The 56,713-nt window shown below is 76.3% G+C and carries 52 protein-coding genes, 1 pseudogene and 1 riboswitch; of the genes and pseudogenes, 27 read left to right on the top strand and 26 right to left on the bottom strand.

The genetic code is table 11. The features are described 5' to 3' along the window. Positions 1-171 precede the first annotated feature (171 nt). Positions 172-546, bottom strand: coding sequence for a VOC family protein (locus tag ACI784_RS12220; RefSeq protein WP_456924539.1), 375 nt, complete (start codon positions 544-546; stop codon positions 172-174). A 146-nt stretch (positions 547-692) separates the two neighbouring features. Between ACI784_RS12220 and ACI784_RS12215 the strand changes: the two genes are divergently transcribed. Further along, the gene (locus tag ACI784_RS12215; protein ID WP_457013661.1) at positions 693-1,919 is read left to right on the top strand and encodes an MFS transporter; all 1,227 of its coding nucleotides are present in this window, start codon (positions 693-695) and stop codon (positions 1,917-1,919) included. 10 nt (positions 1,920-1,929) lie between these two features. After that, positions 1,930-2,289, top strand: a complete 360-nt coding sequence (locus ACI784_RS12210) for a hypothetical protein (RefSeq protein ID WP_457013660.1) — start codon at positions 1,930-1,932, stop codon at positions 2,287-2,289. Between the two features lie 19 nt (positions 2,290-2,308). Here ACI784_RS12210 and ACI784_RS12205 read toward each other — a convergent pair whose 3' ends face one another. Continuing rightward, on the bottom strand, positions 2,309-2,821 hold the full coding sequence (locus ACI784_RS12205) for a DinB family protein (protein ID WP_456924536.1): 513 nt from the start codon (positions 2,819-2,821) through the stop codon (positions 2,309-2,311). A 63-nt stretch (positions 2,822-2,884) separates the two neighbouring features. On the opposite strand from ACI784_RS12205, the gene ACI784_RS12200 reads away from it, so the two are divergent. Together ACI784_RS12200 and ACI784_RS12195 are read left to right on the top strand one after the other, a co-directional pair. Further along, a complete protein-coding gene (locus tag ACI784_RS12200; RefSeq protein WP_457013659.1) occupies positions 2,885-4,537 on the top strand; it encodes a bifunctional 3'-5' exonuclease/DNA polymerase in 1,653 nt (550 codons plus the stop codon). A gap of 207 nt (positions 4,538-4,744) precedes the next feature. Further along, positions 4,745-6,142: a BtrH N-terminal domain-containing protein gene (locus tag ACI784_RS12195; protein ID WP_456924534.1), complete on the top strand. Its 1,398-nt coding sequence runs from the start codon at positions 4,745-4,747 to the stop codon at positions 6,140-6,142. Here the strand turns inward: ACI784_RS12195 and ACI784_RS12190 are convergent. Together ACI784_RS12190 and ACI784_RS12185 are read right to left on the bottom strand one after the other, a co-directional pair. Next, positions 6,085-7,260, bottom strand: coding sequence for a glycosyltransferase (locus ACI784_RS12190; RefSeq protein ID WP_456924533.1), 1,176 nt, complete (start codon positions 7,258-7,260; stop codon positions 6,085-6,087). The two genes, ACI784_RS12195 and ACI784_RS12190, sit on opposite strands and share 58 nt — an antisense overlap. Beyond that, entirely contained in the window at positions 7,257-8,234 is a 978-nt protein-coding gene (locus tag ACI784_RS12185) for a glucosyl-3-phosphoglycerate synthase (RefSeq protein WP_456924532.1), read from the bottom strand. Before ACI784_RS12185 ends, ACI784_RS12190 begins: the two co-directional genes overlap by 4 nt. A 128-nt stretch (positions 8,235-8,362) precedes the next feature. Here ACI784_RS12185 and ACI784_RS12180 point away from each other — a divergent pair, with 128 nt between their 5' ends. The 3 genes from ACI784_RS12180 to eda all read left to right on the top strand — a co-directional run bounded on the left by ACI784_RS12180 (position 8,363) and on the right by eda (position 11,260). Continuing rightward, positions 8,363-9,322 (top strand): Gfo/Idh/MocA family protein, encoded by a 960-nt coding sequence (locus ACI784_RS12180; RefSeq protein ID WP_457013658.1) that lies wholly within the window; start codon positions 8,363-8,365, stop codon positions 9,320-9,322. 349 nt (positions 9,323-9,671) lie between these two features. After that, positions 9,672-10,613: an NAD(P)-dependent oxidoreductase gene (locus ACI784_RS12175; protein ID WP_457013657.1), complete on the top strand. Its 942-nt coding sequence runs from the start codon at positions 9,672-9,674 to the stop codon at positions 10,611-10,613. Continuing rightward, positions 10,610-11,260 (top strand): bifunctional 4-hydroxy-2-oxoglutarate aldolase/2-dehydro-3-deoxy-phosphogluconate aldolase, encoded by a 651-nt coding sequence (gene eda / locus ACI784_RS12170; protein WP_456924529.1) that lies wholly within the window; start codon positions 10,610-10,612, stop codon positions 11,258-11,260. The genes ACI784_RS12175 and eda overlap by 4 nt, the downstream gene beginning before the upstream one ends. Positions 11,261-11,268: 8 nt before the next feature. On the opposite strand, the gene ACI784_RS12165 is transcribed toward eda, so the two are convergent. Continuing rightward, positions 11,269-13,068, bottom strand: a complete 1,800-nt coding sequence (locus ACI784_RS12165) for an IlvD/Edd family dehydratase (protein WP_456924528.1) — start codon at positions 13,066-13,068, stop codon at positions 11,269-11,271. A 174-nt stretch (positions 13,069-13,242) separates the two neighbouring features. Between ACI784_RS12165 and ACI784_RS12160 the strand changes: the two genes are divergently transcribed. From ACI784_RS12160 to ACI784_RS12140, 5 genes are all read left to right on the top strand, one after another. Continuing rightward, on the top strand, positions 13,243-14,526 hold the full coding sequence (locus ACI784_RS12160; RefSeq protein ID WP_457013656.1) for an alpha-hydroxy acid oxidase: 1,284 nt from the start codon (positions 13,243-13,245) through the stop codon (positions 14,524-14,526). 91 nt (positions 14,527-14,617) lie between these two features. Beyond that, positions 14,618-16,060 (top strand): Nramp family divalent metal transporter, encoded by a 1,443-nt coding sequence (locus tag ACI784_RS12155; protein WP_457013655.1) that lies wholly within the window; start codon positions 14,618-14,620, stop codon positions 16,058-16,060. Further along, positions 16,053-17,024, top strand: coding sequence for a sugar kinase (locus tag ACI784_RS12150; RefSeq protein ID WP_457013654.1), 972 nt, complete (start codon positions 16,053-16,055; stop codon positions 17,022-17,024). The genes ACI784_RS12155 and ACI784_RS12150 overlap by 8 nt, the downstream gene beginning before the upstream one ends. A 2-nt stretch (positions 17,025-17,026) precedes the next feature. Beyond that, positions 17,027-17,911, top strand: a complete 885-nt coding sequence (locus tag ACI784_RS12145) for a dihydrodipicolinate synthase family protein (protein ID WP_457013653.1) — start codon at positions 17,027-17,029, stop codon at positions 17,909-17,911. Positions 17,912-18,062: 151 nt separating this feature from the next. After that, positions 18,063-18,213, top strand: a riboswitch (cyclic di-AMP (ydaO/yuaA leader). 279 nt (positions 18,214-18,492) lie between these two features. Beyond that, entirely contained in the window at positions 18,493-19,428 is a 936-nt protein-coding gene (locus ACI784_RS12140; protein ID WP_457013652.1) for a hypothetical protein, read from the top strand. Between the two features lie 15 nt (positions 19,429-19,443). On the opposite strand, the gene ACI784_RS12135 is transcribed toward ACI784_RS12140, so the two are convergent. Beyond that, positions 19,444-19,818, bottom strand: a complete 375-nt coding sequence (locus ACI784_RS12135) for an ArsC/Spx/MgsR family protein (protein ID WP_457013651.1) — start codon at positions 19,816-19,818, stop codon at positions 19,444-19,446. A gap of 318 nt (positions 19,819-20,136) precedes the next feature. On the opposite strand from ACI784_RS12135, the pseudogene ACI784_RS12130 reads away from it, so the two are divergent. Continuing rightward, positions 20,137-21,111: pseudogene (locus ACI784_RS12130) on the top strand (SDR family oxidoreductase); the annotation flags it as partial. A 42-nt stretch (positions 21,112-21,153) separates the two neighbouring features. Here ACI784_RS12130 and ACI784_RS12125 read toward each other — a convergent pair. Beyond that, positions 21,154-21,975, bottom strand: coding sequence for an alpha/beta fold hydrolase (locus ACI784_RS12125; protein WP_457013701.1), 822 nt, complete (start codon positions 21,973-21,975; stop codon positions 21,154-21,156). 32 nt (positions 21,976-22,007) lie between these two features. Continuing rightward, positions 22,008-22,841 carry a helix-turn-helix domain-containing protein gene (locus ACI784_RS12120; protein ID WP_457013650.1) on the bottom strand — a complete coding sequence of 278 codons (834 nt, stop codon included), beginning with the start codon at positions 22,839-22,841 and terminating at the stop codon, positions 22,008-22,010. A gap of 36 nt (positions 22,842-22,877) precedes the next feature. Between ACI784_RS12120 and ACI784_RS12115 the strand changes: the two genes are divergently transcribed. Further along, entirely contained in the window at positions 22,878-23,426 is a 549-nt protein-coding gene (locus ACI784_RS12115; RefSeq protein WP_457013649.1) for a TIGR03086 family metal-binding protein, read from the top strand. 24 nt (positions 23,427-23,450) lie between these two features. Here the strand turns inward: ACI784_RS12115 and ACI784_RS12110 are convergent, their stop codons facing one another. Then, on the bottom strand, positions 23,451-23,780 hold the full coding sequence (locus ACI784_RS12110) for a WhiB family transcriptional regulator (protein ID WP_456924517.1): 330 nt from the start codon (positions 23,778-23,780) through the stop codon (positions 23,451-23,453). A gap of 169 nt (positions 23,781-23,949) precedes the next feature. Between ACI784_RS12110 and lhgO the strand changes: the two genes are divergently transcribed. Continuing rightward, on the top strand, positions 23,950-25,161 hold the full coding sequence (gene lhgO, locus ACI784_RS12105; RefSeq protein WP_457013648.1) for an L-2-hydroxyglutarate oxidase: 1,212 nt from the start codon (positions 23,950-23,952) through the stop codon (positions 25,159-25,161). Between the two features lie 7 nt (positions 25,162-25,168). On the opposite strand, the gene ACI784_RS12100 is transcribed toward lhgO, so the two are convergent. Continuing rightward, positions 25,169-25,756 (bottom strand): PadR family transcriptional regulator, encoded by a 588-nt coding sequence (locus ACI784_RS12100; protein ID WP_457013647.1) that lies wholly within the window; start codon positions 25,754-25,756, stop codon positions 25,169-25,171. A gap of 245 nt (positions 25,757-26,001) precedes the next feature. Between ACI784_RS12100 and ACI784_RS12095 the strand changes: the two genes are divergently transcribed. Then, positions 26,002-28,434, top strand: a complete 2,433-nt coding sequence (locus ACI784_RS12095; RefSeq protein WP_457013646.1) for an ATP-binding cassette domain-containing protein — start codon at positions 26,002-26,004, stop codon at positions 28,432-28,434. 173 nt (positions 28,435-28,607) lie between these two features. On the opposite strand, the gene ACI784_RS12090 is transcribed toward ACI784_RS12095, so the two are convergent. The 3 genes from ACI784_RS12090 to ACI784_RS12080 all read right to left on the bottom strand — a co-directional run bounded on the left by ACI784_RS12090 (position 28,608) and on the right by ACI784_RS12080 (position 31,630). After that, a complete protein-coding gene (locus ACI784_RS12090) occupies positions 28,608-29,786 on the bottom strand; it encodes an MFS transporter (protein WP_457013645.1) in 1,179 nt (392 codons plus the stop codon). Between the two features lie 10 nt (positions 29,787-29,796). Continuing rightward, the gene (locus tag ACI784_RS12085; RefSeq protein ID WP_457013644.1) at positions 29,797-30,555 is read right to left on the bottom strand and encodes an esterase/lipase family protein; all 759 of its coding nucleotides are present in this window, start codon (positions 30,553-30,555) and stop codon (positions 29,797-29,799) included. Between the two features lie 67 nt (positions 30,556-30,622). Next, positions 30,623-31,630 carry a GNAT family N-acetyltransferase gene (locus tag ACI784_RS12080; RefSeq protein WP_457013643.1) on the bottom strand — a complete coding sequence of 336 codons (1,008 nt, stop codon included), beginning with the start codon at positions 31,628-31,630 and terminating at the stop codon, positions 30,623-30,625. Between the two features lie 120 nt (positions 31,631-31,750). Between ACI784_RS12080 and ACI784_RS12075 the strand changes: the two genes are divergently transcribed. Then, the gene (locus ACI784_RS12075) at positions 31,751-33,133 is read left to right on the top strand and encodes a carotenoid oxygenase family protein (protein WP_457013642.1); all 1,383 of its coding nucleotides are present in this window, start codon (positions 31,751-31,753) and stop codon (positions 33,131-33,133) included. A 57-nt stretch (positions 33,134-33,190) separates the two neighbouring features. Here ACI784_RS12075 and ACI784_RS12070 read toward each other — a convergent pair whose 3' ends face one another. The 8 genes from ACI784_RS12070 to ACI784_RS12035 form a co-directional block, all read right to left on the bottom strand. Continuing rightward, a complete protein-coding gene (locus tag ACI784_RS12070) occupies positions 33,191-33,643 on the bottom strand; it encodes a hypothetical protein (protein ID WP_456924509.1) in 453 nt (150 codons plus the stop codon). Between the two features lie 23 nt (positions 33,644-33,666). After that, positions 33,667-34,662, bottom strand: a complete 996-nt coding sequence (locus ACI784_RS12065; protein ID WP_456924508.1) for a multicopper oxidase domain-containing protein — start codon at positions 34,660-34,662, stop codon at positions 33,667-33,669. A 14-nt stretch (positions 34,663-34,676) separates the two neighbouring features. Further along, a complete protein-coding gene (locus ACI784_RS12060; protein ID WP_457013641.1) occupies positions 34,677-35,762 on the bottom strand; it encodes a multicopper oxidase domain-containing protein in 1,086 nt (361 codons plus the stop codon). 157 nt (positions 35,763-35,919) lie between these two features. After that, entirely contained in the window at positions 35,920-36,957 is a 1,038-nt protein-coding gene (locus tag ACI784_RS12055) for an App1 family protein (RefSeq protein ID WP_457013640.1), read from the bottom strand. 97 nt (positions 36,958-37,054) lie between these two features. Continuing rightward, positions 37,055-37,810, bottom strand: a complete 756-nt coding sequence (locus tag ACI784_RS12050) for a succinate dehydrogenase/fumarate reductase iron-sulfur subunit (RefSeq protein ID WP_456924505.1) — start codon at positions 37,808-37,810, stop codon at positions 37,055-37,057. After that, positions 37,807-39,603, bottom strand: coding sequence for a fumarate reductase/succinate dehydrogenase flavoprotein subunit (locus tag ACI784_RS12045; RefSeq protein ID WP_457013639.1), 1,797 nt, complete (start codon positions 39,601-39,603; stop codon positions 37,807-37,809). Before ACI784_RS12045 ends, ACI784_RS12050 begins: the two co-directional genes overlap by 4 nt. Beyond that, entirely contained in the window at positions 39,603-40,433 is an 831-nt protein-coding gene (locus ACI784_RS12040) for a hypothetical protein (RefSeq protein ID WP_456924503.1), read from the bottom strand. Before ACI784_RS12040 ends, ACI784_RS12045 begins: the two co-directional genes overlap by 1 nt. Further along, positions 40,430-40,681: a hypothetical protein gene (locus ACI784_RS12035; protein WP_457013638.1), complete on the bottom strand. Its 252-nt coding sequence runs from the start codon at positions 40,679-40,681 to the stop codon at positions 40,430-40,432. The genes ACI784_RS12040 and ACI784_RS12035 overlap by 4 nt, the downstream gene beginning before the upstream one ends. Positions 40,682-40,820: 139 nt before the next feature. Here ACI784_RS12035 and ACI784_RS12030 point away from each other — a divergent pair, with 139 nt between their 5' ends. Further along, positions 40,821-41,258 (top strand): ester cyclase, encoded by a 438-nt coding sequence (locus ACI784_RS12030; protein ID WP_457013637.1) that lies wholly within the window; start codon positions 40,821-40,823, stop codon positions 41,256-41,258. A 15-nt stretch (positions 41,259-41,273) separates the two neighbouring features. On the opposite strand, the gene ACI784_RS12025 is transcribed toward ACI784_RS12030, so the two are convergent. From ACI784_RS12025 to ACI784_RS12005, 5 genes are all read right to left on the bottom strand, one after another. Continuing rightward, positions 41,274-42,935 (bottom strand): substrate-binding domain-containing protein, encoded by a 1,662-nt coding sequence (locus tag ACI784_RS12025; RefSeq protein WP_457013636.1) that lies wholly within the window; start codon positions 42,933-42,935, stop codon positions 41,274-41,276. Between the two features lie 15 nt (positions 42,936-42,950). Then, positions 42,951-43,556: a response regulator transcription factor gene (locus tag ACI784_RS12020; protein ID WP_457013635.1), complete on the bottom strand. Its 606-nt coding sequence runs from the start codon at positions 43,554-43,556 to the stop codon at positions 42,951-42,953. Between the two features lie 69 nt (positions 43,557-43,625). After that, positions 43,626-44,819, bottom strand: coding sequence for an MFS transporter (locus ACI784_RS12015; protein ID WP_457013634.1), 1,194 nt, complete (start codon positions 44,817-44,819; stop codon positions 43,626-43,628). 20 nt (positions 44,820-44,839) lie between these two features. After that, a complete protein-coding gene (locus ACI784_RS12010) occupies positions 44,840-47,101 on the bottom strand; it encodes an MMPL family transporter (protein WP_457013633.1) in 2,262 nt (753 codons plus the stop codon). A 42-nt stretch (positions 47,102-47,143) separates the two neighbouring features. Further along, the gene (locus tag ACI784_RS12005) at positions 47,144-47,764 is read right to left on the bottom strand and encodes a TetR/AcrR family transcriptional regulator (RefSeq protein ID WP_456924496.1); all 621 of its coding nucleotides are present in this window, start codon (positions 47,762-47,764) and stop codon (positions 47,144-47,146) included. Positions 47,765-47,985: 221 nt separating this feature from the next. Here ACI784_RS12005 and ACI784_RS12000 point away from each other — a divergent pair, with 221 nt between their 5' ends. The 9 genes from ACI784_RS12000 to ACI784_RS11960 all read left to right on the top strand — a co-directional run bounded on the left by ACI784_RS12000 (position 47,986) and on the right by ACI784_RS11960 (position 56,551). Beyond that, positions 47,986-48,942, top strand: a complete 957-nt coding sequence (locus ACI784_RS12000; protein WP_457013632.1) for a TOMM precursor leader peptide-binding protein — start codon at positions 47,986-47,988, stop codon at positions 48,940-48,942. A gap of 1 nt (position 48,943) precedes the next feature. Next, positions 48,944-50,656 carry a SagB family peptide dehydrogenase gene (locus tag ACI784_RS11995; protein WP_456924494.1) on the top strand — a complete coding sequence of 571 codons (1,713 nt, stop codon included), beginning with the start codon at positions 48,944-48,946 and terminating at the stop codon, positions 50,654-50,656. Next, positions 50,653-52,761: a TOMM precursor leader peptide-binding protein gene (locus ACI784_RS11990; protein ID WP_456924493.1), complete on the top strand. Its 2,109-nt coding sequence runs from the start codon at positions 50,653-50,655 to the stop codon at positions 52,759-52,761. The genes ACI784_RS11995 and ACI784_RS11990 overlap by 4 nt, the downstream gene beginning before the upstream one ends. 17 nt (positions 52,762-52,778) lie before the next feature. Beyond that, entirely contained in the window at positions 52,779-53,525 is a 747-nt protein-coding gene (locus ACI784_RS11985; protein WP_457013631.1) for a DUF5944 family protein, read from the top strand. After that, complete coding sequence (locus tag ACI784_RS11980) at positions 53,522-54,592, top strand: M16 family metallopeptidase (protein WP_457013630.1); 1,071 nt, start codon at positions 53,522-53,524, stop codon at positions 54,590-54,592. Before ACI784_RS11985 ends, ACI784_RS11980 begins: the two co-directional genes overlap by 4 nt. After that, positions 54,589-55,752 carry an insulinase family protein gene (locus tag ACI784_RS11975; protein WP_456924490.1) on the top strand — a complete coding sequence of 388 codons (1,164 nt, stop codon included), beginning with the start codon at positions 54,589-54,591 and terminating at the stop codon, positions 55,750-55,752. Before ACI784_RS11980 ends, ACI784_RS11975 begins: the two co-directional genes overlap by 4 nt. 83 nt (positions 55,753-55,835) lie before the next feature. Beyond that, positions 55,836-55,964 (top strand): hypothetical protein, encoded by a 129-nt coding sequence (locus ACI784_RS11970; protein WP_456924489.1) that lies wholly within the window; start codon positions 55,836-55,838, stop codon positions 55,962-55,964. 174 nt (positions 55,965-56,138) lie between these two features. Continuing rightward, positions 56,139-56,267, top strand: coding sequence for a hypothetical protein (locus ACI784_RS11965; protein ID WP_456924488.1), 129 nt, complete (start codon positions 56,139-56,141; stop codon positions 56,265-56,267). A 155-nt stretch (positions 56,268-56,422) separates the two neighbouring features. Further along, a complete protein-coding gene (locus ACI784_RS11960) occupies positions 56,423-56,551 on the top strand; it encodes a hypothetical protein (RefSeq protein ID WP_456924487.1) in 129 nt (42 codons plus the stop codon). Positions 56,552-56,713: the final 162 nt, after the last annotated feature.

The raw sequence follows: 56,713 nt of genomic DNA, 5'->3' as shown, positions 1-56,713 counted from the left end.
GTCGGTGAGGTCACTCACGGCCGCCCTGGCGTGTCGCCGGGGATCGGGGGGGGGGGGCCTGGTTGCCGGTGTGCTCGTGCACCGCCGGCTCCGCGGGACCGGCGCAGCGCGCGTCCGACCGGCGGTGCGCCGCGCCGCGAGACGCGCGGCCGCGAGTGTCCGGGCGGTGCCTCAGCCGCCGTACGGGCGGGTGATCGCCTCGAGCACGTGGCCGTTCGGGTCGGGCCAGTAGACGCCGCGGCCGCCGTCGTTGGTGTTGATCTCACCCGGCCGGGACGCGAACGGGTCGGCCCAGTGCTCGAGGCCGCGGGCGCGGATCCGGCCGAGGATCTGGTCGAACTCCTCCTCGGTGACCAGGAACGCGTAGTGCCGCGGGATGACCGGGTCCTCCGCCATGAAGTCCAGCGAGACGCCGTTGGCCAGGGTGACGACGGCGAACGGGCCGTAGGTGGTCGGCGGCGCGAGGCCGAGGACGTCGGTCAGGAAGCGCGCCGACTCGTCCCGGTCGTGGGCCGCGACGATGGTGTGGTTCAGCTGGACGGGCATCGGGCCTCCTCGGGGACCGTGCCGGGAGCCAAGCACGCCGGCGCCTCCACCGGGAGTCGTCCCTGCGCCGTCGACGGGGGTGGCTGCCGGGGCGCCGGGTGGCCCATCCTGGCCGCCTCGTGCCTCGAGGTCATCCCGGGAGGACCGTGGCCAGACCCCCAGCCGACGACGGACCCTCCGGGCCTGCCCTGACGCTCCGCCTGGTCACCGCCGGCGTCCTCGCGGACCTCGCGGTGGGGACGCTGTTCGCCTGGAGCCTGGTGGCGCCGCAGGTGGGCGCCGACACCGGCGCGGCGCCCGGCAGCGGGCCCGGGGTGTTCGCGGCCGCGGTCGTGGTCTTCACCGTCGGCCTGCTGGGGGTGGGCCGCGGCCTGCGGCGGTACGGGCCGCGGGCGCTGCTGGCCGCCGCCGCCGTCCTGGCCGGCACCGGGCTGGGGCTGACCGCCGCGGCGCAGCGGCCGGAGCTGCCGTGGCTGGGCGTCGGGCTGCTGTTCGGGGCGGCCAACGGGCTGGGCTACGGCGTCGCCGTGTCGCTGGCCGCCCGCGTCCCCGAGCGGCGGCGCGGCACCGCCAGCGGCGTGGTGGTGGGGGCCTACGCGGCCGGGCCGGTGCTGCTCGGGCTCGTGGCGCCGGCGGCGCTGCCCGCCGCGGGGTGGCGCACGTGCCTCGCCGTCCTGGCCGGGACGACGGCCGTGCTGCTCGCGCTCGCCGCCGTCCTGGCCCCGGCGGACCGGGTGCCCCGGAGCGGCCGGGCGCGCGGGGCGGAGCCGGTCCCGGGCGGGGCGCTCGTCGCGCTGTGGGTGCTCTTCGCCGGCGGCGCGGCTCCCGGACTCGTCCTCTTCGCCACCGCCGCGCCGCTGGCGGCCGCCCGTGGCCTCGGCCCGGGGGCCACCGGCGTGGCCGTCTCGCTCCTCGCGGCCGGCAACCTCGCCGGCCGGCTGTCCGCCGGGTGGTGGTCGGACGTCGTGGGACGCCTGCCGGCGCTGGCGACCGCGCTGGCCGTCACCGCCGCCGCCGTCGCCGGACTGGCCACGTCGGCCGCGCCCGCCACCGTGCTGCCCGCCTCGGCCGCCGTCGGGCTGGCCTACGGGGCGGTGTCCGCGCTGGTCCCCGCGGCGACGGCGGACCGGGTCGGTCCCCGCGCGTTCCCCACCGTCTACGGCCGGGTGTTCACCGCGTGGGGCTGCGCCGGACTGCTGGCCCCGCTGCTCGCCGGGACGGTGACCGCGGCCGGCGGCGAGCGGCCCGGTGCGCTGCTGCTGCTGGCGCTGCCGGTCCTCCCCGCCGCCGTCGCGGTCCTGGTCCTGGCCCGCCGGCCCGCTCGCCCGGAGCCGTCCGGGAACCGGCCGACGGCGTCGGAGGGACGCGGTTAGGGTCGGGGCCATGCCGACCAGGTCGCCGGGGGACGAGTCCAGAGGCTCGGTTCCCGGGCTGCAGGGGCCGGGAACCGCCGAGGAGGAGTCGCCGGACGCGCCGGCGATCCCGTCGTTCGAGTCGTTGCGGGGGCCGCGCCGCCGCACGGCGGTCGACCTGATCGTGCCGGCGACCCCGCCGCCGGCCGAGGACCCACCGGCTCCCGGCCCGGCCGCCGGGCGGCCCGCGACCGCCGGCGGGCCGCGGCCGGCCGAGTACGCCGACCTGCTGCGGCTCGGGAGCCGCGCGGTGCGCGCCGTGGTGGGCGTGCCGGTGCGGGTGGCCGGCTGGCCGGTCCGCTGCGTGCGCCGGCTGCTCGGCGGGTCCTGACCGCGGTCCCGCCGCCGGCTCACACGCCGGTCGCCCCGTCGATGCACTCCCGGAGCAGGTCGGCGTGGCCCGCGTGGCGGGCGTACTCGGCGACCATGTGGGTGTAGATCCACCGCAGCGTGACCTGCCCGCCCATGAACGGGCTCGTCGCGTCGAGGTCGCGGCCGGCGCAGTTGGCGCGGGCGTGGGCGACCTCGGCCTCCCACGTCGCCCGCGCGGTGGCGAAGGACGCGCCCTCGGCGAGGTCGAACCCGCCGTCGTGGCCGGTGGGCTCGGCCTGCGGATCGTGGATCGGCGGCAGCTGCTCGCCGAGCAGGACCCGGCGGAACCAGTTCCGCTCGACCTCGGCCATGTGCTGCACCAGGCCCAGCAGTGTCAGCCCCGAGGGCGGCACCGCGGCGGTGCGCAGCTGCTCGTCGGTCAGGCCGTCGCACTTCCGCGCGAGGGTGGCCCGGTAGAAGTCCAGCCAGGCCTCCAGGGTCTCGCGCTCGTCGGCCTGCAGCGGGGGCGTCGTGCGCTCGGTCGTCGTCATGGCCGCGATGCTGTCGCACCGGCCCTGCTCCGCCGTGTCGGACCCTCCGGCGACACTGTCCGGGTGAACCGCGTCGTCCTGCTGCGGCGGGGCGAGGCCGAGATCGAGGCGCGGGAGCTCTCCGGCGACGGGACGCCGGGAGCGGTCACCCGGTTCCCGGCCGCGGAGCTTGCCCGCTTCGTGCGCGAGTGGGAGACGGCGCCGGTCCGCTGGGTCTGGGACGACACCACCCGCTGGTACCCCGCACTGCTGGACGCCGGCGTCCGGGTGGAGCGCTGCACCGACCTGCGGCTCACCCACGCCGTCCTGCGCCGGTCGCCGTTCGTCGACCCGGCGCTGCTGGCCGGCCCCGACACCCGCGGCTGGGACGCGCTGCAGCCGGTCACCACCACCGATCCCGCCCTCTTCCCGCTCGAGGACCCCGCCGACCGGCTGGACCCGCTCGCCGAGGACGCGCGCCAGCAGGCGGCCCTCGCCGCGTCGGCGCAGCGCAGCCGCCTGGACCTGCTGCTGGCCGCCGAGTCCTCCGGGGCCCTGGTGGCCGCCGAGATGACCGCCGCGGGGCTGCCCTGGCGGGCCGACGTGCACGAGCGGATCCTGACCGAGCTCCTGGGTCCGCGGCCGGCGCCGGGGCAGCGGCCGGCGGTGCTGGAGCGGCTGGCGGCGGAGGTCCGCGCGGCCCTGCGGGCCCCCGACCTGAACCCCGACTCACCGGCCGCCGTGCTCCGAGCCCTGCAGACGGCGGGGCTGCCGGTGGACGACACCCGGTCGTGGACGCTGGAGTCGGTCGACCACCCCGCGGTCCCGCCACTGCTGGAGTACAAGAAGCTGTCGCGCCTGCTGCAGGCCAACGGCTGGAGCTGGCTGGAGACCTGGGTCCGCGACGGCCGGTTCCGGTCGTGGTTCCTGCCCGGCGGGGTCGTGACCGGGCGGTGGGCGTCCACCGGCGGGGGAGCGCTGTCGGTGCCGGCCCAGGTCCGCCCGGCGGCGGTCGCCGACGACGGCTGGCTGCTCGTCGTCGCCGACGTCGCCCAGCTCGAGCCCCGCGTGCTGGCGGGCATGAGCGGGGACACGGCGATGGCCGAGGCGGCCCGGTCCGCCGACCTCTACCAGGGCATGGTCGCCGGCGGTGCCGTGGCGACCCGCGCCGAGGCCAAGGTCGGGATGCTCGGGGCGATGTACGGCGGCACCCGCGGCGAGAGCGGGCGCATGATGCCGCGGCTGGCGCGTCGCTACCCCCGGGCGATCGGCCTGGTGGAGGAGGCCGCCCGCGCCGGCGAGCGCGGGGAGGTCGTGCACACGCTGCTCGGCCGCGGGTCGCCACCGCCCACCGGCGCCTGGGCGGAGCGCCCGGCCGACCTGGGGGAGCCGCCCGACGGCGGCGGCTCCCGCGAGGAGCGGGAGCGGGCCCGCCGCGCGTGGGGCCGCTTCACCCGCAACTTCGTCGTCCAGGGCACGGGTGCGGAGTGGACCCTGTGCTGGCTGGCCGACCTGCGCAACCGGCTGTGGCGCCTGGGCGGCACCACGGGCGAGCGGCCGCACCTGGCGTTCTTCCTGCACGACGAGGTCGTCGTCCACACGCCGGAGCACCTGGCCGCCGACGTCGCCGAGGAGGTGCACCGTGCCGCGGCGACGGCGGGCCGGCTGCTGTTCGGGGGTTTCCCGGTGGACTTCCCGCTGGACGTGGCGGTCGTCCGCTCCTGGGCCGACTCCTAGGCGCCGCCGGGTCTAGGGTGTGCCCCGGCGAGCCTCACGCCCAACCCCAGACCGGTCCTCCACGCGGGCCGGCGATGCGGGGCAAAGGGGACTTAGGGAGCCTCGAGGCGCTGCACGGCCCGGACGTCCCGTCGGATCGGATGCCACGGCTGCGGCGGCGCACGGGGCGTGGAGCCGTCGCCGCGGGGCAGCCGGGAGAGTCCGACCATGACCACGGCCAAGCAGCTCAAGGCGCGCGTCCGCGCGCGGATGGCCCGGACCGGCGAGCGCTACGCCGTCGCCCGCGCGCACGTCGTCGGAGGCGCCATCGACACCGGTCCCGTCGTGGACGCCGGGTGGGCCCTGCGCGGTGGCACCGACCCGGACACCGCGGCACTGGCCAACGTGCTCGCGCACCGCGGGGTCACCGGCCCCGACGGCCCGCTCACCGAGCCGCTGCTGTTCCTCGTCGGCGGCGGGCTCGGCGCCGGTTACATCCTCTGGGAGTTCGCCCACGACCACGGCCGCGTGGTCACCCTCGGGTTCACCCACTCCTGGCAGTACTTCGACCGGCGGCTGGCCACGACGGTCGACCGGCTGGGGCTGGACGTCGCCTGGTCGCGCACCGGCGGCGCTGCGGGCGCGGCCCGGGCGCTGACCGCGACGCTGGCCGACGGCGATCCGGCGATCGTCTGGCCGGACCGCTACCACCTGGGCTGGTGGAACCTGCCGCCGTTCCTCGACGGCGCCGGCGGCCACCCGGTCGTCGCCTACGCCGCGTCGGGTGGGCGGGTGCACGTCGACGACCGCACCCTGGCACCGCTGACCGTGCCCGTCGCGGACCTGGACCGGGCCAGGGCCCGGGTGGGCAGCTACCGCAACACGATGCTCGTCGTCCGCTCCGCCGGCACCGCCGTGCCCGCCGACCGGCTGCGCGCCGCGGTGCGCGCCGGGCTGGCGGCCGGCGTGGACCACCTCGGTGGGACGTCGACCTCCTTCGCGCTGCCCGCCTGGCGGAAGTGGTCACGGCTGCTCGTCGACCCCCGGGCTGCGAAGGGGTGGCCGACGGTGTTCGCCGACCGGCGCGGGCTGCTGCGGGCACTGGCCGGCGTGTGGGAGGGCGTCGAGCCGGCCGGGATGGAGGGCGGGCACCTGCGCGGGCTGTTCGCCGACGGCCTCGAGCAGGCCGCCGTCGTGCTGGACGAGCCGGGGCTGGCCGCGGAGGCGCCGCGGTGGCGGGAGATCGCCGGCCGGTGGCATGCCCTCGCCGAGACGGCGCTGCCGGACGACGTCCCGGCGATCGCCCGGCTGCGGACCCTCACCGCCACGGTCACCGGCGCGGTCGCCGAGGGCGACGCGGGCGCCGCGGAGCGGGCGGCGGCCGCCGAGGAGCTGTGGCGGCTGCGGGCCGAGCACGCCGCGGCGCCCCCGCTGGACGAGGAGCGCCTCGCCGCGGTGCTGGCCGGCATGAGTCGGCAGCTCGCCGAGATCCACGACGCCGAGGCAGCGGCGGTGACCCGCCTCGGCGCCGCCCTGGGCAGGGGAGGGGCTGCTCGCCAGGGGACGCGTCAGCCGGAGAGCGCACCCACCGCGCGGTCGGCGGCCCGACGGACCACCTCGGCGTAGAGCCGCTCGTAGCCGTCGGCCATGACGGCGGGGGAGAAGCGCCGGCGGGCCGTCGCGGCGCAGTCCTCCGGGTCGACCTCGGCGATCCGGTGCAGGGCCGCGGTGAACTCCGCCTCGTCGCCGGCGAGGAAGCCGGTGACGCCGTCGGCGACCAGGGCGGGCAGGCACCCCCGCGCCATGGCGACGACCGGCGTCCCGGCGGCCAGCGCCTCGCAGACGGCGGTGCCCCCGGGCTCGTCCCACCGGATCGGGAAGAGCACCGCCCGGGACCGCCGCAGCAGCTCGTCCTTCTCCGCGCCGGAGACCGACCCGATCCAGTGGGCGTCCTCGCCGAGCAGCGGGTCGACGTGCTCGAGGAACCACCGGACGTCGGGGTGGGTGCGCGCCGGGCTGCCGGGGTCGGCGAGCGCGGCGTCGAGCGCGGCCCGGTCGGGCTGGCCGCCGACCGGGCCGGCCAGGACCAGCGGCAGCCCGGCCGCGCGGCAGGCCCGCACGGCGACGTCGGTGCCCTTGGCCTCGCACAGCCGGGACAGCACCAGGACGGCGTCGGTGCGGTCCCGGCGCGGCACCGGGTCGCCCTCCGGGATGGGCACCGACAGCGGGACCGCCCCGAGGGTCTGCCGCCGCAGCGCCGCCGGCCCCCGCGCGATCTGCGTGTCGGAGACGCCGGCGAAGAACACCCGCCCGCGGCCGTCGAAGGACGCGTAGAAGTCCGCGTTGCGCCGCAGGTCCCAGTGCAGCGTGTGCAGGACCGGCGGCGCCGGGTCGTCCATCGCGGCCAGGAGCGCCGGGCCGACGACCTCGAGGTGGCTGTGCACGAGGTCGAACGGCGTCCCGGCCGCGGCGTGCCGGCGGATCTCGGCCAGCACGGCCTGCTCGTGGGCGTGCGCCAGGCCGGTGACGTCGGGGTACGGCGCGGCCAGCCGCGGGAACTGCCCGGTGGAGAAGGCGACGACGCGCCCGTCCGCCGGCTGCCGGCTCTCCCCGACGGTGGCGAGGACGACGGTGTGCCCGCGGCGGCGGAGCTCGGTGGTGAGCGTGGCGACGACGTTCTCCAGGCCGCCGTAGCCGCGCGGGGGCACCGCCAGCCACGGCCCGGCGTCCATGAGCACCTTCACCGGGAGCCCTCCGGCGCCGGGATGCCGTGCCGCGCCCGGTACTCCGGGACGCGCTCCATGGGTGGGCGCTCGCGGACGCCGACCTCCCAGGCGACCGGCTCCACCGCCTCCCCGGAGCGGACGAACTGGACCAGCTGGTCGCCCGGCACCTGCAGCGACGGGCAGCGGGCCAGGGCGGCCTGCAGGATCTGGCCGGCCATCCGGCCCAGCGCGGCGTCGGTCTGGTTCCGGTGCCGCCGCTCGCCGAGGTCGACCTGGGCGAGGGCGTCGATCCCGGCGAGCTCGGCGAGGTCCACGAGCAGCCCGAACTCGACCCCGTAGTGGGAGACGAACGGGACCCGTTCCAGCAGCCGGCGCCGGCCGGCGTACTCCCCGGAGAGGGGTTGGACGAACCCCGACAGGTGCGGCCACAGCGCCCCCAGCAGCGGGCGGGCGGTGAGCTCGGTGACGCGGCCGCCGCCGGAGGCGACCAGGCCCTCGTCGGTGGCCAGCGGCCGGTCGTAGAGACCCTTGACGTACCCCACGGTGGGATCGGTCAGCAGCGGACCGAGCAGCCCGAGCACGAAGCGCGGGTCGAAACCCTGGACGTCGGAGTCCAGGAACACCAGCAGGTCGCCGCGGGTGACGAACAGCGACTTCCACAGCGCCTCGCCCTTGCCGGGGACGTGCCCGTGCTCGGGCAGGACGTCGTCGACGTGGACCACCCGCGCCCCGGCAGCCGCGGCCACCGACGCCGTCCGGTCGGTGGAGCCGCTGTCGACGACGACGAGCTCGTCGACCAGGGGCACCTGCTCGACGAAGGCCCGCCGGATCACCTCGACGATGGCGCCGACCGTCCGCTCCTCGTCCAGCGCGGGCAGCACCACGCTGGTCGTCGTCCCGGAGCGGCGCTTGGCCTCCAGCAGCCGGGGGGCGGAGAAGTCCGCGGCCCGGTAGGTCCGCCGGGTCAGCCAGCGTGCGACGTCAGCCCTCATCGTCTGTCCTCCTCCGGCGGACGGCAGCGCCGTCCGCGCCGTCGGCCCGTGGGCGGCCAGTGTGGAGAAGCCGGGGGCCTCAGGGGAAGCCGTTGACGCGGGGACCTCCGGTCCCCCACCCTGCGCGGATGGGTGTCCGGGTGGGGCTGGTCGGTGCCGGTGCGGTCGGTGCCCGGCACGCGCGCACGCTCGCCGCCTTCGACGACGTGGAGCTCGCCGGCGTCTGCGACGCGGTGCCGGCGGCGGCCGGGGCCCTGGCCGCAGAGCTCGGCGTCCCGGTGGCCGAGGACCCCGGCCAACTGCTCCGAGCGGGGCTGGACGCCGTCTGGCTGTGCGTGCCGCCGTTCGCGCACGGCGACCTCGAGCTCGCGGTGGTGCGGGCCGGGCTGCCGTTCTTCGTGGAGAAGCCGCTGGCCGCCGACCTGCCGGTCGCCCGCCGCGTCGCCGACGCCGTCGCCGCCGCCGGGCTGCCCACGGCGACCGGCTACCACTGGCGGCACCTCGACACCGTCGCGCGGGCCCGGGAGGTGCTCGACGGCGGCCGGGTCCGTCTCGTCGACGCCCGCTGGTGGGGGACGACGCCTCCGGCGGCCTGGTGGAGCCGCGAGGACCGCTCCGGCGGGCAGGTGGTCGAGCAGGTGACCCACGTGCTCGACCTGGTCCGCCTGCTCGCCGGCGAGGTCACCGAGGTGGTCGGCGCGGCGGCGCCGTCGCTGGCGGAGGGCCGCGACGTGCCCGACGCGACCGCGGCGGTGCTCCGGTTCGCCTCCGGCGCGGTCGGGACCGTCAGCACCTCGTGCGTCCTGCCCGCCCCGACCGCGGCCGGCGTCGACGTGGTCGCCGAGGGCCGGTCGGTCTCGCTGACCGAGACCTCGCTGCGGACCAGCACCGCCGAGGGCCGGCAGGAGTCCACGCCCACGGTCGACGGTCGCCGCGCCGTCGACCGCGCCTTCGTCGACGTCGTGTCCGGCCGGCCACCGGCGCCCGGGCTGGTCGACGTCGCCGAGGCGCTGCGCACCCACGCCCTCGCCTGCGCCGTCGCGGAGGCCGCGCGCACCGGCGCCCCGGTCGCCGTCGGCGGCCGCTGAGCCCGCCGGCAGTGTGACGTCGAGGTCGGGAGACGACATCGAGGATCCCGCCGGACTCCGGTCGGGCCGGGGACGTGCGGTGTTGCGCCCGCTCGTGCGGTGCTGCACTGCCGGAAGAACGTGCGCAACACCGCAAGAGCACTGGTTCCAGCACGGCTTCCGGCGGCGAGTTCGTCGCCGTCCTGCTGCCGCACGTCGGGAGGGCTCGTGAGCGCGGGTGCCCGGGCAGCTGCCCGCGGCCCTGCCCGACGGGGATGACCGCGCGCCCCGGCGACGGTCCTGCGGGGCCCCCGCCGGGCGTGCTACACCCTGACCCGACCCCGGTCCCCGACGAAGGCGGTCGTCCCCGGTGAAGCTGCTGCTGCCCGACTCCCTCCCGCTCGACCCGGCCCTGCCCGAGGGGGTCGAGGCGGTCACCTATGCCGTCTCGGCGCCGGTCCCCGACGAGCACCTGGACGCCGAGGCGCTGGTGGTCTGGGGCAACTCGCCGGCCGACCTCGCCGCGGTGGCCGGCCGGATGCCGCGGCTGCGCTGGGTGCAGACGCTGGCCGCCGGGCCGGACGCCGTCCTCGGCGCGGGCTTCCCCGCGGACGTCGTCGTCACCGCGGGGATCGGCCTGCACAGCCGGCCGGTCACCGAGCACACCCTCGCCCTGGTCCTCGCCCTCCTCCGCCGGCTGCCCGCCGCCGTGCGCGCCCAGGACCGGCACCGGTGGGCCGGCGAGCTCGGCGGCCTCCAGCCGCTGCACCCGGCAGGGGCGGTCACCACCCTGATCGACGCGCGCGTGCTCGTGTGGGGGTTCGGGGCCATCGGGCAGACCCTCGCGCCGCTGCTGTCCGCGCTGGGCGCCGACGTCCGCGGCGTGGCGCGCCGCGCCGGGGAGCGGGCCGGGTTCCCCGTCGTCGCCGAGGACGACCTGGCGGCCGAGCTCGGGCGGACCGACGTCCTCGTCATGATCCTGCCGTCGACCGACGCCACCGCGAACGCGCTGGACGCCGCGCGGCTGGCCGCACTGCCGCCCCACGCGCTCGTGGTCAACGTCGGCCGGGGCTCCACCGTCGACGAGGGGGCCCTGGTCACCGCGCTGCGGGAGGGGCGCATCGCCGGAGCGGCCCTCGACGTCACCGCCGTCGAGCCGCTGCCGGCCGGCTCACCCCTGTGGGACGCGCCGAACCTCCTGCTCACCCCGCACGCGGCCGGCGGGCGGCCCGTGGGCGCCGACGCGCTGATCGCGCACAACGTCGCCGCGCTGCTGGACGGCGGCGAGCTGCGCAACGTGGTGGAGCGGTGAGCCCGCCGCCGCCGGAGGAGGTGCTGGCCGCCCTGGGCCGGGCGCGGCTGGTCCCGGTCGTGGTGCTGGACGACGCGGCCGACGCCGCACCGCTGGCCGGTGCGCTGGTGGACGGCGGCCTGCCGGTCGCCGAGGTCACCTTCCGCACCCCGGCCGCGGCCGACGCCATCCGGGCGATGACCGAGCGCGGCGACGTCCTGGTCGGGGCCGGCACCGTGCTCACGCCGGCGCAGGTGGACCGGGCCGTGGCCGCCGGGGCGGGCTACGTCGTCTCGCCGGGGCTCAGCCGCGCCGTCGTCGAGCGGTGCGCCGAGCACGGCGTCCTCGCCCTGCCCGGCGCGGTCACGGCCACCGAGGTGCAGGCCGCCGTGGAGCTCGGCCTGACCGCGGTGAAGTTCTTCCCGGCCGGCACCTCGGGCGGGCCCGCGGCGATCCGCGCGCTCGCCGCGCCCTTCGGCGGCGTCCGCTTCGTGCCCACCGGCGGCGTCGGCCCGGCGGACGTCGGGGACTACCTCGCCGTCGACGCGGTGCTGGCGGTCGGCGGCTCGTGGATGGTGCCCCGCGACCGGGTCGCGGCCGGCGACGTCGGGACGGTCCGCCGGCTCACCGCCGAGGCCGTGGCGCTGGTGCGGCCACCGGGGGGCTGACGGCCGCCTCAGTGGTTGTCGCGGGGGATGCCCATCGTCTGCGCCACGCGCCGGTAGCCCACTGCCGGACGCAGCACCATCCCCTCGTCCAGCTGCGTGACCATCCCGCGCTGGATCTCCTGCCACGGCGTCTGCGCCGCCGGGACCGGGTAGCCGCCCGCCGCCTCCAGCGCCCGCCGCCGCCCGGCCAGCTCCTCGTCGGGCACCAGCACGTCGGCCCGCCCGGCCCCGAGGTCGATGCGGACCACGTCGCCGGTGCGCAGCAGCGCCAGCCCGCCGCCGTCGGCCGCCTCGGGTGCGGCGTTGAGGATCGACGGCGAGCCCGACGTCCCCGACTGGCGGCCGTCCCCGATGCACGGCAGCTCGTGCACGCCCTGCTTGATGAGGGCCGCGGGCGGCTGCATGTTCACCACCTCGGCCGAGCCCGGGTAGCCCAGCGGGCCGACCCCGCGGATGACCAGCAGGCAGGTCTCGTCGACCGCCAGCGCCGGGTCGTCGATGCGGGCGTGGTAGTCCTCCGGCCCGTCGAAGACGACCGCGCGGCCCTGGAACACCCCCGGGTGCGCGGGGTCGGACAGGTAGCGCTCCCGGAACTCGGGGGAGATGACGCTGGTCTTCATGATCGCGCTGTCGAAGAGGTTGCCCCGCAGCACCAGGAAGCCGGCGTCGGGCAGCAGCGCGGTGTCGAAGGTGCGGATGACCTCGCGGTCGGTCACCCGGGCCTCCCGGCAGTTCTCGCCGATCGACCGGCCGGTGACGGTCAGGGCGTCCTCGTGGATCAGCCCGTGGCCCATGAGCTCGGCGACGACGGCGGGCACGCCGCCGGCCCGGTGGAACTCCTCGCCGAGGAACCGGCCGGCCGGCTGCAGGTCCACGATCAGCGGCACGTGCAGGCCCAGCTCCTGCCAGTCGTCGACGTCCAGCGGCACCCCCGCGTGCCGGGCGAGGGCGTTGACGTGGATCGGCGCGTTGGTGGACCCGCCGATCGCGGAGGTGAGCACGACGGCGTTCTCGAACGCCTCCCGGGTGAGGACGTCGGACGGCCGGAGGTCCTCCCGCACCATCTCCACGATCCGCCGGCCGGTCAGGTAGGCCATCCGGGCGCGGTCCCGGTGCGGGGCGGGGATGGCGGCGCAGCCGGGCAGGCTCATGCCGAGGGCCTCGGCGATCGCGTTCATCGTCGACGCGGTGCCCATGGTGTTGCAGTGGCCGGGGGAGGGGGCCGCGGAGGCCACCAGCTCGACGAACCCGGCCTCGTCGATCTCGCCGGCGGCGAGCAGCTCCCGGGCCTTCCACACGATGGTCCCCGACCCGGTCCGCACGCCGTCGTGCCAGCCGTCGAGCATCGGCCCCCCGGACAGCACGATCGCCGGGAGGTCCACCGTGGCCGCGGCCATCAGGCAGGCCGGCGTCGTCTTGTCGCAGCCGGTGGTCAGCACCACGCCGTCCAGCGGGTAGCCGTACAGCACCTCGACCAGGCCGAGGTAGGCCAGGTTGCGGTCCAGGGCCGCCGTCGGACGCCGGCCGGTCTCCTGGATGGGGTGCACCGGGAACTCCAGGGCCAGCCCCCCGGCGTCCCGGATGCCCTCGCGCACCCGCCCGGCCAGCTGCAGGTGGTGCCGGTTGCACGGGGCGAGGTCCGAGCCGGTCTGCGCGATCCCGATCACCGGCCGGCCCGACTGGAGCTCCTCGCGGGTGAGCCCCCAGTTGAGGTAGCGCTCGACGTAGAGCGCCGTCATCCCGGGGTCCCGCGGGTCGTCGAACCACGCCTGGCTGCGCAGTCGCCGTCCGGGTGCCGCGTCGTCCACCGGGGCCTCCTCCCGCCGGGGGTCGCCGTCGGGCGGCCCGGCCCTGCCGGCGCGATCGTGGCACGGGGAGCCGCCCGGCCGCGCTCCGGCGGACGACGAGCGGCTCTGCGGGGACCCTGCGACGCTGGCAACCGCCACGTCCCGGCTGGTCGTCAGCGTGCAGAGCGAGGGGACATGACCGACGAGGTGTCGATGCCACCGGTCCACACGGCGCGGCAGGTGCCGAGGTGGTCCGAGCTCCGCGAGGTCGTGCAGTTCCGCCGGCCCCGGGCCGGCCGCACCGCCCGGCGCCTGGAGCGTGCGCTCACGGTGCGCGACCTGCGCGCGGCGGCCCGCCGCACCACGCCCCGCGCGGTCTTCGACTACGTCGACGGCGCGGCGGAGGAGGAGATCACCGCGGCCCGCAACGTCGCGGCCTACCGGCGGGTCACCTTCCACCCCGACGCCCTGCGCTCGGTCGCCGACCCGGACCCCGCCGTGGAGCTGCTCGGCCGGCGCATCGCGATGCCACTGGTCTTCGCCCCCACCGGCTACACGCGGATGATGCACCACCACGGGGAGGCCGCCGTCGCCTCCGTGGCCGCGCACGTCGGCGTGCCCTACGCCCTGTCGACGGTGGGCTCCACCTCGATCGAGGACGTGCGGGCCGCGGCGCCGTCGGGCGACCTGTGGTTCCAGCTGTTCTTCACCGCGAACCGGGAGCTCAACGCGAGCCTGCTGGCGCGGGCCGAGGCGGCCGGGTACTCGACGCTGCTGCTCACCGTCGACACCACCGTCTCCGGCATGCGCTACCGGGACGTCGTCAACGGCCTGACCATCCCGCCGACGCTCACCGCCCGCACCGTGCTGAACATGTCGCGGTTCCCGGGCTGGTGGTTCAACAAGCTGACCACCGGCGGGATGACCTTCGCCTCGCTCACCGGCGTCCCGGGCAACCCGACCCCGGGCGAGGTCGCCAGCATGATGTTCGACCCGCGCCTGGACCTCGGCTCGCTGGACTGGCTGCGCGAGCGCTGGCGGGGCCGCCTCCTCGTCAAGGGGGTGACGACGCCGGCGTCGGCGCGCGAGGCCGTGGAGCACGGGGCCGACGGGGTGGTCGTCTCCAACCACGGCGGCCGCCAGCTGGACCGCTCCGCCGCGACGCTGGACGTCCTCCCGGAGATCCGCGGGGTCGTGGGGCCGGGGGCCACGGTGCTCATCGACGGCGGCGTGCTGCACGGGCAGGACGTCATGGCCGCCCGCGCGCTCGGCGCGGACGCGGTGATGATCGGCCGGGCCTACCTGTACGGGCTCATGGCCGGCGGCCGGGACGGCGTGCTGCGGACCTACGAGATCCTGGCCGAGGAGTACCTGCGCTCGATGCAGCTGCTGGGCGTGCGCCGCAGCGCGGACCTGTGCGAGCGGCACGTCGCCTTCACGCCGCACGGCACCGGGGACTACCCGAACGTCTCCGTCTGACCCCGGGCCGCACCCCCGGGTTGCCGCTGCGCGCCGGACGTGCAGGAATGGATGCGCCTGTGACAGTGACTCAGCTCACACAGGGGGCGCGATGGTCACGACCCGTCCAGGAGGCCGGCCGCCGTCGGTGGTGGACCTCTTCCCGACCAAGCACCTGGCCGCGCCGTCGGTGCGGGAGATGCCCGAGCCGCCGGCCAGCTTCCGGCACGTCATCGGCCCGGGGATCATCGCCGCCGGCGTCGGGATGGCCAGCGGCGAGTTCATCCTTTACCCCTACATCGCCAGCCAGGTGGGGCTGGTGTTCGTCTGGGCGGCCTTCGTGGGCCTGGCCACCCAGTACTTCCTCAACATGGAGATCGAGCGGTACACCCTCGCCACCGGGGAGACCGCGCTCACCGGCTTCAGCCGGTACTGGCGGCACTGGGGCCTGGTGTTCGCGATCATGGCCTACTTCGCCAACATCTGGCCGGGGTGGGCGACCAGCTCCGCGACCCTGGTCACGTACCTCGTCGGCGGCAGCGTGGTGCCGATCGCCCTCGGCATGCTGCTGCTGATCGGGATCGTCCTGACCTTCGCGCCGGTCGTGTACCAGGCGCTCGAGAAGATCGAGATGGTCAAGGTCGCGGCGGTCCTGCTGCTCATCGTCGTCGCCTCCGTCGCCGTCATCGGAGCGTCGACCTGGGCGGACGTGCCCCGGATCGTCACCGAGGCCGGGTTGCCGGCCGAGGAGCTCGGGTTCGCGCTCCTGCTCGGTGCGCTGGCCTTCGCCGGCGCCGGCGGCGGGCAGAACCTGTGCCAGAGCAACTGGATCCGCGACAAGCGCTTCGGCATGGGCGCCTACGTGCCGCGGATCGTCAGCCCGGTCACCGGTCACCCGGAGGCCGCGCCCTCGACCGGGTTCGTGTTCGAGCCGACGCGGGAGAACCTCGGCCGGTGGCGGCGCTGGTGGAAGTTCGCGAACACCGAGCAGCTCTCGACGTTCGTGGCCATCAGCTTCCTCACCATCCTGTTCACCTCGCTGCTGGCCTACGCCACCGTGTTCGGGGAGGAGGGGCTGGCCAGCGACATCTCGTTCCTCAAGGCCGAGGGCGACGCCCTCAACGCCTCCGTGGGCGGCTGGTTCGGCACCTTCTTCTGGATCATCGGTGCCTTCTCGCTGTTCGCCGCCGCGCTGGGCATCGTCGACTACACCAGCCGGCTCGGGGCCGACGTCCTGAAGACCGCGTACCTGCGCAACGCGAACGAGAGCAAGATCTACTTCGCGCTGGTCTGGGGCCTGGTGGCGATCGGCTGCATCGTCCTGCTGTCCGGGCTGTCGCAGCCGTTGATCCTGCTGGTCATCTCCGCGGTGACCGGCGGGCTGATGATGTTCATCTACTCGGCGCTGCTGCTCCTGGTGAACCGGCGGATGCTGCCGAAGGAGATCCGCCCGGGCGGGTTGCGGGTCGCCGCGCTGGTCTGGTCCTTCCTGCTGTTCGGCTTCCTGTCGGTGCTGACGTTCAACGAGCAGCTGGCGAAGCTCTTCGGTGGGTGACCCGGGGGAGGTCGCCGCGGCCGTCCCGCGGGTGGTCACCGCGGGGGAGACGATGGTGCTCGTCGTCCCGACGGCGCCCGGCCGGCTCCGGCACGCCGGGGCGGTGACGCTGTCGATCGGCGGCGCGGAGAGCAACGTCGCCATCGGGCTGTCGCGGCTGGGCGTCCCGGCCGCCTGGGTGAGCATCCTCGGGGACGACGAGCCCGGCGAGCTGGTGCTGCACCGGGTGCGGGCCGAGGGTGTGGACACCCGTGCGGTGCGCCGGGTGCCGGACCGCCCGACCGGCCTCTACCTGCGCGAGGAGGTCGCCGGGGCGCTGCGGGTCCACTACTACCGCCGCGGCTCGGCGGCCTCGACCCTCGCCCCGGGCGCCTTCGACCCCGCCGTCCTCGAGGGTGCGGCCTTCCTGCACCTCACCGGGATCACCGGGGCGCTCTCCCCGGAGGCCGCGGAGTTCCTGCCGTGGGCGGCACGGACGGCGCGGGCGGCGGGCGTGCGGGTGAGCTACGACGTCAACTACCGCAGCCGGCTGTGGGAGCCGGCCGCGGCCCGCGCCGCCAGCGAGGCGATGTTCCCGCACGTCGACGTCCTGCTGGCCGGCCACGACGAGGCCCGCGCCCTGTGGGGCTGGGACGACGACACGTGCCTGGAGCGGCTGGCCGACGCCGGGCCCGCCGAGGTCGTGCTCAAGCTCGGCGCGCGCGGCTGCGCGGCCCGGGTGGACGGCGAGCGGCTGACCTCCCCGGGGTTCCCCGCCCGACAGCTCGACCCGGTCGGTGCCGGCGACGCGTTCGCCGCCGGCTACCTCGCGGCCACCCTGTGGGGCTGCGGGCCGGCCGAGCGTCTGCGCACCGCCAACGCCATGGGCGCCTTCTGCGTGCAGGACCGCGGCGACTACGAGGGCCTGCCCAGCCGCCGTGAACTGACCGCGTTCCTGGACCGGACCGTCGACCTCGGGAGGTGACGATGCACCCCGACGACCCCGCCGGCGTGCTCGAGGGTGTCTACGTGGCGAACGTGACGCCCTTCCGCGACGACGAGCGCTTCAGCATCGACGTCGACTCCTACCTGGGCCACGTCCGCTGGCTGGCCGGGCAGGGCGTGGCCGGGGTCATCCCGTTCGGCACCAACGGCGAGGGGCCGTCGGTGTCCCCGCGGGAGAAGCTGGCCGTGCTGGAGGCCCTGCTGCCGGAGGTGGGGCCGCTGCACGTCGTCCCGACGGTGGCGGAGGGGAACCTGCCGGACACCCTGGACCTGCTGGCGGAGTTGGCGGACCTGCCGGTGCGGGCGGTGATGGTGCTCCCGCCGTACTACTTCCGGCCGGCCGCGGCCGAGGGCCTGCGGGTGTTCTACGAGCGGGTCCTGGCCGCCACCCGGCACCCGGTGGTCGTCTACCACATCCCCAAGTACGCGGTGCCCGTCCCCGCGGAGCTCGTGACCGCGCTGCCGGTGTGGGGGGTGAAGGACTCCGGCGGGGAGGCCGGCTACGCCGAGGCCGTGCACGCGGCGGGCAAGGGCGTGCTGGTCGGTACCGAGGACGACCTGCCGGCCCGCCTGCTGACCGCCACCGGCTCGATCTCGGCGCTGGCCAACATCGTCCCCGAGCAGGTCGTCGCGCTCTACCAGCACGTCCGCGGCGGGCGGGCGGCCGACGCCGCGGCGCTGTCGGCCCACCTGCAGCAGGTGCGGGCGATGACCAAGGAGTTCGTCGCGCCGGGGATGCTCAAGCGCATCGCCGAGCGGCGGCACGGGCACCCCATGGGCACCGTGCGCCCGCCCCTGGTGCCGGTGCCGGCGTCCTTCGACGCCGCGGCCGCGGTCGAGCGCGCCGTGGCGGTCCCCGTCGGCTGAGGGTCCAGCCCCTACACCGTCCGGCCGTCGATCGGGCGCTGCGCGACGCGGGTCACCCGACGAAACGACGGCCACGGATTGTCACAACTGCATAACGACGGTTACGGTGGGGTGGTCCGCTCGACCGTCGCGTCCCCGCCCGGGGAGCCCCGAACGGACGCCGCCGAGTCGCCCTCCGGGGTGAGCCGGGGACCCATCGCAGTACTGGGGTGAATCCCGCTCCGGGCATCCGTCCGGAACGAGTAGGGCTGCTTCCCGCCCGAACCCGTCAGCTAACTCGGTAGGCGGCCATCGGAAGAACGGAGAGCCGCCGGATGGCGCGCCCTTGCCCTGCAGCACGACCCTGCCCGAGCCGGTACCGCCCGAGCCGGGTGCCCCCGCGCACCTGATCGCACGCGGCCGTCCCTGACGCACGCCGCCCGCGGGCCCACCTCGAGCACCTCCGCTCGACCGGCTGACCGCCGCTTCCCCGGTGACCCGCGCAGGCGCCCGGACGACCGCAGCCCCGCTGCCCGCTCGCCCCCGCAGCCCGCCGCCCTCCGGCGCGCCGCTGCGCCGTAGACCCCGGAGCACACCCCCTCATGGACCCCCGCACGACAACCGGTCGCGCCGCCGACCGCCGCAGCGGTTCGCGCCGCCGTCCCCCGGCGACCGTCCGCCGTCCCGCGCTGTACCTCGGCGTGGCCACCGCCGGCGCCCTCATGGTCAACGTCCTGTTCGGCTCGGACCCGGCCGCGCAGGCCGAGGCCGGGCCGTCGGAGTCGGTCAGCGTCGCCGCTGAGCTCGGGCTGACCGCCGACTCCGCCCCCGCCGCCCAGGCGACGCCGGACCTGGAGTCGCTCGAGCAGCTGACCGCCAGCCGCAGCAGCCGCGAGGCCGAGCAGACCGCGGCGCAGCAGGCCCAGGCCGCCGCCGACCAGGCCGAGCTGGACCGCCGGAAGGCCGAGGAGGAGGCCGCAGCGCGGGCCGCCGAGGCCGCGAAGGCTGCCGAGGCCGCGAAGGCTGCCGAGGCCGCGAAGGCCGCCGAGGCCGCGAAGGCTGCCGAGGCCGCGCAGGCCGCCGAGGCCGCGAAGGCCGCCCAGGCGGCGAAGGCCGCCCCGCAACGTTCCGGTGGGTCCGCCGGAACGGCCGCGGCCTCGGGGAGCGTCGCGGCCACCACCGTCGCGCGCATCACCAACACCGCCGGGCCCACGAAGCCCCCGGCGCAGGCGGCCGCCAACGCGGTGGTCAGCAACGTGCCCGGCGCCGCCGGCATCACCATCGGCGGCACCCGTGCCAGCGCCGCCGACCCGGGCGGCCACCCCTCGGGCCTGGCGCTGGACTACATGACCAGCTCCGCGCTCGGGGACACGATCGCCCAGTACCACATCGCCCACTGGGACGAGCTGGGCGTGGACTACATCATCTGGAAGCAGCGGATGCTCAGCTCGCCGAACGGTGCCTGGAAGGCCATGGCCGACCGCGGCAGCCCGACGGCCAACCACATGGACCACGTCCACGTGAACTACCGGGGCTGACCGCCTCCCCGGCGGTCACGGCCGCCCGTGCGCGTCGCGGGCGGCCGCGACCACCTCGGTCAGCGTCTCGTCGTCCCGGGCGACCCACGCCCGGCCGTCGTCGGTGAGCACGAGCGGGCGCTGGATCAGCCTCGGGTGCTGCACCAGCAGCCGGACCCACGTGTCGGCGTCCCGGGGGAGGTCCCGCAGCCCGAGCTCGCGGGCCAGCGGCTCGGACATCCGCGTGACGTCCCACGGCTGCAGCGCGAGCGCGCCCAGCGCGGCGCGCAGCTCCGACTCGGTCGGCGGGTCGTCGAGGTAGCGGCGCAGGGTGTACTCCACGCCGGCCTCCTCCAGGTGGTCGCGCGCGGTGCGGCACTTGGAACAGGACGGGTTGAACCAGACCTCCACAGTGCGACCCTATGGTGCCCACGCCGATCGGCAGACGTCCTAGACATCTGTTGCGGGGTGCACCGGTCGGCGGCATGCTGGTCGGCGGGCGGGGCCCTGGGGCGTTCCCTCGGGTGCGCCCCGCCCGCCAACGTCCGACACGGGGGTTTGGGCGACGCCGTCCGAGGGCACCCCGTCGGCCGACCGGCCCCGGCGTGGCCGTGAAACCCCCGCGCCGGGGCCGTGGCGCGTGCGCACCCGGGCCGGCCCCGGTGTCGCGCCGGACACATCCGGCCGACACGCCCAGCGGCCGCGTCTCGCCGGGGTGGGGCACCCGCCATGGCACAGACACGGTTGAAGCCGGTGGGCGAGCAGGTCGTCGTCGTGATGGGCGCGTCGAGCGGCATCGGCCGCGCGATCGCGGCCCGGTTCGCCGCCGAGGGTGCGCGGGTCGTCGTCGCGGCACGGGGCGAGGCGGGGCTGCGGTCCCTCGTCGAGGAGATCCGGGCGGCCGGCGGCGAGGCCTGCGCCGTGGTCGCCGAGGTCGCCGACGCGGCCCAGGTGCGACGGGTGGCCCAGCGCGCGGTCGACGAGTACGGCCGGCTGGACACGTGGGTGCACGCCGCCGCCGTCCTGCTCGTCGCCCCGTTCGAGGAGACGACGCCGGAGGAGTTCCAGCGGGTCGTCGACGTCGACCTGATGGGCCAGGTCCACGGGGCCATGGCCGCCCTGCCGCACCTCAGGCGGGACGGCGGCGCGTTCGTCTCCATCTCCTCGATGGGCGCCGAGCGCGGGGTGCCCCTCCAGACGGCCTACTGCGCGACCAAGCACGGCATCGACGGGTTCCTGGAGACGCTCCGGACCGAGGTGCGCCGGGGGGGCCTGCCGGTCAGCATCACCCAGGTCCTGCCCGCGACCATCAACACTCCGCTGTTCGACCAGGCGCGGACGAAGATCGGCGTCAAGCCCGTCGCGCCGCCGCCGATCTACCAGCCCGAGGTCGTCGTGGAGGCCGTCCTGCACGCCGCGGAGCACCCGGTCCGGGACGTCGTCGCCGGCGGGTCGGCGAAGGCGCTGATCCTCGGCGAGAAGCTCGCCCCCCGCCTGGTCGACGCGCTCATGACCCGCTTCGGGTTCGAGGCCCACGACACGGGCGTGCCCGAGCCGGCCGACGCGCCGGACAACCTCTTCGCCCCCCTGGACGGGTACGACACCGCCCGGGACGGGTTCGACGGCCAGGCGCGGGAGCGCAGCCTGTACACGTCGCTGCGGCGGCACCCCGTCGTCGGCCGGATCCCGCTGGCGGCGGAGGCGCTGGCCGCGGCGGGTCTGGTCCTCCGGCCGCTGATCCCGTGGTCAGCGGCCGGAGGCGGCCGCGGCGCGGTCCACGAGGCGGACCACCCGCCGCGGGACGTCGGCGATCGCGCTGTGGCCGGCGAACGGCAGCAGGCGGAAGCGGGCGGAGGGCACCAGGAGCGCCAGCCACGCGGCCTGGCTCAGCGTCATGACGTCGTGGGTGCCCTGCGCGACGACGACCGGGCAGTCGACGGCCCAGTAGTCGATCGTGGCCTCGCGCACGACGGCGGAGCGGACCAGCCGCCAGAAGTCCTCGGTGTCGGCGAACGCGCGGACCAGTGCCGCGGCCTCGGCGGCCGGCGTGCGCCATCCGCGCGCCCGCAGGAGGCTCAGTGCCGCCGTGCGCGGCACGGCCCCGTGGAGCACGGCGTCGGCGACCGGGGCGAGTGCGCCGAAGCCGAGGCGGGCCACGGCGAGCAGGGCGACCTGGACGGCCCGCTCCGGGGGTGTGAGCGGTCCGGTGGGCGCGATGGCGACGACCGACCGCGCCCGCTGCCGCCGGGCGAGCTCGAGGCCGAGGCGCGCGCCGAGGGAGACGCCGAGGACGTGCGGTTCGCCCATCCCACGCCGGTCGAGCTCCTGCTCGACGGCGTCGGTGAGCGTCGCGACGTCGGCCCGGACGTCGGCGGGCAGCGGGGGCGAGGAGCCGTGGCCGGGCAGGTCGAGGGCGAGGACGTCGTAGCGGCGCACCAGCTCGGGCAGCACCGCCCCGAACTCCGCACGGGTGCTGCCCAGCCCCGGGAGCAGCAGCAGCGGCGCGCCGCTGCCCTCGCGGTGCCCGCTCAACCGGTGCAGGGGTGTCGGCCTGTCCACCCGCGTCATTGAACGACGGGCGGCCGGCGTCCGCGCGGCGGTCAGGCGTAGCGGGCCGCGAACTCGCCCGGCGTCATCGCCGTCACCCGGGCGAAGTCGCGGGTGAAGTGCGGCTGGTCGGCGTAGCCGAGCGCCGCCGCGGCCGCCCCGAGCGAGGCCGTGCCGGTGCGCAGCCGCTCGGCCGCCTCCTGCAGGCGCCGGCGCTGGATCAGCCACTTCGGCGTCAGGCCCAGCCGGCGGGAGACCAGCCGCTGCAGGGCGCGCTCGGACAGCTCGAACTCCGTGCAGACCTGGGCGACCCGCGTGACGTCGCTGCGGGACTCCACGAACGCGACGACCCGGTTGACCAGGTCGCCCTCGGCGTCGACGGGCAGGAACGCCCGCAGCACCCTCTCGTACGCCGACACCGCCCGGTGGTGCGCCGCGGGCGCGTGCGGGTCGGCGGACATGGCGGCCCGCACGCCGGCGGTCAGCTCCTCGCCGCGGGTCCCCAGCACCTCGGCGACGTCCACCGAGCGGTCGGTGTAGCCGGCCATGGAGGCCCCGGTGACGAGGCTGCCCGCGGCCGGGGCGAGCATCACGCCCACGGCCCAGCCCGCGCCGCTCAGCGTGGTCGTCGACAGACCCGAGACCACGCCGTGGAAGCGGGCGTGGTCGACGGCGACGACGAGCAGGGAGCCGGGGTACTGCAGGACGCGCTGCGGCGCCTCCTGCCCCGGCGGCACCGACCAGACCGGGATCCAGTACCGCTGGAGGAGGCCGGTGAACTCCCCGCCCGCGGCGTACCGGTACATGACGTGCGACGCGTCGCCGGGCTCCTTGAGGTGGGCCCGCTCGACCACGTCCAGCCGGGGCCGCTCGCTGTCGGGTTTCATCAAGACGCAGGGTGCCGCATCCCGCACGCTCCGGGCATGACCAGCACCGCGGACCGGTTCGCGTCCGCCTCCCGGCCCCTGCTCGACGTCCTCGACGCCGTCCCCGCGGACGCGTGGACCGCCCCCTCGCCCTGCGAGGGCTGGACCGCCCGCGACGTCGTCGGCCACCTGGTCGACACCCAGCGGGAGTTCCTCGCCGGTCGCGGCCTCGACCTCGGGCCGGCACCGGACGTGGCGGCCGATCCCGCCGCGGCGTGGCGGGACCACGCGCAGCGGGTGCTCGCGGTGATCGCCGACGACGGGGCGGCCGGCGCCTCGTACGAGGGCTTCTTCGGGCCGACGACGGTCGGCGCGACGTTCGAGCAGTTCTACGTGTGGGACATGGTCGTGCACCGCTGGGACGTCGCCCGGGCGGCCGGGGTCGACGCCGGTCTGACCGACGCCGAGCTGGAGCGGGTGGAGCGCGGCGCGGACGGCTTCGGGGAGGCGCTGCACATGGAGGGCATCTGCCGGCCGGCCGTGCCGACGGGTCCGGACGCCGACCGGCTCACGCGCGTGCTCGCCCGGCTCGGGCGGAGCGCCTGACCCGCCGCCGGCGACACGGGCCGGTCAGGCGCTGAGGACGTCGCGCCGCTGCAGGCGCAGGCGACGGCGCTCGCGCTCGGACAGCCCGCCCCAGATGCCGAATCGCTCGTCGTTGGCCAGGGCGAACTCCAGGCACTCGGCCCGGACGTCGCAACCGGTGCACACGCGCTTGGCCTCACGCGTGGAGCCGCCCTTCTCCGGGAAGAAGGCCTCGGGGTCGGTCTCGGCGCACAGGGCGTCGAGCCGCCACGTCTCGTCGGAGGCGGCGGGGAGGGGCCACTCCGGCAGCGACCGCTCGGCGGTCGCGGACGCGTCGGTCAGGAGGGTCAGGGACGGGCGGCTGAAGGACGACACGGGAAGCTCCTCGGGTGGGTCGGGAACGCACCGACGTGACGGACCGGTACGAACTGGCTGCTGTCCGTGACGTTACGTATCCCCCCATCGGGTGGCACAGGCCCAGATCGAACGAAACCGTCTCGTCCGGTTGGTGGATTGTGTCGGACCGCGGGGAACGGGGTGTCGGGTGAGCGCGACCGGACCGGTGCGGATCGGCGTCGTCGGAGCCGGCATCGTCGGCCTGGCGGTGGCCCGCCGGCTCGCCGAGCTCCGGCCGGACGCGCGCCTCACCGTGGTGGACAAGGAGCACGACGTCGGCGTCCACCAGACCGGGCGCAACAGCGGCGTGGTGCACGCGGGCCTCTACTACCCGCCGGGCTCGCTCAAGGCGCGGCTGTGCACGCGGGGCAGGGTGCTGCTCCGGGAGTTCTGCGCCGGCCACGGCCTCGTCTACGACGAGTGCGGCAAGCTCGTCGTCGCCCGGGACGACGGCGAGCTGCCCGCGCTGCGGGAGATCGAGCGCCGGGCCACCGCCAACGGCGTCCCCGGGCTGCGCCGGCTGGACGGCGGCGAGCTGCGGGAGGTCGAGCCCGAGGTGGTGGGGGCGGGGGCCCTGCACTCCCCGCACACCGCCATCGTCGACTTCCGCGCGGTCGCCCGTGCCATGGCCGAGGACCTGCGGCGGGCGGGCCACGAGGTCCGGCTGGGCTTCGAGGTCACCGGCGTGCGGCGGCCGCCCGGCGGGGGAGTGGTGGTCGGCTCCGGCGGGCAGGAGCTCGCCGTCGACCGGCTGGTCGTCTGCGCCGGCCTGCAGACCGACCGGGTGTCGCGGCTGGCCGGCGACGAGGAGGGGCCGGCGATCGTGCCCTTCCGCGGCGAGTACCTGCGCCTGGTGCCCGAGCGGAGCTCGCTGGTGCGGGGCCTGGTCTACCCGGTGCCCGATCCGCGCTACCCGTTCCTCGGCGTCCACTTCACCCGACGCGTCGACGGGGGCGTCGACATCGGGCCCAACGCGGTGCTCGCCCTGGCCCGGGAGGGCTACCGCTGGCGCGACGTCCGGCCGGGGGAGCTGCTCGCGACGCTGACCTGGCCGGGCATGCGGCCGCTGGCGCGGCGGCACTGGCGCACCGCCGTCGCGGAGGTGCACGGCTCGCTGTCGCGCTCGGCGTTCGTGGCCGCGGCGCGGGAGTACGTGCCGGCCCTGACCCCCGCCGACGTGCGGCGCGCCCCGGCCGGCGTCCGGGCCCAGGCGGTGGACCGGGACGGCACCCTGGTCGACGACTTCCGGGTCAACCGGCTCGGCCCCGTCGTCACGGTGCGCAACGCGCCGTCGCCGGCGGCCACCTCCTCGCTGGCGATCGGGGAGTACGTGGCCGAGCGGGTGCTCGAGCCGGACTGAGCGCGGCTCACCCCGCCCCGGGGCCGGCCGGCCCCTCGGGCCCCTCGGCGAGGAGCAGGTAGAGCGACCGGCGGGCCTCGGCGAGGACCGCCGCCGCCCGGACCCGCTGGCCGTCGGAGCCGGTGCGCGCCACCTGGCGCGCGGCCGCCGCCAGCTGCTCGAGCGGCCCGCGCAGGTCCGCGCCCGGACCGGCACCGGGAGCGCCGGCGAACGGGTCCGGCCACGCCTCACGGCCCGACTCGACGTGCTCGCGCCCGGCGTCGGTCAGCGTCACCAGCTTGCGGCCGGCGTCCGCGGTGACGGTGACCAGGCTCTCGTCCTCCAGCTGGCTGATCGTGGGGTAGATGGCGCCGGGGCTCGGCGTCCACCGGCCGCCGCTGCGCTCGGCGATGGACTGCATGAGCTGGTAACCGTGCATGGGCTCCTCGGCGAGCAGCAGCAGGACGGCGGTGCGGACGTCGCCGCGCGGTGCGCGGCCGCGGCCGCCGCGGCGGGGGTGCACCGGGCCGCCTCCGGCGAAGTCCGGCCGGCCGTGGTGGGGGTGGTGGTGGCGCAGGCCGGGGTGCCGGCCCTCGCGCCCTCGCATGGGGTTCATCGCTGACCTCCAGGTGTATCGGATGACGGTAACGATACATCGTTACCGTCCCTGGTCAACCCCTCGGGCGGTGGACGGCGGGTCCCCGGAACGGACGGCGACCGCGCGGCGCCCCTCCCGGTGCGCACCGCCGATCCGGTAGACAGCGGGGGTTGTCGCGACCGCGTTCCGCTCGGCGCCGGTCGGGTCGAGCCAGGGACGCCGACGGGGCCGCGCAGCCGGTCCGCCCGACGAACGGAGATCCGATGAGCACGGCCACGAGCACGGACCGACAGGCGACGGCGCACACCGCCGACAGCCACGACCTGATCCGTGTGCACGGCGCGCGCGAGAACAACCTCAAGGACGTCAGCGTCGAGCTGCCCAAGCGCCGGCTGACCGTCTTCACCGGCGTCTCCGGCTCCGGCAAGAGCTCGCTGGTGTTCGGCACGATCGCCGCGGAGTCCCAGCGGCTGATCAACGAGACCTACAGCGCCTTCGTGCAGGGCTTCATGCCGACGCTGTCGCGGCCCGAGGTCGACGTCCTCGACGGGCTGACGACCGCGATCATCGTCGACCAGGAGCGGATGGGCGCCAACCCCCGCTCGACGGTCGGCACCGCCACCGACGCCAACGCGATGCTGCGCATCCTGTTCAGCCGGCTGGGCCGGCCGCACATCGGCTCGCCCAACGCGTTCTCGTTCAACATCCCCACGGTGCGGGCCAGCGGGGCGATCACCGTCGAGCGCGGCGCGAAGACCAAGGCGGAGAAGGCGACCTTCACCCGGCTCGGCGGCATGTGCCCGCGCTGCGAGGGCATGGGCTCGGTCACCGACTTCGACCTGACCGCGCTGTACGACGAGACCAGGTCGCTGAGCGAGGGCGCGCTGACGGTGCCCGGCTACAGCATGGACGGCTGGTACGGCCGGATCTTCGCCGGTGCCGGCCTGCCCATGGACAAGCCGATCGCGAACTTCACGAAGAAGGAGCTGCACACGCTCCTCTACGGGGAGCCCACCAAGATCAAGGTGGAGGGGGTCAACCTCACCTACGAGGGCGTGATCCCCAAGATCCAGAAGTCGATGCTGTCCAAGGACGTCGAGGCGATGCAGCCGCACGTCCGGGCGTTCGTGGAGCGCGCGATCACCTTCACCACGTGCCCCGAGTGCGACGGCACCCGGCTGGCCCCGGAGGCCAGGTCGTCGAGGATCAACGGGAAGAACATCGCCGACCTCTGCGCGATGCAGATCAGCGACCTCGCCGCGTGGATCCGCGACCTCGACGAGCCTGGGGGCACCGCCCACGGGGACGATGGCGGTAGCCCCCCGTGGGGGACGGTGGCCCCGCTGCTGACCGGGCTGCAGCACCTGCTCGACTCGTTCGCGCAGATCGGGCTGGGCTACCTCTCGCTGGACCGGCCGGCCGGCACGCTGTCCGGGGGCGAGGCCCAGCGCACCAAGATGATCCGCCACCTCGGCTCCTCGCTCACCGACGTCACCTACGTCTTCGACGAGCCGACGATCGGCCTGCACCCGCACGACATCCAGCGGATGAACGAGCTGCTGCTGCGGCTGCGGGACAAGGGCAACACCGTGCTCGTCGTGGAGCACAAGCCCGAGACGATCGCGATCGGCGACCACGTCGTCGACCTCGGCCCCGGCGCCGGCACCGAGGGCGGGCAGGTGGTGTTCGAGGGCACCGTCGAGGGGCTGCGGGCCAGCGGCACGCTCACCGGGCGGCACCTGGACGACCGCGCCTCCCTCAAGCCGTCGGTGCGGACGCCGTCCGGGGTGCTGGAGGTCCGCGGCGCCGGCACCCACAACCTGCGCGACGTCGACGTCGACGTCCCGCTCGGCGTGCTCTGCGTCGTCACGGGGGTCGCCGGCTCCGGGAAGAGCTCGCTCATCCACGGCTCGGTCGCCGGCCGCGAGGGCGTGGTGGTGATCGACCAGACCGCGATCCGTGGGTCGCGGCGCAGCAACCCGGCGACCTACACCGGGCTGCTCGAGCCGATCCGCAAGGCGTTCGCGAAGGCCAACGGCGTGAAGCCGGCGCTGTTCAGCTCCAACTCCGAGGGCGCCTGCCCGACCTGCAACGGCGCCGGGGTCATCTACACCGACCTGGGGGTCATGGCGACCGTCGAGACCACCTGCGAGGAGTGCGAGGGCAGGCGGTTCCAGGCGTCGGTGCTGGAGTACACGCTCGGCGGCCGGAACATCGCCGACGTGCTCGCGATGTCGGTCGTCGAGGCCGAGGAGTTCTTCGGCGGCGAGGGGGAGGCGCGCACGCCGGCCGCGCACAAGGTCCTCGACCGGCTCGCCGACGTCGGCCTCGGCTACCTCACCCTCGGCCAGCCGCTCACCACGCTGTCCGGCGGCGAGCGACAGCGGCTGAAGCTGGCCACCCAGATGGCCGAGAAGGGCGACGTCTACGTCCTGGACGAGCCGACCACGGGCCTGCACCTGGCCGACGTCGAGCAGCTGCTCGGCCTGCTCGACCGGCTGGTCGACTCCGGCCGCTCGGTCATCGTCATCGAGCACCACCAGGCGGTCATGGCGCACGGGGACTGGATCATCGACCTCGGCCCCGGTGCCGGCCACGACGGCGGCCGGGTCGTCTTCGAGGGGACGCCCGCGGAGCTGGTCGCCGCCCGCTCCACCCTCACCGGCGAGCACCTCGCGGCCTACGTCGGCGCCTGACCCCGGCCCCCGCGGGCCGGGCGACCCCTGTCGATCATGGAGTCCTCGCTCGGGACACGCCGGCCGGCGGCGTGTCGAGCGACATCCACCCCGTGATCAACGGCGGGTCACCGTCAGCGGCAGGGGCGGCGGACCCGGTGGATGCGACGTCTCCCCGCGGCCGGGCCGTGCGCTCAGCCCGGCCCGCGGGGGCGCAGCTCCAGCCACAGCCAGCCGGCGAGCAGGACCGGGACGACCACGAACCCGGCCAGCGCGGCGACGCTGCCGAGCAGCGAGCCCAGCCAGGCCAGGAGCAGCGGTGTGCCGAAGCCGGTGTAGGCGAAGGCGTAGAACGCGCTGTTCATGGCACCGCGGGTGTGCGCGGGCGCCAGCCGGGCGGTGAGGGTCAGCCCGGCGGTGAGGCAGAGGCCGCCCCCGGCGCCCAGCAGCACCGCCGACGGCAGCAGCACCGCCTGCGTCCCGGCGACGACCGCGACCACACCGAGGCCGTGGCCGACGGCGCCCAGTGCCATGCCGAGCGGCGCCGCGCCCCGGTCGGCGCGGCGCCCGACGCGGGCGGCGACCGCGCTGGCGGCCAGGGCCAGCCCGCCGATCAGCCCGGCGTAGGCGACGCCGACCCCGTCGCGGACGACGAGCAGGGGCAGCAGGGTGGCGGCGACCGACGGGAAGGCGAAGACCCCGACGGCGGTGGGGGCCAGCACCGCCCAGAACGGCCGGCGCGCCTCCGGCGGCAGGCCCAGGGTCATGAGCCGGCCGGGGCGGCGGACGTGCACCGTCTCGGGCACCGTGGCCAGCGCGGCCAGCCCGACGACCAGGACGGCGACGTGCACGAGGTAGGGCAGGGTGGTCGGGGCCGGGCCGTACTGGGCCAGCACCCCGCTCAGGGCCGGTGCCACGGCGAAGCCCAGCGACGTCGACACCGCCCCGCGGGTGGCCGCCGACTGCTGGCCCTCGGGCCCGGCCAGCTCCTGCAGCCACGCGTTGGCCACCGAGAACACGACGCCCGACACCACGCCCTGCACCAGCCGCCCGGCGTAGAGCAGGGGCAGGTGGTCGACGGCGGGGAGGAACAGCAGCGAGGCCAGGCCGGCGACGACCGAGAACGGCAGCACCAGGGCCCGCCGTCCGAACCGGTCCGAGGCCGCACCGGACACGGTCAGTGCCGCGATCAGGCCGACGGCGTAGCAGCCGAAGACGGCGGTGAGGTCGGCCTCGGACAGGCCCAGGGTGCGCCGGTAGACCAGCAGCAGCGGGGTCGGGATGTTCGTGCCGAGGGCGACGGTGAACAGCCCGAAGGTGAGGGCGTCCAGACGCCGCCGCGTGACGTCCCGTTCGCGCGTGGCCTCCGGCACCCCGCGGACGCTACCGACGCCGCGGGAAGAACGGGCGGAGCGCGAGCGGCGGGCGGAACGGCCGCCAGACCCCGTCCGGGGCACCGAGCCGGTCGGCGAGCAGCCACAGCACGGCGGGGTTGTGCGCCAGGCCCAGGTGGCTGCCGCGCACCTCCACGTTCTCCCGGTGCCGGCCCGGCGGGTACCGGCAGGCCGACCAGTCGACGACGCCGTCGGCCCGGGTGAGCACGGAGGTGGCCGGCACCCGCAGCGAGCCCGCCTCCGCCCAGGGCCGCGCGAACGCCGCGGCGCCCGGGGAGAGCCACGAGCCGCGGTCGACCAGCTGCGACGCCGTCCGCACCCAGGGCGGCTGCCGCAGGACCGGGCTACCGAGCGTCACCAGCCGGCGCACGCTCCCGGGTCGCGCCCGGGCCAGCTCCTGGGCGTACAGCCCGCCGAGGCTCCAGCCGACCAGGCTCACCCGCTGCCCGGAGTCTCGGTGCAGGCGGTCGAGGCGGGCGCGCAGGTCCTGGACGACGCGTCCCGTCGGGCCCCGGTTCGTGCCGAGGCTCCAGCCGGAGACGTCGTGGCCGAGGGCGCGGAGGAACCCGCGCAGCAGGACCGTGGCGGGATCGCCGGTCATCAGTCCCGGGAGCACCAGCACCGGGTGCCCGTCGCCGCGGCGCGCCGCCGCCAGCACCGGCCAGGTCGCCAGCAGCGCGGCGAGGTCGAGGCCGGCGCGGGGTGGCTCGGTCAGCAGGGCCCGGACGGGGGGACGTCGGATCGGCACCGGCACCACGTTCCCGGACCGCGGCCGCCCGTGCCCTCGGTGGGGCGGGGAGATCCTGCGTCGTCGGTCACACCGGGGACCCGACCCGGAGCGACCAGGTGGACAGCTGCCCGGCCCGCCGGAACCCCAGGGCCTCGTTGACCGCGACCATGGGCCGGTTGGACTCCGCGTTGTAGGTGCTGATCCGGCGGACCGCGGGCAGCGTCGCCACGAGCTCCCGCAGCACCGCGACCTTGACCAGGGTGCCGAGGCGCCGGCCGCGGTGCTCGCGCAGGACCAGCGTGCCGGCCTGCTGGGCCCGCTCCGGCTGCGCGAGGGGGACCTGCAGGTCGGTGAAGGCCACCAGCCGGCCTCTGGTCACCGCCCCGGCCGAGAGCACCGTCCGGCCGCGGGCGACGTGCGCCTCCTCGTACTCCCGCACCCGCGCGGCGTCCCAGTGCTCCTCCTCGACCGGGAGGTCCCCGTGCGGGGCGTCGGTGGTCATGCGCCGCTCGAGCAGTGCCCGGTCGTGGACCAGCCCGTCCGGCGTCCGGTCCCGCCAGGTGACCACCTCGTAGCCGCGGCCGGCCACGCGCGCCTGCGCCTCGAGCGCCGACAGCCGCGCCTCGTCCGGCGGGAGCAGCAGGTCGCGACGGCTCTCCAGGAGGTCGCACCGCCAGCCCGAGCGCAGCGCGAACGCCCGGCCGGCCACGCCGGGCGCGGGCTCGTCGACGTCGGCGACCAGCTGGGTGCGGCCGGCGCCCCGGGCCACCCGCACCGCCTCCTCCAGCAGCCGGGCGCCGACGCCCCGGCGGCGGTGTGCGGGGGAGACGGCCAGGTCGACGTGGGCGACAGTCGGGTTGTCCCGCAGCGGCAGCAGCAGCCGCAGCGCGCCGACGACGGTGCCGCCGGCCAGCGCCACCCGGTGGGTGCCGGTCAGGGAGCCGCCCGGGGCGAGCAGCCGGCGGGCGAGGGCGACGTGGTCGCCGGCCGGCCGCGGCGGGTCACCCGGCCGGTCCGCGCGCTGGCTGTCGGCCCACACCCGGCACCAGGCGGGGAACCGCTCGTCGTCCGGGCCGATCTCCGCGATGCGCACGTCCCCGTCCTACCTCCCGGCGCAATCCGGTTTCGGGACGGCGGCCTACCGGCGGGCGCGGATGAGGGACAGACTCCGGGAGACACGGGGACCCAGGACGTCGACCCGCGGGAGAGCCCGATGCTCGACCACCCGACCCCCGGCGTCGGCCGGTTCGTGCAGGGGCCGTTCGCGCCGGTCACGGAGGAGGTCACGGCGTTCGACCTGCCGGTCACCGGCCGCCTCCCGGCCGCCCTCGACGGGCGCTACCTGCGCAACGGGCCCAACCCCCTGGGGCTCGACGAGCCGGTGCAGCACTGGTTCCTCGGTCCGGGCATGGTGCACGGCGTCCGGCTGCGCGACGGGCGGGCGGAGTGGTACCGCAACCGGTGGGTCCGCTCCCGGCACGTGGCCGCGGCGCTGGGGGAGCCGTGGCCCGGCGGCCCGGTGCACGCCGACACGGACTTCGCGGCCAACACCCACGTCGTCGCCCACGCCGGCCGGACGCTGGCCACCGTCGAGGCCGGCCCGCTGCCGTACGAGCTCACCGACGACCTCGGCACCGTCGGCCCGTGCGACTTCGGCGGCACGCTGCCCGGCGGGTACGCGGCCCACACGAAGCTCGACCGCCGGACCGGGGAGCTGCACGCCGTCGCCTACTTCTGGGCCTGGGACCACGTGCAGCACGTCGTCGTCGGCCCGGACGGGCGGGTCGGCGCCACCACCGACGTCCCGGTCCCGGACCGGCCGATGATGCACGACTTCGCCCTCACCGACCGCTACGTCGTGCTGCTCGACCTGCCGGTCACCTTCAGCATGGACGCCGCCGTCGCCGGCTCGCAGCTGCCCTACGCCTGGAACCCCGAGCACCCGCCGCGGGTCGGGCTGCTGCCGCGCGAGGGGACCGACCGGACGGTCCGGTGGGCGGAGGTGGACCCGTGCTGGGTGTTCCACACCCTCAACGCCCACGACGACGGCGATCGGGTGGTCGTGGACCTGTGCCGGTACGACGGCCGGTACGACCTCGCGGACCTGAGCGGGAACGGGCGGCTGACGCTGGACCGGTGGACCGTCGACCCGGCGGCCGGCACCGTCCACCGGCGCTGCCTCGACGACCGGCCGCAGGAGTTCCCCCGGGTCGACGAGCGGGTGGTCTCCCGGCCGCACCGCTACGGGTACAGCGCGGCGACCGCGGACGTGAGCGCCGCCTCGGTGCGGGCGGACGGCGCGTTCCGGGACGACGCGTTCGCCGACGCTCTGCTCAAGCACGACCTCGCGACCGGGACGGTGGAGGCTCACCGGTTCCCCGGCGGCACGGTCGGCGAGGCGGTGTTCGCCCCGTCGTCACCCGACGCCGGCGAGGACGACGGGTACGTCATGGCGTTCGTGCACGACCCCGACCGGGGAGCCGCCGACCTGGTGGTGCTCGCCGCCCAGGACTTCGCGGGCCCACCGCTGGCGCGGGTCCACCTGCCGGCGCGGGTGCCGCTCGGCTTCCACGGCAGCTGGATCCCCACGGCCTGAGGCGGCGCCGGCTCGGGACCGGGCGGCGGTGTCCGGGTCGTCAGCCGCCGGCGGCGCTCAGGCCGACTCCGCCCGCAGCGGGCCGGACCGGAGCGGGGGCGTCGCCGGCGTGCCCTGGTCCTCGACGACCCGGACCTCGACGACGTACTCCCCGGGGTTGGCGAACACGTCGCGGAACCCCTCGTCCCGCACGACCTCGCAGCCCGAGCCCGAGCCCTCGATCCACTGGTCACCGATCCCCAGGTCGACGACCTCCCGACCCGCGCGGTCGAGGATGTGGCTCTCGATGCCGTCCCCGTCCTGCGGGAGGTCGTTGTCCCAGATGAAGCAGATCACCGGCAGGGTGTTGCGGTCCTCCAGCTCCAGCCACGCCTGGCCGCCGTTCTGCCAGTCGGCACGCAGGTGGACGCCGTCGTCCTCCAGCGCGGCCAGGGTGGCGGTCACCCCGGTCGCGAGGCCCACCGTGGCCAGGGCGCCGACGACCGCGGTCCGCCTGCTCCAGGTCCTCATCGTGTCGTCTCCGCTCGGCTCGGTCAGGTGACGATGACGTGGGCGGTGGCCGTGCCGGCGAGCGCGCCGGTGAGCCAGTGCCGGAACTCGTAGGTCACGGTGTGCGTGCCCGCGGCGGTGGGGGTCAGGATCATGTCGTAGCGCTCGGCGGTGACCGTCTCCAGCCGGTTCCCCGGCAGGGGGGTGGGCTCCGGGAGCAGCTCGCCGTCGGACATGTGCACGACCGGGGCCAGCGCCGCCGGGAAGCGCACGACGTTGACGAAGTACGCGCCGGTGAGGTGGCGCAGCAGCACCCGCTGGCCGACGCGTGCCCGCACGGTCGTCTTCCGGTTGTTCCGCGACTGTCGTGCGTCGACGCCGTTGACCGTGAAGTAGCGGGGCCGGAACCTGTTGAGCCGGGTCCGGTCGGCGATCGCGTCCTTCTCCCCCGAGGCGTGGTTGTAGTCCCGCCACGACGGGTCGATGTCGTAGGTGGCCCACAGCGCCTCGACGTCGTACTGCGGCCCGCCCACGTACAGGGTCCCCGGGCCGGACGGCGGGTCGATGACCAGGTAGCCGAACATGCCCATCTGCACGTGCAGCGGGGCGTTGCGGTGGCAGTGGTAGAAGAACGTGCCCGCCCGGGAGGCCCGCCACTGGTAGGCGTACTCGCTCTTGACGGTGAACGAGGTGTCCGGGACGCCGTCGTTGTAGGTGGACGGCTCGATGCCGTGGTGGTGGATCGTGTGCCGGTTGATCGCCGGGTCGATCACGGTGTGCACCACCTGGCCCTGCCGCACGCGGATCGGCGTCGACGGGAACGGCTTGTCGTCGTCCGGGTCCTTGAACGCCCAGTACTCGACGTCCTCGCCGTCGGAGAACTCCAGCTTGTCGTTGAAGACCTTGCGCTCGAAGGTCACGTCCGGGCGGACCCGCCCGGGCGTCTCGGGAGCCGCCTCCGGGTAGTTGTGCCCGAAGTGCGTGGCCTGGGTGAGGTCCGCCGGGCGGTTCTGGTCGATCGGGACGAGGCCACCGGCCATCGTGTCCACTCCATTCAGTCGAAGACGGCCTCGGAGACCATGCCGCCCGCGTAGTGGCCGCCGCTGGCGGTCTCGGCCATCTCGATGTGGTCGTGCACCACGTACTTCTGCGCGCGGTCGACCACCGGGAAGGAGTCCGGCGGGGTGTTGAAGGGGAACAGCACGTCCACGGCCGTGCCCGGGGGGACCCGCACGGTGTCCTTGTTCGTGCCGACGATCCACGGGGTGTCCGGGTGGCTGAGCACCCAGATGTGGTTGCCGTGGAAGTGCACCGACCGGGGCGCCCGCCCGGTGTTGATCATGCGGACGAGCGTGGCGTCCCCGGGCTCGGTCAGGGACCCCGCCTCGCCCTCGAGGTACGTGGCCGGGTCCTCGACGGCCAACATCCCGCTGATGCCGTTGATGAGGAAGTACTCCGGCTCGGGGTCGTTGGGCAGCGCCACCCGGCCACCGGCGAGGTCGCGGGCGGTGGCGGGGTTCAGCTCGGCGAACAGCCACGTGCGCTCCTGGACGATCTGCGTCGGGATCGCGGCCTGCTGGGTGCCGAACAGCGGCTGGCGGCGGGCCCGGGCCAGGGCTCCGGGGAAGTTGGCCTCGATGGAGCCGGCCGCCCCCCGGGCCCGGACGACGAGGGCGCCCGTGGCGCCCAGGGCGCGTCCGGTGTCGGCGCTGCCGTCGACGGTGCCGATGTAGACGAAGGTCCCCGGCCGGGCCGGCGCGGTGAAGGAGATCGTGCGGGTTCCGCCCGGGGCGATCGGGGTGCCGTCGACGCCAGGGACGCCGGGCACCGCGAGCCCGATCCGCCGCGTCGTCCCGTTGCTGATCGTCAGGTTCACGGTGTCCCCGGTCTCGACCTCCAGCCGGCCGCCGGGGATCTCGGCCTGCGCGGGGGTGCTGCCGAAGCCGAGGACCGGCACCACCAGGCCGTCGATCATGGTGCGCTCGCCGTCGAGCGCGAAGACCTCCGCGTCGACCACGTCGGCCGCGGCCCGTCTCGCCGTGCCCAGGAGGCCGGCCGACGCGAGTGCCAGGGTGGCCGCGGTGCCGGTGCCGAGCCGGAGCACGGCCCGGCGGGAGACGCGGGGATCTGCGGTGTCCATGAGCGGTCCTCCGGGGCTCGGAGCACCCCGCCGGGCGGGGGAGCGGTGCGCTGCCGACCCAGGATCCGGCGGACCGCACTCCCTCGACCATTCCGATCCAGGGGGGTCCGTATTACCCCGTTTGGGGGACATGCCGCCCCGGCGCGGGGCGCCCGCGTCAGAGCCGGGCGGCGCCGCCGGTGCCGTCGGCCGGGAGCGGGAGGACGCCGGAGCGGGCCAGCCGCTGCGCCAGCAGCGTGCCGTCGCCGGCGCGGACCACGGGCACCGCGCCGACCCGTTCCTCGCTCTCCGGCGCGGCGGTGCCGATCGGGGCGACGGTGCGCAGCGCGATCGCGGTCACCTGGCCGGGGTGCGAGCCGGCGAACCCGCGGTAGATCGCGGGGTCGTGCTCGCCGTCGTCGCCGACCAGGACCCACCGGACGCCGGGCAGGTCGCGGGCCAGCCGCTCCAGTGACCCCCGCTTGTGCGCCTGCCCGCTGCGGAACCAGGCCCGCGGGCTGATGCCCCAGTCGGTGAGCAGGACGGCGCCGGACGGGAAGCCGTGCCGCGCGAGGAAGTCGGTGATCGGGCCGGCCAGGTTCCAGGGCCCGTTGCTCAGGTAGACGACCGGGGCGTCGGGCTCGCCCTCGACCAGCCGGTTCAGCAGCGCGGCCATGCCCGCCACCGGACGGCGGGTCGAGCCGTTGCCCGCGAAGGTCCGCCAGGCGGCCCGCAGCGGGTGGCGGATGCCGGTGATCCACACCGTGTCGTCGATGTCGCAGACCACCCCGCGGTCCGCGTCGGGCGCGGCGACGTACACCGGGGCCGGCACCGGCGGGCGTCCCTCCACGTGCAGCAGCGCGGTGGCCGGCCCCGGCGGCAGGTCGACGGGGACGGTGAGGTCGACCAGCCCGGCCTCGTCGGCCCGCGCGCGGACCCGGGTGGTGCCGAGGCTGACGTCGATCTCCCCGTGCGCCTGCTCCAGCGTCAGCAGCCGCCGCCAGCCGGGGATGTCGCGGCGGGCGTTCGGGTCGGTGCCCACGGGGGCCAGCAGCAGCCGTCCCCGCACCCGGGCCCGGCCCCGCGCGGCGTAGCCCGGGTAGCCGAGGGCGGCGAGGGTCCAGCCGCGGTCGCGGGCGCGCTCGGACAGGGCCCGGTCCAGCCGGGTCTTGGCGCGGTAGGCCGCGGCGACCAGCCGCGACGGGTCCCCGGTCACCCGCGCAGGTCGTCGGCGAAGGCGACGACGCCGCGGGTCAGACCCCGCGCGTGGTGGGGACACGACGACCTCGCCCACCTGCGGACTCCTCCTGTCGTCAGCGTCGCGGGCGCCGGCCGATCTTCGACCCCAGCCAGGTGAGGGGGTCGTACCTGCGGTCCACCACCCGCTCCTTGAGCGGGATGATGCCGTTGTCGGTGAGGTGGATGCCCTCCGGGCAGACCTCGGTGCAGCACTTGGTGATGTTGCAGTAGCCCAGCCCGAACTCCTGCTGCGCGGCGTCGCGACGGTCCCGGACGTCCAGCGGGTGCATGTCGAGCTCGGCCAGCCGGATGAGGAAGCGCGGGCCGGCGAAGGCCCGCTTGTTCTCCTCGTGGTCGCGGACGACGTGGCAGGTGTCCTGGCACAGGAAGCACTCGATGCACTTGCGGAACTCCTGCGGCCGCTCGACGTCGACCTGCTGCATCCGGTGCGTGCCGTCGTCCTCCCGCGCCCGCGGGGTGAACGCCGGGATCTGCGCGGCCTTCTCGTAGTTGAACGACACGTCGGTGACCAGGTCGCGCACGACCGGGAAGGTCCGCATCGGGGTGACCGTCACCGTCTCGTCCTCGGCGAAGGTGGACATCCGCGTCATGCACATCAGCCGCGGGCGCCCGTTGACCTCCGCGCTGCACGACCCGCACTTGCCGGCCTTGCAGTTCCACCGGACGGCGAGGTCCCCGGCCTGGGTGGACTGCAGGCGGTGGATGACGTCGAGCACGACCTCGCCCTCGTTGACCTCCACCCTGAAGGTCTGCAGGTCACCACCGGCGGCGTCGCCGCGCCAGACCCGGAAGGTGGCGTCGTAGCTCACGCTGACTCCTCGAAGATCTCGGCGAGCTCCGGTGGCATCGCGGGGAGGGGTTGCCGGCTCAGCGCCACCGAGCCGTCCGGGGCGCGCGAGCAGACGAGGTTGGTCCGGGCCCACTCCGCGTCCGGAGCCGGGTAGTCGTCACGGGTGTGCCCGCCGCGGCTCTCCTGACGCTCCAGGGCGGCGTGGGCGATGCACTCGCTGACGACCAGCATGTGCGGCAGGTCCAGCGCCAGGTGCCAGCCGGGGTTGTACTGCCGGTGCCCCTCGACCGACAGGGCGGCCACCCGCTCCTTGAGCGCGGCGATGCGCTCCAGCGCCTGCTCCATCTCCGGCTCGGTGCGGATGATCCCGACGAGGTCGTGCATCGTCTGCTGCAGGTCCTGCTGCACCGTGTAGGGGTTCTCGCCGCCCTCCCGCTCGAAGGGGGCCAGCGCGGCCCGCGCGGCGTCGGCCAGCGCCTCCTCCGACAGCGGCGGGCGGTCCGCGCGGAGGAGGGCGTGCTCGGCGGCCGCCAGCCCGGCGCGGCGTCCGAAGACCAGCAGGTCGGACAGGGAGTTGCCGCCCAGCCGGTTGGAGCCGTGCATGCCGCCGGCGACCTCCCCGGCGGCGAACAGGCCCGGCAGCCGGGCCGCCGCGGTGTCGGGGTCGACCTCCACCCCGCCCATCACGTAGTGGCAGGTGGGCCCGACCTCCATCGCCTCGGCCGTGATGTCGACCTCGGCGAGCTCCTTGAACTGGTGGTACATCGACGGCAGCCGCTTGCGGATGTACTCGGCCGGGCGGCGCGAGGCGATGTCGAGGAAGACGCCGCCGTGCGGCGTCCCGCGCCCGGCCTTCACCTCGCTGTTGATGGCGCGGGCGACCTCGTCGCGGGGGAGGAGCTCGGGCGGGCGCCGGTTGTTCTTCTTGTCGTCGTACCAGCGGTCGGCCTCGGCCTCGGTCTCCGCGGTCTCCTTGCGGAAGAAGTCGGGGATGTAGTCGAACATGAAGCGGTTGCCCGCGGAGTTCTTCAGGACGCCGCCGTCGCCGCGCACGCTCTCGGTGACGAGGATCCCGCGCACCGACGGCGGCCACACCATGCCGGTCGGGTGGAACTGCACGAACTCCATGTTCACGAGCGTGGCGCCGGCCTGGAGCGCCAGCGAGTGCCCGTCGCCGGTGTACTCCCACGAGTTCGAGGTGACCTTGTAGGACTTGCCGATCCCGCCGGTGGCGAGCACGACCGACGGCGCCGACCAGGCCACGAAGCGCCCGGACTCCCGCCAGTACCCGAAGGCGCCGGTGACGCCCGCCTCGTCGGTCAGCAGCCGGGTGACCGTGCACTCCATGTAGACGTCGATGCCGAGGGCGACGGTGCGCTGCTGCAGCGTGCGGATCAGCTCCAGGCCGGTGCGGTCGCCGACGTGGGCCAGCCGGGCGAAGCGGTGCCCGCCGAAGTCGCGCTGACTGATCAGCCCGTCGGCGGTGCGGTCGAACAGGGCGCCCCAGTCCTCCAGCTCGCGGACGCGGTCCGGGGCCTCCTGGGCGTGCAGCTGCGCCATCCGCCAGTGGTTGAGCATCTTCCCGCCGCGCATGGTGTCCCGGAAGTGCACCCGCCAGTTGTCCTCGGGGTACAGGTTGGCCATCGCCGCGGCGATGCCGCCCTCGGCCATCACCGTGTGCGCCTTGCCCAGCAGGGACTTGCACACCACGGCCGTGCGCGCGCCGGACTCGTGGGCCTCGATCGCCGCGCGCAGGCCCGCACCCCCGGCCCCCACGACGACGACGTCGTACTCGTGCTGCTCGAGCTCCATCAGAAGAACCTCGGGTCGCTGATCGTGCCGGTGGCCAGGAGGAAGACGTAGAAGTCCGCGAAGGCGACGCCGAACAGGGAGATCCACGCGTACTTCATGTGGTGGGCGTTCAGCCGCGAGACGACGGTCCAGAACCGGTAGCGCAGCGGGTGCCGGGAGAAGGAGTTGAGCCGGCCGCCGACGATGTGCCGGCAGGAGTGGCACGACAGCGAGTACAGCCACAGCAGGGCCGCGTTGGCCAGGAGCACCAGCGTGCCCAGGCCCATGTGCCCCCACGCGCCGGTCTCGTCGCGGAAGGCGAGCACGGCGTCGTAGGTGAGGACGACGTTGAACAGCAGGCCCAGGTAGAAGAAGTAGCGGTGCAGGTTCTGCCCGATGAGCGGGAACCGGGTCTCACCGGTGTAGCGCCGGTGCGGCTCGGCGACCGCGCACGCCGGGGGCGAGAGCCAGAACGACCGGTAGTAGGCCTTCCGGTAGTAGTAGCAGGTCAGCCGGAAGCCCAGCGGCACGACCAGGATGTAGATGGCCGGGGAGATCCAGGCCGGCCCGGTGAACCACTCGGGGAACGTGTCGCCCTCGCACGCGGTCGTGATGCACGGCGAGTAGAACGGCGAGATGTAGGGCTCGGCGAAGTAGTACGCGTTCTGGAAGGCGCGGAACGTCGAGTAGACGATGAACGCCACCAGGGCGACGACGGTCAGCAGTGGCTGCAGCCACCAGCGGTCGGTGCGCAGCGTGCGGGCCGAGATCGCCGCGCGACGTGGGGGGACCTGACCGTTGCCCCCGCCGGGGGTGACCGCTCCGGTCCCGCGCGGCGCGGTGGTGGTCACGACGCCGTCCGGCCGGACCCGCCCATGCCGTCGTCGTCCCCGTCGCCGTAGACGACGGCGAACGTGTCGTGGACGGACCGGGCCCGGGCGCCGCACAGCAGGGTGAGGTCGTCACGGAGCCGGCCGACGTCGACCCTCAGCCGGCGGGAGTCCACGGTGTCGCCGAAGTACCTGGTCAACGGTGCACAGGCCTGCTCCAGGGCGTCGACCGCCCTCCGAGCCGCCGCCACGTCCTGCTCCACAGACATCGCTGCCCCCAGATCGCTGCGAACGCCGCCGGGCCGGCGGTGGGGGGCAGTCGACCATGGACGTCCGGCCGGGGAAAGGGGCTGGGTCCCGGGTCTTTCGGCACCACCGGGTGCCGGACGGCGGGACGAGCATGGGGCGGTGCCGTTCGACGTCGACCGCCTCCTCGCGCTCTGGGTCACCCCGTTCCCGGACGACCGGACCGCGGAGGCCGCGTTCCGGGAGGTCTACGCCGACCCCGTGGTGGTCAACGGCGTGCCGGTCCCCACGTCCGGACTGGTGGACCGCGCCCGGGCGCTGCAGGGCGTGTTCGACGACGCCCGGCGGGAGGTGGTCGACGTGGTCGACACCGGCGGCAAGGTCGCCGTCGCGTTCCGGCTCAGCGGCCGGCAGGTGGGGACACTGGCCACCGCCGCCGGACCGCTGCCGCCGACGGGGCGGGTGGTGTCGCTCCGCGTGATCGACATCCTGACGATCACCGACGGCCGGATCAGCGAGATCTGGATGGTGGCCGACGAGCTCGGCGCCCTCGTCGAGGTCGACGCCGTCCGGCTGGCGCAGCCGGCCGCCGACGGCTGAGCGGCAGCGCTCCGCTCAGCCCGGCGGGCACTGCGGCCGGCACACGCGGTGTGCCACCGCGTCGAGGAAGACGTCGCGGATGCGGCCCGGGTCCGAGGTCCGGTAACCGGTGCCCCCGGTGGCGGCACTGATCGCCGCGAGCGCCTCGGCGCCGGCCGCGTCCCCGTAGGCGATGGTGATGACGGGCACCGGGCGGTCCTCGCCCTCGGCGCGGAGGGTGGCGAGCAGGGCGTCCAGGCCGATGCCGGAGTCGTCGGTGTCCTCGCCGTCGGTCAGCACCACGACGGCGTTGACGCGGTCGGGGTCCCAGCCCTCACGGACCGCCCGCACGGCGGCGAGTGTGGTGTCGTACAGGGCCGTGCCGCCGTCGGGCACCGGCTGCAGCCCGGCCACGGCCTGCGAGAGCGCGTACCGCCCGCGCGGCGGGGCGGCGGTCAGGGGGCCGATGGGGACCAGCTCCCGGTGGTCGTCCGCGGCGGTCGCGCCCTCGGAGAAGGCCCACAGACCCACCTCGGTGGTGTCGGGGTACAGCGCCAGGCCGGCGGCCGTGGCGCCCAGCGCCAGGTCGAGCCGGGTCGTCCCCTCGGTGCCGGGGACGTCGGCGGCCATCGAGCCGGACACGTCCACGACGGCGAGCAGCCGGGCGTCGCGGCGCACGGCCGCCAGCGTCCGGGCGACGCCGTCGGCCACGGCCGGGTCGGGCACCTCGACGGGGACGGTCCGGGACCCGTCGACGCCCCGCTGCGCGGTCAGCCCCGTCCCTGCGCCGTCCGCGCCCCGGAAACCATCCTCGCGGAGGGCGGCCTGTCCCGCGGCACCCCGGAGGGCGGTGAGCAGGCGCGCGGCCGCCGCCTCCGTGGCGGCACCGGTCCGCAGCACCGTGAAGGGGTAGTCGAACGGCGTGCCCGTGCCGTCCGGGTAGACGGCGAGGACCGGTGCGGCGCCGGCCGACCCCGCGTGCCGGGACACCGCCTGCTCCGGGACGGCCACCACGCCGTCGGCCGCCGGCCCCAGGGCGGCCAGGGCCGCAGCCGTGTCGGTGGGCGGGTCGGCGACCCGGGCGGCGCGGAGCACCGCGGCGAGCGCGGCCCGCCCGTCGGGCCGGTCCGCGAGGGCCGCCTGCAGCGCACGGACCGCCCCGACCGTGGCGGGTGAGGAGCCGCCACCGTGGACGTGCAGCGCCAGCCGTCCGGCGGACACCGCACCGACCACGTCGGCCCACCGGCGGTCGGGCTGGTCGCCGGCGCGGGCGCGCGGAACGGCGAACACCAGCGGGCTGGACGCGACGGAGACCGGGCCGGACGGCGTGAGGTCCGCCGCGCGGGCCTGCTCCACCGACAGCGAGGAGTCCGGGATCCAGACACCCGGCACCCGGCCGCGGTCGTGCCGGGCGTCGGCGAGGACCTCCGCCGTGCTCCTCGCCCGCACCCGCACCTCGGGACAGCCGGCGGCGTCCACCAGCCCGCGCGCGGTCCGGGTGACCGCGGGGGCGATGTCCGGGGACGCCGCCACCTCCAGCACGGCGCGGTGCGGATCGCAGCCGTCGGCGGCCCGCACGCCGAGGGTCACCGCCGTCGCCCCGGTCAGCACGAGCACGGCCGCGCCGCCGGAGAGCACGGACCGGCGCAGCCGGCGGCCGCGGTTCTCCGGCGCAGCGTGGCGGGGGTTCACGGTCACGACCTCCTCAGCCGGTCAGACCAGCGCCAGCGCGGTGGCACGGTCGTAGGCCTCGGTCCGGTTCCGCGCCCCGAACTTCAGCAACAGGTGGCGGAGGTGGTACTCGACGGTGTTCTCGCTGATGTGCAGGGCCCGGCCGATGTCGTGGTTGCGCAGGCCCCGCCCGACCAGCAGGAGCACCTCCCGCTCGCGGCGGGTCAGCTGCGGGACCGGGCCGGCGTGGCGGCTGCGGAGCAGGTGGTGGAACACCGCCCCGATGACGCAGACGCCGAGCACGCTCGACGCCCGCATCGCCTCGACCAGGCGCCCGAGGTCCGAGCCCCACTCCAGGTAGACGTGGCATCCCCGGCGGACCCAGTTCTCGCAGCGGCGCCACTCGTTCGGCGGGCCGAGGACCGCCAGCTGCACCTGCTCGCGCACGGCCCGCGCCGCCCACACCGCCCGCTGGATCTCGTGGTCGTCCACGCCCTGGCCGACCAGCAGCCAGTCCGCCCCCGTGGCGGCCAGCAGGGCCGGCAGCGAGCGCAGGTCCCGGCACCGCACGACGGTGACGCCGTCGCGGCCGGCGTCGGCCTCGCCCAGGCCGGGCCAGTCACCCCACAGCAGCACCGTTCCCGACATCCCGCACCGCCTCCACCCGAGCCGAGTCCCGCATCCGACAGGTGCACTGGAGAGGGAGCGGGGCGGCCCTCAGATACCGCCGCGCGCGGAACGACCCGGCGAACGGCGCGCCGCGTGCGCCGGCGTCCGGCGCCGGCTCGCGGCGGCGGCTGCGGCGGCCACGGCGGCGATGCCCGCACCGGCGAGGGCGGCGCCCCGGAAGCCGAGGGTCTCCGCCCCCAGCCCGGCCGCGAGCGGCGCGACCATGAGGCCGGCCGTGTAGGCGAGGCTGTACATCGCGTAGGCGGCGCCGTAGGCGGCCGGGTGCTGGCTCTCGGCGAGCTCGCTGATCAGGACCAGCGTCGGCGCCAGGACGCCCTGCGCCCCGGTGGCGGTGACGGCCACCCCGGCGGCCAGCCCCCACAGCGAGTCGGCGAACGCGACCACGACGAGCCCCAGCGCGGCCAGCAGGGCGCCGCCGCCGGCGAGGGCGGGGCGGGGGAGCCGGTCGGCGAGCGTGCCGCTGACCGGTGCCACCAGGGCGCCGACGAGCACGGCGCCGGTGAAGACCAGGCCGATCTGCTGGGGCGTGGCGCCGAACCGGGCGGCGGCCTCGAGCGGCACGATCGGCTCGAGGAAGGCCAGCAGCCCGGCCCCGGTCGCGGTCAGCCCGATCAGCAGCGGGGTGCGCGGGTGCCGGTAGACCTCGGCCGAGGGCTCCCGCCGGACGTGCGGGACGTCCCGGACCCACACGAGCCGGGCCACGCCGTCCAGGACCGCCAGCGCGGCCGCGACGTAGAACGGGGCGGCCGTCCCGGCGTGCTCGCCGAGCACGCCGCCGACGACCGGACCGAGGAGGAGCCCGATGCCGGTGGCCGAGAGCACGATGCCCATCGGCCGCCCGCGCTCGGCCGCCGGGTAGACGGCGGCGACGAGGGCGAACCCGGCGACCCACGAGACCGCGGCGGCCCCGCCCTGGAGCACGCGGGCGGCGACGAGGGCGGGGAAGGAGTCGGCCCCGGCGAACAGCAGCGTGGCCGCGCCCAGGGCGAGCAGGCCGACGAGCATGGGGGTGCGGGGGCCGAACCGGTCGACCAGCACTCCCACCAGGGGCGTGGCCACCAGCAGGGCGCCGGCGTAGCAGGCGAACAGGACGCCCACCGTGGCGGACGAGGCGCCGTGCTGGGCGGCGATCATCGGGAGCACGGGGATGGCGACCCCGTAGACGAACATGTCGGTGGCCAGGGCGATCGAGGCCACGGCGAGGGCGGCTGGACGACGCATGGGGGACTCCAGGGGGAGGGTCAGGTGGTGACGAGGGGCCGCGCGGCGGGTGCCGGGGCGGCGTGCGGAGGGGCGGACGGGGCCTCGTGCAGCCCGATCCGCGCGTGGAGCCGGCGCAGCGGCGCGGGCGCCCACCAGTTGGCCCGGCCGGCCAGGGCCATGAACGCCGGGACCAGCAGGCCCCGGATGAGCAGGGCGTCCATCAGCACGGCGAGGAAGAGCCCGACGCCCAGCAGCTTGAGCAGCGACACCTGGGAGGTCGCCAGCATCACCAGCACGGCGCCGATGAGCAGCGCCGCGGCGCTGATGAGGGAGCCGGTGCGGCCCAGGCCCTCGACCACGGCGCGGGTGTTGTCGCCGGTCTCCAGGTGGGCCTCGCGGATCCGTGACAGCAGGAAGATCTCGTAGTCCATCGAGACCCCGAAGGCCACGCAGAACATGAGCACCGGCACGGTCACGTCCAGGTAGCCCGAGACCACGAAGTCGCCGACCAGCCAGCGCAGGTGGCCGTCCTGGAAGACGAACACCATCGCCCCGAAGGACGCCGACAGGCTCAGCAGGTTGAACATGATGGCCTTGAGCGGCAGCAGCAGGCTGCCGGTGAACAGGAAGAGCAGCACGGTCATGACCGCGCCGATGAGGCCGAGCGCGGCCGGCAGCCGGCCGGCCATCACGTCGCTGGTGTCGACGAACAGGACCGCCGAGCCGGTGGCGGTGGCCGGCACCGGCAGCTCCCGCAGCTCCCGGACCAGGCGGGCGCCCTCGGGGGAGAACGGCTCCACCGCGGGGACGACGACGATGCGGGACACCTCGCCGCTGCGGGCGGCCGACGGCGGCGCGGGCGAGGGGGCGACCAGCGTCCCGTCGACGTAGCGACCGGCGGCGGCGTCGACCTCGCGGACGTCGGGCAGCAGGGAGATCGCCGCGGCGGCGCCGTCGACGGCGGTCGCGTCGGCGCCCGTGACGACGACCGTGATGGGGTCGAGGACGGCCGCGTCGAACTCGCGGTCGATCTCCCGTGCCGTGGTGGAGGCCTGCGCGCCCGGGGGGAGCACCCGGTCGTCGGTGAGCCCGAACCGGGCCTGGGTGAACGGCGCGGCGAGGAGGAGCAGCAGCGCCACCACCGGCACGGCCACGACGAGCGGGCGGCGCATGACCAGGGTGGCGAGCCGGCCCCAGACGGGCTCGGCCGGGCGGCGCGAGCGGCGCAGCAGCCGGCGCAGCGGCGCGGTGACGTCGGGGCCGTCGATCCAGCGCCCGGCGGCGACCAGCGCGGCCGGCAGGACGACCAGCGCCGCCGTGCCGGCGAGGAGGACGACGGGGATCGCCGCGTAGGCGAGGGACCGCAGGAAGTACAGGGGGAAGACCAGCAGGGCGCTCAGGCAGCAGGCGACGGTGAGCGCGGAGAACAGCACGGTGCGGCCGGCCGAGCGGACGGCGGCCCGGGCCGCGGCGGCCGGGTCGGCCCCGCCTTCCCGCGCCTCGCGGAACCGCACGAGGACGAACAGGCTGTAGTCGATGGCCAGGCCGAAGCCCAGCGCCGTTGTCAGGTTGAGCGCGAAGACCGACACCGGGGTGACCGCGGCGAGGACCCGCAGGACGGCGAGGGTCAGCACGATCGCGATGACGCCCACGGCGAAGGGCAGGAGCGCGGCCATCGGCGTCCGGAACACCAGGAGGAGGAGCAGCAGCACGATCGGGGCGGCGAGCAGCTCGGCCCGCACGAGGTCCCGGTCGCTGTGGTGGGCCAGCTCGGCGTTCACCTCGGCCTCACCGGTGGCCGAGACGGTCAGGCCGTCCTGCGACCCGGTCAGCCGGGGCACGAGCGTGGTCGCGGTGCGCTGGGCCTGGTCCTCGTCCCCGGCGAGGTGGACGAGGACGACCGCGGCTCGGCCGTCGGTGGCCCGGAGCGCCGGGTCGCCGAGCGTCCAGTAGGACTCGGCGGAGCCGACGCCGTCGGACGCGCGGACCCGGTCGGTGAAGGCCCGGCCGGCCGCGGCGACGTCGGGGGAGTCGACGTCGCCGGGCGCCCGGACGAGGAGCACGAGGTTGGTCGCCTCGACGCCGAACTCCGAGCTCAGCGCCTCGTCGGCGCGGACGGTGTCGGCCGAGCGGGCGACGTACCCGCCGTTGGAGAGGTGCTCGACGGCGCCGCTGCCGAACCAGCCGGCCAGGCCGACCAGGACGGCGGCCAGCACCAGCACGGTGCGCCGCCGCGCGACCACGAGGTCGGCGAGGCCGGCCAGGCCGGGGCGCCGGGGAGAGGAGCTGGGGAGTGCCACGGTTCCCCCTGAGGGGGCGGCGGGCCCGCGGGCCCGGGAGGGTCAGGTGGGGTCGACCAGGAGCCCGTGCAGCGTGGCGTCGGTCAGTGCCGCGACGCCGTCGTCGCTGTCGAAGACGAGCCCGGGGTCGACGGTGCTCAGCAGCACCGTGCCGCTGAGCGTCGCGAGGACGGCGCGCGCGGCCGCCGTCGGCGCGAGCGCCGGACGGAGGCGGCCGGCGTCGCGCAGTTCCTCGCACACGTCGGTGAGCTGGCCGAGGAGCCCGGCCAGCGCCTTGCCCTTGACGTCGTGCCCCTCGGCGGAGGTGGAGGGCGAGTCCACCCCGCCGACGGTCACGGTGAGCAGTTCCTGGAAGGCCGGGTCCGACCGCAGCGCGGTGGAGAAGGCGGTGAGGAAGGCCCGCAGCCGGTCGGCCGCGTCGCCCGGGCCGGCCAGCCCGGGGCCGAGTGCCTCCAGCTGCTCGGCCCACGCCTCGGTCACCGCGGTGAGGTAGAGGTCGGCCTTGTCGGAGAAGTGGTGGTAGACGGCGCCGCGGGTGAGGCCCGCGGCGGCGCCGATCTCGGCGAGGGTCGCGGCGGTGAACCCACGGCGGGCGAACACCGTCAGGCCCGCGCGGAGGATCGCCGTGCGGGTCTGCGCTGCCTCGGCCTGGGTGCGTCGCATGGGGGAAACATACATGCACGCATGTATGTGTCAAGGGGTTCGAGCCAGTTCCCGGCAGGACCACGGGGAACCGTGGGGGAGGACCACGGTTCCCGTGGTCGGCGCGGCGCCTCCGCCCACCGACCCTTGGAGCACCGCACGGCAGGTGCGGCCCCCACCCCCTGGAGCGCTCCGTGACCCCCTCCGGCCCCCCTCCCCCCGCCGTTCCCGACGGACCGGTCGTGGCCGCACCCGACGTGCGGCTGTCGGTCTCCGCGGACGGGCGCTGCCGCCTCGACACCGGCGCCCGCAGCGTGACCGTCGAGGCCGGCGGCGGGGGCACCGCCGTCCTGCAGCGGCTGGTCGACGACGTCCTCCCGCGGCTGCGCCGGGCGGCGCCCCTGGAGGAACAGCTGCCCGCACCCGAGGCGGCGGCGCTGGTGCCCCACCTGGCGTTCCTCCGGTCGGCCGGCGCCCTCCTCTTCCCCGGGGACGACGTCGCCCCCCTGCTGCAGTCGGCGGCGGACGTGCGCCTGTACGCGTACCTGTGCCGGCGGTCGGCCTCCCCGGACGCCCTCTACCGGGGCGTCCGTCAGCGGCCGGTGGACCTCTGGGGACCGCCGGCCGTGACCGGCCCCTGGGCGCGGCTGCTCCGGGACGCGGGCCTGGGCGTCGGCGAGGTCCGGCCGGTGGAGGACGGCGCCCCCGGGTCCCGGCCACGGGCCGGCGCGCTGGCGGTCGTGGTCGCGACCTGCGCCGACGACCGCACGCCCGACGAGGACCCGGTGCTCCGCGCCGCCAACCGCGCCTGGTGCGCGGCCGGCGAGCGGTGGGTGCCGGTGCTGGTCGGCCCGCGGACCATCCGCATCGGGCCGTGGACCGCTCCAGGGGAGGCCGCCTGCCTCCGCTGCCTGGAGGTGCCCCGGCAGGCGCGGCCGGCCGCACCGCGACCGGCCGGCGGGCCGCCGTCCTGCGCCTGGACCTCGCTGCAGCCCGGCACCCTCGCCTGGGCCGGCGGCGTGCTCACCCAGATGGTCCTGCGCACGGCCGTCCCCGTGGGGCCGCACCACCCGTGGGGCGGGCTGACCGTGGTCGACACCGAGCGTCTCGAGCAGGGGACCACGCGCGTGTGGCGGGATCCCACGTGCCCCGACTGCGGGCGCACCGGGGCGCGCGTCCAGGCGTGGCAGGAGGTCTGAGGTGACCGCGTCGACGCTCCCTGCCGACCCGGCCCGCTGGTCGGAGGTCGCCGGCAGCCTGGGGTACGGGACCCGGCCGCTGCCGGCCCCGGTCCACCTGCCCGTCCACCTCACCGCCCTCGTCCCCCCGGAGCAGGGCCGCGACGTCATCGACCTGGCCGCCCGGCCGGTGCCGCTGCTGGGCATCGCGGCCGGCGGCACGGCCGCCGCCGCCGCGCAGCGGGCGGCGGAGCTCGCCGCCGGGCTCCGGCACACCGGCGGCGACCGCGCGGAACGCAGCAGCGCCGGCTGCGGCCCGGACGGCGCCAGCGCCCTGCTGCGCGCCCTGCTGGCCGAGGTGCTCGCCCAGGCGCTGCCCCGGCTGGACGCCGGCCGCTGGTGCCCGCTGACCGACTGGCAGGCCGCCGCCGACCCCGGCACGCGCGACCTGCTGGCGGCGCTCGGCCGGATCGGTGCCCGGGTCGACGCCTGGCTGGTGGAGGGCGTCGCGCCGGTCCCGACCGTCGCCGCCGTCCTCGTCCTGCCCGCGGCACCGCACGCGGTCCGCGGGGCGGCCTGCCACCTCGATCCGGACCGGGCCGCCGGAGCCGCGGTGTGGCGCGCGGTGGAGGCCCTCGCCGTCGCGCTGCTCGCCGGCTCCCCGGGCGAGCCGGTCGACGTCCCGGGGCCGGTGGGCGCACCCCGCCCGGCCGGCGCACCCGCCGCGGATCCCACCGCCGGCAGCGACCTGGCCCGGCTGCGGGCCGCCCTCCGGGCGTCCGGCCGCACCGCCCGCCACCGCCCGCTCCCCGGCCCGGCGTCGGCCGTCGCGGTCGAGGCACAGGTCCTGCCCGCGCCCGCGACCCGGGGCACCGGGCCGTGGGCGCCCCCCGACGTCTGCGCCCTGGGCCTGGACGCCCCCGCGCAGCTGGGCTTCTCCTACGAGCCGCGGCGCGCCGAGCTGTCCCGGCTCTACCACGAGCACTCCAAGATCGGGACGCTGTACCGGGACATGCCCCCGGTCGAGCTCAGCCGGATGGCGCCGGCCCTGCAGCGCCTGCTGGCCACCCCTGTGCGGGACCACCGGTACGCGGTCCGCCGGTACCTCCTGCCGCGGGACCGCGCCGCGCGGACCCGGCCGGTCGAGGAGTGCATCGCCGGTCGCCGCTCCTGGGCGGCCATGGACGCCGGCCCGCTGACCCAGGCCGACCTCGGCCACCTGCTGCACTTCACGTGCGGGGTGACCGGCAGCGCCGGCCTGCAGGGCACCGACGTGCACATCCCCATGCGGGCCACGCCCGCTGCCGGCGGCCTCTACTCGACCGACCTGTTCCTCTACGTCCAGCGGGTCGAGGGCGTGGCGCCGGGGCTGTACTACTACGACCCGCGCCGGCACGAGCTGCAGTCGGTCCGGGACGACGTCCCCGCCGACGAGGTCGTCGCGCACGTCGGCTACCCCGAGCGGGCGGCGGACGCGGCGGCGCTGGTGGTCCACGTCGCCTCGCTGCGGCGGCTGCGGTGGAAGTACTGGGAGCGCAGCTACCGGATGGCGCACCTGGACTCCGGGCACCTGGCGCAGAGCCTCGTGCTGGTCGCGGGCGGCCTCGGCCTGGTGGCCCACCCGATGATCGCGTTCGTCGACGATTTCTTCAACGAGCTGGTCGGCGTCGACGGGCTCGACGAGGCCGCCGTGTACCTCACCCTGCTCGCCCCGCGCGCCCGAGGAGCCGCATGACCACCGCCCGGAACGACGCGCTGCACCTGCTGCCGCAGGTCCTCCTGCACGCCGTGGACGACGAGAACGGATTCGTCGAGACCCCCGACGGCGTCCGGCGGATCCGGGGGCGGACGCTGCCCGACCTCGTGCGCAACCCCCAGCCGGCCCCCGACGGCGTCCGGCAGTTGCTCGCCGGGCTGCGCGCCGAGGGGCTGCTCGGGGAGCCCGGGGCGCCGGAGGACCCCCGGCCGGCGCCGGCGATCGCGGTGGCCGGCGCGCCGGCGCTCGCCGGCCCGGCGGCAGAGGCCCTGGGGGTGCGCCGGCTCGACGACCTCCCCGCCGACCCGCCGGCGCTCGTCCTGCTCGCGGTCGCGTCCCTGGCCGATCCCCGGACGACGGCGCTCGCCCGGGACCTGGTCGGTCGCGGGGTGCCGCACCTGCCCTTCGGCCTGGTCTCCTCCCGGCACGCCTTCGTGGCGCCGGTCTGGACGCCGGACGCGGTGGGGGCCTGCCTGGACTGCCTGCGGCTGCGGCTGTACAGCAACGACGTCCACGGTCGGACCCGCACGGCGTACGAGGAGCACCTGGCGGCCACCGGCGCGCAGCCGCTCGTGCCGGCCGTCGCGCCCGCGCTGGCGCTGCACCTGACCGGGCTGGCCGGGTGGCACGGCCGGAGGTGGCTCGACGACCCGGACGCCGACCCCGGCGGGCGGCTGACCTGGCTGGACACCGGGGACCTCCAGACCACCGCCCACCCGCTGCTGGTGGTGGCCGACTGCCCCGGCTGCGGTGCCGCCCGGCGGGCGCACGACGCCCCGGTCCGCCGCGTCGCCGGCCTGGAGGACGCCGAGGACCCGCTCACCGGCGTCGTCCACCGGCTGACCCTGCGGCAGGCCGACAGCGGACCGCGGATCTACCTCAGCAGCAGCGTCTCGGCGGACTTCGGCCAGTTCCGGCCGGCGCAGCGGGTCACCATCAACGGCGGGGCGGGCTTCACCCGGTCCGCGGCGGCCTCCGCCGCGCTCGGGGAGTCCGTCGAGCGGTACGCCGCGGGCGTCTACGACCGCACCCGGTTCCGGCTGTCCACCTGGCGGGACCTCGACGAGGAGGCGGCGCACCCGGACTCCTTCGCCTTCTTCTCCCCGGAGCAGCACGCCGACCCCGGCCTCGGGTTCGCGCCCTTCACCGCGGACACCCCGGTGCGCTGGGTCCGGGCGGTCCGCCATCCCGACCGGCGGCCGGTCTGGGTCCCCGCCGGGCAGGTGTACGTGCCCTACCGCCGGGCCCGCGAGGAGGCCGAGGTTGCGCCGTCCATCTCCACCGGCCTCGCCGCCGGCCCGACCGCGGCCGCCGCCGCCCTGTCCGGCCTGCAGGAGGTGCTGGAGCGCGACGCCCTGGCCATCTCCTGGCTGCACCGGCTGCCGCCCCGCGAGGTGCCCGCCGAGGCGGTCCGCGCCTCGGCGGCGGTCTCCGGGCACCTGGCCGACCGGTCGCGGTGGAGCGTCCGGTTCGCCGACCTGTCGCTGGACACCAGCGTCCCGGTCGTGGCGGCGGTCATGGAGTACCGGCACGGACGCGAGCACGTCCTGTCCTTCGGCAGCGCGTGCCGGACCGAGCTGCCGGCCGCCGTGGAGAAGGCGTTCCTCGAGGCGGCGCAGGGCCAGACCTTCGTCCGCCGGCTGCTGCTGCGCGAGTTCCGCGACTGGGAGCCGCGCGAGGACTTCTCGGACGTCGACGAGTTCAACAAGCACGCCGTGCTCTACACGAAGCGGCCGGAGTTGCGGGAACGGGCCGGGTACCTGGTCCACCCCACCGAGCCACCCCGGCCCCTCCGCCCGGCCCGCCGGTACCCGGCCCCGGCCGACGGCGACCCGGCCGCCGTGTTCGAGCGGCTCGTCGCCGAGCTGGCCGCCCTCGGCTCCACCGTCTACGTCGTCGACCTGACCACCCCGGACGCCGCGCAGCTGGGCGTCTCCGTCGTCCGCGTGCTGGTGCCGGGCCTCCAGCACCTCGCCGGGGTGCACCGGTACCGCTTCCTCGGCGGACGCCGGCTGCACGACCTGCCTGCCGCGCTCGGCTTCCCCGGCCGCCCCGACAACCCCTTCCCGCACCCGCTCCCGTGACCCGTCAGGAGACCACCGTGCCCGCACTCGTCGCCCGACCCCTCGTCTCGATGGTCCGCAACTCCGACTTCGCCACCACCTCGGACATCGGGGAGGTGTTCGGCCGGCACCGCGCCGCGCCGGCCGCCCCTCCGGTCAGCTGCCAGGCCGACGCCACGGTGGCCGGCACCGGCGTGCGGCTGCGCTTCACGAGCCGCCACGACGGGGTTCCCGGCCCGACCGTCGTCAGCCACCGGTTCACCTTCATCGACCGCGAGGAGGTGCGGCTGCGCCTGCACACCCTCACGCCGGAGGACCCCGACGCGACCTCGGAGCTGCTCGTCCTCTTCGACGGCACCACCCGCGACTACTGCCACGCGGCCGTCTACGACCAGTACGACCGGATGCTCGGGATGCAGTCCTTCGCCTTCGACGACCGCGGCCGGGTTCTCACGTTCCCCTTCACCGGCCGGTACGTGTCGCCGCTCCCGGTGGCCGACGCCACGGCCGAGGAGACGGAGGACGACGACGGCCGGCGCGTGCTGCGCTTCACCGTCCGGCTCGGGCAGCTCGACACCGACCAGCGGATCGTCCTGGCCTGGCAGGCCGTCGGGATCATCCGGCGCCCGGAGTTCCTGTGCACCCCGGCCCACCCCGTCGCGGTGCTGGACGTGCCGCTCGAGGACAACCCGGAGATCGGCCCCGGCGACTGGGTGATGTGCGCCGTCGACAGCGAGGAGCGCCTCCTGGCGCAGACCCTGCTGGTGCTCCAGCCGGCCGCGTGAGCGCTCCCGCGGTGCTGCGGGTGCCCGTCCCGGGGGCCGCGGTCACCGCCGTCCTGCTCCGCGTCGCGGTCGGCAGCGGGCTGGAGCGGACCGGCGAACGCGGCGTCGCGCACGCGCTGGAGCACCTCGTCGTCCGGTCGTCGCTGCGCGGCCTCCCCGTGGCGGCGGCGACCGGCAGGGACGCGACCACGTACACCCTCCTCGTCCGCCCGGACCGGACCGAGGCGGCCGTCCGGGACCTGCTCCGCGCCCTCGACGACCTGACGGTCGACCCGGACGTGCTGGCCGGCGAGGTCGCCGCGATCCGCCAGGAACGGGCCCAGCGCGAGCACGAGGTGGCGTGGGCGGTCCAGCAGGCGCTGCTCGCGCGGCTGTGGGCCGGCACCGCCCACGCCCACCCGACCCTCGGCGACCCGGAGGTCGTGGACCGGCTCACCCCCCGGTGTGCCGGCCGGTACCACCGGCGCTGGTACCGGCCGGAGCACGCGCTGGTCGTCGTCGCCGGGGACGACGTCGCGGAGCCGGGGACGCCCGTGCCCCGCTCCCGCGGCAACCGGCCACCCGCCGCTGGGGACGGGGACCGCGCCGCGGTCGTGGAGGTCCGGCTCCCCGGCCGGCCGGTCGCCCACGGCGTCGGCTGGGCCACGCCCGGAGATCCGCCGGAGCCGACCGTCGCGACCGCGCTGGCCGGCCGGGTGCTGCGCCAGGCGACCGGCCTGGTGACCACGTCGCTGCGCATGGGGGACCGGCGGCTCACCTGGGCCGTGCTGAGCGGCGCCGGCTCCGCCGCGCACGCGGTGGAGCACGTGCTGAGGGCCGTGGACGGCACGCTGGACCTGCTCGGCGACCCGGGGGCTTCCGCCGCCCTCGTGTCGGCCGCCCGCATCCGCGAGCTCCGGGACGCCGACGACGTGCCCGCCGTGGCGGTGCGCGCCGCCGAGGAGTGGTGGCACCACGGCACGGCGACGTCCCCGGACGCCCGGGCCGGCGCCGTCGTGGGAACCGGGCCCGCGGACCTCGCCGCCGAGCTGGCCCGCTGGCGGTCGGGCTGGGCGGGGCTCCGGTGACCGGCCGCCCTCCGGACGACGCCGTCGTCCTCCCCGTGCTCCCCCCGCCGGGCCCGCTCGCCGCCCTGGCGGTCGCGGTGCCGCTCCGGGCGCTGTCGCCGGCGACGCAGCGGCTGGCCCCACTGCTCGCCGCCCTGTGGGCCGACGCGGCCGCCGGGCCGGACCGGCTCAGCGACGCCCTGGTCACCCTCGACCTGCTGGGCGTCCAGGTCGACGCCCTGCCCGGCGGGCTCCGGGGCGCGGGCGGCCTCGCCACGGTGCCGGTTCCGACGGGCGCGGCGCTGGCGCGGGTGCGGCCCCGCTGTCTGGCCGCCCTGCAGGCGGCCGACCGGTCCCGCGGGCCGGGCGCCGGCCTGCTCCCGGCCGCGGTGTTCGGCCCCACCCACCGCTACGGGCACCCGCCGGCGGACCGGCAGCGGGCGGTCGCGACCTGCACCCTCGACGAGGTCGTCGCCGCCGCGGAGGAGGCGCGGACCGCCGCTCCCGTCGTGGCGGTGGCCGGGCTGCCGCCGGCGGACTGGCCGGGGACGCCCTTCCGGCCCGGCCGTCACCCCGCCGGCCCGCCGCCCCCGCCACCGGCCCCGCACGCCGTGCGGGTGCCCGTCGGCGGCAGCCGCGCCGTGCACCTGGTCGGCAGCCCGGGTCTGCCCCTGCGTGACCCCCGCCGGGCCGCGGTGCACGTCGCGTGCGCGCTGCTCAGCGGGCACGACGGCCTGCTGGCCCGGGAGCTGGGGTCCATGGCCTACTCCTGCGCGGCGTTCGGCCGGGAGATGGCCGACGCCGGGTACCTCGCGGCCCTGTTCGAGTGCGATCCCGCCGACGTGCGGCGGGCGGCCGCGGCGATGGACGCCGCGCTGGCCCGGCTCGCCGGGGGCGTGCCGGCCGCGGCGGTGCAGGCGGCCGTCGACGGCCTGCTGGTCGACCACCACCGCGCGCTGCGCACCGCCCGGGACCGGGTCGTCCGCGCGTGCTCCTACGCCGTCGCCGGCCTGGACCCCGCGGAGGTCGCCGCCTACCCGGCGCAGCTCGCGGCCGTGGACGCCGGCGCGGTCGCGCGTGCCGTGGCGGGCCTCGGCGACCCGGGCTCGCGGGTGAGCCTGACGCTGCTGCCGTCGGCGTTCCCAGGGATCTCGGCGGGGAAAGACCCCGGTATCCCGTGATGTGCCGGTCCCGACCATTTCCCTACCGTTCTCGGTGTCGCCCACACACGTGGGTGACGATCCCGAGAAACCCAGGAGAACCCATGTCGGAGTTCACGTTCGAGGTCGTCGCCGAGGCCGTCCAGAACCTCGAGGAGATCGGCGTCGCCGAGGGCTGCACCACCTCGACCAGCACCTCCTCGCTCGAGATCTCGGACGTCGAGTTCGAGTGACCCGGCACTGAGCGCGCCGCCCGGTGGCCTGCGGAGTCGCGGCCACCGGGCGGTTGCCGGCGCTGTTCCATCACGACCGGAATGGCGCCGCTCCAGGCGACCGCCATTCCTGCGCCACCGCACCCGGTGCCGGGCAATGGTCGTCCGCCACCATTCCACACCTCAGGAGAAGTCATGTCGGAAGCCACGTTCGAGGTCGTCTCGGAGACCGTGGAGAGCCTCGAGGAGATCGCGGTCGCCGAGGGCGCCACGACCACGACGACGACCTCGTCGGTCGACGTGCCGCACGCCCCGTACGAGTAGCCCAGACCGCACCCCGGACCGCCGCAGGTGTGCCGCGCCGCGACGCGCCGCCGGATCCCACGGTCGTCCGTGGCATCACGGGGTCCGTTCCGCACTCTGCTCCACCGGTGCCCCGCACCCCGCGTCGGACACCGCTCGACACCCCAGGAGGAACCATGCCCGAGTTCGCGTTCGAGGTCGTCGCCGAGGACATCCAGTCCCTCGAGGAGATCGGCGTCGCCGAGGGCTGCACCACGTGCTGCTGCAGCTGCTCGCTGGACATCGCCGACGCCGAGTTCGAGTGACCTGACGTCGGCGCCCCGGCGCCCGGTGGCCCGCCGTCGTGCGGCCCCGGGGGGGGGGGGGGGGGGGCGCCGCCCCCCCCCCCCCCCCCCCCCCCCCCCCCCCCCCCCAGCGGGGGTGCGCGGCCTCGGTGGTGCGTCCTGGACCGCGGTGTCGGCGGCCCC

It is taken from the genome of Geodermatophilus sp. SYSU D01186, assembly GCF_054050215.1.
Note: the sequence above shows the minus strand (reverse complement) of the source record. Positions and strands in the feature narration are given on the sequence as shown.

Coding starts and splice junctions, on each gene's coding strand:
- ACI784_RS12220 (WP_456924539.1), bottom strand. CDS start 546: ATGCCCGTCCAGCTGAACCACACCATCGTCGCGGCCCACGACCGGGAC.
- ACI784_RS12210 (WP_457013660.1), top strand. CDS start 1,930: ATGCCGACCAGGTCGCCGGGGGACGAGTCCAGAGGCTCGGTTCCCGGG.
- ACI784_RS12205 (WP_456924536.1), bottom strand. CDS start 2,821: ATGACGACGACCGAGCGCACGACGCCCCCGCTGCAGGCCGACGAGCGC.
- ACI784_RS12195 (WP_456924534.1), top strand. CDS start 4,745: ATGACCACGGCCAAGCAGCTCAAGGCGCGCGTCCGCGCGCGGATGGCC.
- ACI784_RS12185 (WP_456924532.1), bottom strand. CDS start 8,234: ATGAGGGCTGACGTCGCACGCTGGCTGACCCGGCGGACCTACCGGGCC.
- ACI784_RS12180 (WP_457013658.1), top strand. CDS start 8,363: ATGGGTGTCCGGGTGGGGCTGGTCGGTGCCGGTGCGGTCGGTGCCCGG.
- ACI784_RS12160 (WP_457013656.1), top strand. CDS start 13,243: ATGACCGACGAGGTGTCGATGCCACCGGTCCACACGGCGCGGCAGGTG.
- ACI784_RS12155 (WP_457013655.1), top strand. CDS start 14,618: ATGGTCACGACCCGTCCAGGAGGCCGGCCGCCGTCGGTGGTGGACCTC.
- ACI784_RS12145 (WP_457013653.1), top strand. CDS start 17,027: ATGCACCCCGACGACCCCGCCGGCGTGCTCGAGGGTGTCTACGTGGCG.
- ACI784_RS12140 (WP_457013652.1), top strand. CDS start 18,493: ATGGACCCCCGCACGACAACCGGTCGCGCCGCCGACCGCCGCAGCGGT.
- ACI784_RS12125 (WP_457013701.1), bottom strand. CDS start 21,975: ATGACGCGGGTGGACAGGCCGACACCCCTGCACCGGTTGAGCGGGCAC.
- ACI784_RS12120 (WP_457013650.1), bottom strand. CDS start 22,841: ATGAAACCCGACAGCGAGCGGCCCCGGCTGGACGTGGTCGAGCGGGCC.
- ACI784_RS12115 (WP_457013649.1), top strand. CDS start 22,878: ATGACCAGCACCGCGGACCGGTTCGCGTCCGCCTCCCGGCCCCTGCTC.
- ACI784_RS12100 (WP_457013647.1), bottom strand. CDS start 25,756: ATGAACCCCATGCGAGGGCGCGAGGGCCGGCACCCCGGCCTGCGCCAC.
- ACI784_RS12095 (WP_457013646.1), top strand. CDS start 26,002: ATGAGCACGGCCACGAGCACGGACCGACAGGCGACGGCGCACACCGCC.
- ACI784_RS12075 (WP_457013642.1), top strand. CDS start 31,751: ATGCTCGACCACCCGACCCCCGGCGTCGGCCGGTTCGTGCAGGGGCCG.
- ACI784_RS12070 (WP_456924509.1), bottom strand. CDS start 33,643: ATGAGGACCTGGAGCAGGCGGACCGCGGTCGTCGGCGCCCTGGCCACG.
- ACI784_RS12065 (WP_456924508.1), bottom strand. CDS start 34,662: ATGGCCGGTGGCCTCGTCCCGATCGACCAGAACCGCCCGGCGGACCTC.
- ACI784_RS12060 (WP_457013641.1), bottom strand. CDS start 35,762: ATGGACACCGCAGATCCCCGCGTCTCCCGCCGGGCCGTGCTCCGGCTC.
- ACI784_RS12045 (WP_457013639.1), bottom strand. CDS start 39,603: ATGGAGCTCGAGCAGCACGAGTACGACGTCGTCGTCGTGGGGGCCGGG.
- ACI784_RS12035 (WP_457013638.1), bottom strand. CDS start 40,681: ATGTCTGTGGAGCAGGACGTGGCGGCGGCTCGGAGGGCGGTCGACGCC.
- ACI784_RS12020 (WP_457013635.1), bottom strand. CDS start 43,556: ATGTCGGGAACGGTGCTGCTGTGGGGTGACTGGCCCGGCCTGGGCGAG.
- ACI784_RS12015 (WP_457013634.1), bottom strand. CDS start 44,819: ATGCGTCGTCCAGCCGCCCTCGCCGTGGCCTCGATCGCCCTGGCCACC.
- ACI784_RS12005 (WP_456924496.1), bottom strand. CDS start 47,764: ATGCGACGCACCCAGGCCGAGGCAGCGCAGACCCGCACGGCGATCCTC.
- ACI784_RS11990 (WP_456924493.1), top strand. CDS start 50,653: ATGACCACCGCCCGGAACGACGCGCTGCACCTGCTGCCGCAGGTCCTC.
- ACI784_RS11970 (WP_456924489.1), top strand. CDS start 55,836: ATGTCGGAGTTCACGTTCGAGGTCGTCGCCGAGGCCGTCCAGAACCTC.
- ACI784_RS11965 (WP_456924488.1), top strand. CDS start 56,139: ATGTCGGAAGCCACGTTCGAGGTCGTCTCGGAGACCGTGGAGAGCCTC.
- ACI784_RS11960 (WP_456924487.1), top strand. CDS start 56,423: ATGCCCGAGTTCGCGTTCGAGGTCGTCGCCGAGGACATCCAGTCCCTC.